Source organism: Flagellimonas baculiformis, from assembly GCF_033441575.1.
Classification (GTDB): Bacteria; Bacteroidota; Bacteroidia; order Flavobacteriales; family Flavobacteriaceae; genus Flagellimonas; species Flagellimonas baculiformis.
The window spans coordinates 1-57671 of the sequence record NZ_JAUZVW010000014.1 but is presented as its reverse complement, the minus strand read 5'-3'; the positions used below and the strand labels follow the sequence as shown (position 1 = coordinate 57671).

Annotated in this window: 55 protein-coding genes and 1 tRNA gene (1 of these 56 running past the window's edge); 48 read left to right on the top strand and 8 right to left on the bottom strand. The window is 44.6% G+C overall.

The window, feature by feature from the left end; translation table 11 throughout:
• On the top strand, nucleotides 1-264 hold the 3' portion of the coding sequence (locus SD450_RS16755) for a hypothetical protein (protein WP_318345592.1). Its footprint begins 162 nt before the window's first position; only the last 264 of its 426 coding nucleotides appear in the window; its start codon lies beyond the left edge, outside the window; its stop codon occupies nucleotides 262-264.
• 70 nt (nucleotides 265-334) lie between these two features.
• Nucleotides 335-1342 carry a 2-hydroxyacid dehydrogenase gene (locus tag SD450_RS16750; RefSeq protein WP_318345591.1) on the top strand — a complete coding sequence of 336 codons (1008 nt, stop codon included), beginning with the start codon at nucleotides 335-337 and terminating at the stop codon, nucleotides 1340-1342.
• On the opposite strand, the gene cls is transcribed toward SD450_RS16750, so the two are convergent.
• The gene (gene cls / locus SD450_RS16745; RefSeq protein ID WP_318345590.1) at nucleotides 1337-2740 is read right to left on the bottom strand and encodes a cardiolipin synthase; all 1404 of its coding nucleotides are present in this window, start codon (nucleotides 2738-2740) and stop codon (nucleotides 1337-1339) included. The genes SD450_RS16750 and cls overlap by 6 nt on opposite strands.
• Nucleotides 2741-2855: 115 nt before the next feature.
• Here cls and SD450_RS16740 point away from each other — a divergent pair, with 115 nt between their 5' ends.
• The 10 genes from SD450_RS16740 to SD450_RS16695 all read left to right on the top strand — a co-directional run bounded on the left by SD450_RS16740 (nucleotide 2856) and on the right by SD450_RS16695 (nucleotide 14999).
• Nucleotides 2856-3014 carry a hypothetical protein gene (locus SD450_RS16740; protein WP_318345589.1) on the top strand — a complete coding sequence of 53 codons (159 nt, stop codon included), beginning with the start codon at nucleotides 2856-2858 and terminating at the stop codon, nucleotides 3012-3014.
• A gap of 127 nt (nucleotides 3015-3141) precedes the next feature.
• Complete coding sequence (locus SD450_RS16735; RefSeq protein ID WP_318345588.1) at nucleotides 3142-4782, top strand: TldD/PmbA family protein; 1641 nt, start codon at nucleotides 3142-3144, stop codon at nucleotides 4780-4782.
• Between the two features lie 26 nt (nucleotides 4783-4808).
• Nucleotides 4809-6125, top strand: a complete 1317-nt coding sequence (locus SD450_RS16730; protein WP_318345587.1) for a TldD/PmbA family protein — start codon at nucleotides 4809-4811, stop codon at nucleotides 6123-6125.
• 97 nt (nucleotides 6126-6222) lie between these two features.
• On the top strand, nucleotides 6223-6843 hold the full coding sequence (locus tag SD450_RS16725) for a DUF4159 domain-containing protein (RefSeq protein ID WP_318345636.1): 621 nt from the start codon (nucleotides 6223-6225) through the stop codon (nucleotides 6841-6843).
• A 10-nt stretch (nucleotides 6844-6853) separates the two neighbouring features.
• On the top strand, nucleotides 6854-7861 hold the full coding sequence (locus tag SD450_RS16720) for an AAA family ATPase (protein ID WP_318345586.1): 1008 nt from the start codon (nucleotides 6854-6856) through the stop codon (nucleotides 7859-7861).
• A 336-nt stretch (nucleotides 7862-8197) separates the two neighbouring features.
• Entirely contained in the window at nucleotides 8198-8788 is a 591-nt protein-coding gene (locus SD450_RS16715) for a hypothetical protein (protein WP_318345585.1), read from the top strand.
• Nucleotides 8789-8830: 42 nt separating this feature from the next.
• A complete protein-coding gene (locus SD450_RS16710) occupies nucleotides 8831-9730 on the top strand; it encodes a DUF58 domain-containing protein (RefSeq protein WP_318345584.1) in 900 nt (299 codons plus the stop codon).
• A gap of 1 nt (nucleotide 9731) precedes the next feature.
• Nucleotides 9732-11018 carry a BatA domain-containing protein gene (locus SD450_RS16705; RefSeq protein WP_318345583.1) on the top strand — a complete coding sequence of 429 codons (1287 nt, stop codon included), beginning with the start codon at nucleotides 9732-9734 and terminating at the stop codon, nucleotides 11016-11018.
• The gene (locus SD450_RS16700; protein WP_318345582.1) at nucleotides 11015-13252 is read left to right on the top strand and encodes a tryptophan-rich sensory protein; all 2238 of its coding nucleotides are present in this window, start codon (nucleotides 11015-11017) and stop codon (nucleotides 13250-13252) included. The genes SD450_RS16705 and SD450_RS16700 overlap by 4 nt, the downstream gene beginning before the upstream one ends.
• Nucleotides 13245-14999, top strand: coding sequence for a hypothetical protein (locus tag SD450_RS16695; RefSeq protein WP_318345581.1), 1755 nt, complete (start codon nucleotides 13245-13247; stop codon nucleotides 14997-14999). Before SD450_RS16700 ends, SD450_RS16695 begins: the two co-directional genes overlap by 8 nt.
• A gap of 13 nt (nucleotides 15000-15012) precedes the next feature.
• Here SD450_RS16695 and SD450_RS16690 read toward each other — a convergent pair whose 3' ends face one another.
• Nucleotides 15013-15996: a GlxA family transcriptional regulator gene (locus SD450_RS16690; RefSeq protein WP_318345580.1), complete on the bottom strand. Its 984-nt coding sequence runs from the start codon at nucleotides 15994-15996 to the stop codon at nucleotides 15013-15015.
• 114 nt (nucleotides 15997-16110) lie between these two features.
• On the opposite strand from SD450_RS16690, the gene SD450_RS16685 reads away from it, so the two are divergent.
• The 6 genes from SD450_RS16685 to SD450_RS16660 all read left to right on the top strand — a co-directional run bounded on the left by SD450_RS16685 (nucleotide 16111) and on the right by SD450_RS16660 (nucleotide 19002).
• Complete coding sequence (locus SD450_RS16685) at nucleotides 16111-16524, top strand: VOC family protein (RefSeq protein ID WP_318345579.1); 414 nt, start codon at nucleotides 16111-16113, stop codon at nucleotides 16522-16524.
• A 10-nt stretch (nucleotides 16525-16534) separates the two neighbouring features.
• On the top strand, nucleotides 16535-16900 hold the full coding sequence (locus SD450_RS16680) for an iron chaperone (protein ID WP_318345578.1): 366 nt from the start codon (nucleotides 16535-16537) through the stop codon (nucleotides 16898-16900).
• A gap of 219 nt (nucleotides 16901-17119) precedes the next feature.
• Nucleotides 17120-17497, top strand: a complete 378-nt coding sequence (locus SD450_RS16675; protein WP_318345577.1) for a DoxX family membrane protein — start codon at nucleotides 17120-17122, stop codon at nucleotides 17495-17497.
• Between the two features lie 35 nt (nucleotides 17498-17532).
• Nucleotides 17533-17958, top strand: coding sequence for a VOC family protein (locus SD450_RS16670; protein ID WP_318345576.1), 426 nt, complete (start codon nucleotides 17533-17535; stop codon nucleotides 17956-17958).
• A gap of 1 nt (nucleotide 17959) precedes the next feature.
• Nucleotides 17960-18373: an SRPBCC family protein gene (locus tag SD450_RS16665; protein ID WP_318345575.1), complete on the top strand. Its 414-nt coding sequence runs from the start codon at nucleotides 17960-17962 to the stop codon at nucleotides 18371-18373.
• 113 nt (nucleotides 18374-18486) lie between these two features.
• A complete protein-coding gene (locus SD450_RS16660) occupies nucleotides 18487-19002 on the top strand; it encodes a DUF5004 domain-containing protein (protein ID WP_318345574.1) in 516 nt (171 codons plus the stop codon).
• A gap of 8 nt (nucleotides 19003-19010) precedes the next feature.
• Here SD450_RS16660 and SD450_RS16655 read toward each other — a convergent pair whose 3' ends face one another.
• On the bottom strand, nucleotides 19011-20987 hold the full coding sequence (locus SD450_RS16655; RefSeq protein WP_318345573.1) for a monovalent cation:proton antiporter-2 (CPA2) family protein: 1977 nt from the start codon (nucleotides 20985-20987) through the stop codon (nucleotides 19011-19013).
• A 286-nt stretch (nucleotides 20988-21273) separates the two neighbouring features.
• Here SD450_RS16655 and SD450_RS16650 point away from each other — a divergent pair, with 286 nt between their 5' ends.
• From SD450_RS16650 to SD450_RS16610, 9 genes are all read left to right on the top strand, one after another.
• The gene (locus tag SD450_RS16650; RefSeq protein WP_318345572.1) at nucleotides 21274-21879 is read left to right on the top strand and encodes a YceI family protein; all 606 of its coding nucleotides are present in this window, start codon (nucleotides 21274-21276) and stop codon (nucleotides 21877-21879) included.
• A 40-nt stretch (nucleotides 21880-21919) separates the two neighbouring features.
• Entirely contained in the window at nucleotides 21920-23182 is a 1263-nt protein-coding gene (locus SD450_RS16645; RefSeq protein ID WP_318345571.1) for a hypothetical protein, read from the top strand.
• A gap of 84 nt (nucleotides 23183-23266) precedes the next feature.
• A complete protein-coding gene (locus SD450_RS16640; RefSeq protein ID WP_318345570.1) occupies nucleotides 23267-23866 on the top strand; it encodes a YceI family protein in 600 nt (199 codons plus the stop codon).
• A gap of 179 nt (nucleotides 23867-24045) precedes the next feature.
• On the top strand, nucleotides 24046-24873 hold the full coding sequence (locus SD450_RS16635; RefSeq protein ID WP_318345635.1) for a sugar phosphate isomerase/epimerase family protein: 828 nt from the start codon (nucleotides 24046-24048) through the stop codon (nucleotides 24871-24873).
• A gap of 103 nt (nucleotides 24874-24976) precedes the next feature.
• Nucleotides 24977-25053 (top strand) — tRNA-Arg (locus SD450_RS16630).
• A gap of 563 nt (nucleotides 25054-25616) precedes the next feature.
• Nucleotides 25617-25976: a ParB/RepB/Spo0J family partition protein gene (locus tag SD450_RS16625; protein WP_318345569.1), complete on the top strand. Its 360-nt coding sequence runs from the start codon at nucleotides 25617-25619 to the stop codon at nucleotides 25974-25976.
• A 557-nt stretch (nucleotides 25977-26533) separates the two neighbouring features.
• The gene (locus tag SD450_RS16620; protein WP_318345568.1) at nucleotides 26534-27112 is read left to right on the top strand and encodes a Crp/Fnr family transcriptional regulator; all 579 of its coding nucleotides are present in this window, start codon (nucleotides 26534-26536) and stop codon (nucleotides 27110-27112) included.
• A 112-nt stretch (nucleotides 27113-27224) separates the two neighbouring features.
• On the top strand, nucleotides 27225-28400 hold the full coding sequence (locus tag SD450_RS16615) for an MFS transporter (RefSeq protein ID WP_318345567.1): 1176 nt from the start codon (nucleotides 27225-27227) through the stop codon (nucleotides 28398-28400).
• Between the two features lie 2 nt (nucleotides 28401-28402).
• A complete protein-coding gene (locus SD450_RS16610) occupies nucleotides 28403-29401 on the top strand; it encodes an aldo/keto reductase (RefSeq protein ID WP_318345566.1) in 999 nt (332 codons plus the stop codon).
• Nucleotides 29402-29561: 160 nt separating this feature from the next.
• Here the strand turns inward: SD450_RS16610 and SD450_RS16605 are convergent, their stop codons facing one another.
• Nucleotides 29562-30074 (bottom strand): DoxX family protein, encoded by a 513-nt coding sequence (locus SD450_RS16605; RefSeq protein ID WP_318345565.1) that lies wholly within the window; start codon nucleotides 30072-30074, stop codon nucleotides 29562-29564.
• An 86-nt stretch (nucleotides 30075-30160) separates the two neighbouring features.
• Here SD450_RS16605 and SD450_RS16600 point away from each other — a divergent pair, with 86 nt between their 5' ends.
• From SD450_RS16600 to SD450_RS16580, 5 genes are all read left to right on the top strand, one after another.
• Nucleotides 30161-30520, top strand: coding sequence for a winged helix-turn-helix transcriptional regulator (locus tag SD450_RS16600; protein WP_318345564.1), 360 nt, complete (start codon nucleotides 30161-30163; stop codon nucleotides 30518-30520).
• A gap of 810 nt (nucleotides 30521-31330) precedes the next feature.
• A complete protein-coding gene (locus SD450_RS16595) occupies nucleotides 31331-34543 on the top strand; it encodes a SusC/RagA family TonB-linked outer membrane protein (protein ID WP_318345563.1) in 3213 nt (1070 codons plus the stop codon).
• Nucleotides 34544-34553: 10 nt separating this feature from the next.
• Entirely contained in the window at nucleotides 34554-36143 is a 1590-nt protein-coding gene (locus SD450_RS16590) for a RagB/SusD family nutrient uptake outer membrane protein (protein ID WP_318345562.1), read from the top strand.
• Nucleotides 36144-36170: 27 nt separating this feature from the next.
• Complete coding sequence (locus tag SD450_RS16585; protein ID WP_318345561.1) at nucleotides 36171-36980, top strand: hypothetical protein; 810 nt, start codon at nucleotides 36171-36173, stop codon at nucleotides 36978-36980.
• A 198-nt stretch (nucleotides 36981-37178) separates the two neighbouring features.
• Nucleotides 37179-39182, top strand: a complete 2004-nt coding sequence (locus SD450_RS16580; RefSeq protein ID WP_318345560.1) for a glycoside hydrolase family 97 protein — start codon at nucleotides 37179-37181, stop codon at nucleotides 39180-39182.
• 209 nt (nucleotides 39183-39391) lie between these two features.
• Here SD450_RS16580 and SD450_RS16575 read toward each other — a convergent pair whose 3' ends face one another.
• The 4 genes from SD450_RS16575 to SD450_RS16560 all read right to left on the bottom strand — a co-directional run bounded on the left by SD450_RS16575 (nucleotide 39392) and on the right by SD450_RS16560 (nucleotide 45974).
• Nucleotides 39392-40936: a RagB/SusD family nutrient uptake outer membrane protein gene (locus SD450_RS16575; protein ID WP_404828256.1), complete on the bottom strand. Its 1545-nt coding sequence runs from the start codon at nucleotides 40934-40936 to the stop codon at nucleotides 39392-39394.
• 7 nt (nucleotides 40937-40943) lie between these two features.
• Complete coding sequence (locus tag SD450_RS16570; protein ID WP_318345559.1) at nucleotides 40944-44312, bottom strand: SusC/RagA family TonB-linked outer membrane protein; 3369 nt, start codon at nucleotides 44310-44312, stop codon at nucleotides 40944-40946.
• A 95-nt stretch (nucleotides 44313-44407) separates the two neighbouring features.
• Entirely contained in the window at nucleotides 44408-44998 is a 591-nt protein-coding gene (locus SD450_RS16565; protein ID WP_318345558.1) for an RNA polymerase sigma-70 factor, read from the bottom strand.
• Nucleotides 44988-45974: a FecR family protein gene (locus SD450_RS16560; RefSeq protein ID WP_318345557.1), complete on the bottom strand. Its 987-nt coding sequence runs from the start codon at nucleotides 45972-45974 to the stop codon at nucleotides 44988-44990. Before SD450_RS16560 ends, SD450_RS16565 begins: the two co-directional genes overlap by 11 nt.
• 493 nt (nucleotides 45975-46467) lie before the next feature.
• Here SD450_RS16560 and SD450_RS16555 point away from each other — a divergent pair, with 493 nt between their 5' ends.
• The 16 genes from SD450_RS16555 (at nucleotide 46468) to SD450_RS16480 (ending at nucleotide 57134) form a co-directional block, all read left to right on the top strand.
• Nucleotides 46468-46755 carry a hypothetical protein gene (locus SD450_RS16555; RefSeq protein ID WP_318345556.1) on the top strand — a complete coding sequence of 96 codons (288 nt, stop codon included), beginning with the start codon at nucleotides 46468-46470 and terminating at the stop codon, nucleotides 46753-46755.
• Nucleotides 46756-47178: 423 nt separating this feature from the next.
• Nucleotides 47179-48453 (top strand): site-specific integrase, encoded by a 1275-nt coding sequence (locus SD450_RS16550; RefSeq protein WP_318345555.1) that lies wholly within the window; start codon nucleotides 47179-47181, stop codon nucleotides 48451-48453.
• An 84-nt stretch (nucleotides 48454-48537) separates the two neighbouring features.
• Nucleotides 48538-48921, top strand: coding sequence for an ArsR/SmtB family transcription factor (locus tag SD450_RS16545; RefSeq protein ID WP_036379075.1), 384 nt, complete (start codon nucleotides 48538-48540; stop codon nucleotides 48919-48921).
• On the top strand, nucleotides 48914-49516 hold the full coding sequence (gene merTP, locus SD450_RS16540; protein WP_036379073.1) for a mercuric transport protein MerTP: 603 nt from the start codon (nucleotides 48914-48916) through the stop codon (nucleotides 49514-49516). The genes SD450_RS16545 and merTP overlap by 8 nt, the downstream gene beginning before the upstream one ends.
• 2 nt (nucleotides 49517-49518) lie before the next feature.
• Entirely contained in the window at nucleotides 49519-49731 is a 213-nt protein-coding gene (locus tag SD450_RS16535) for a GDCCVxC domain-containing (seleno)protein (protein WP_081894160.1), read from the top strand.
• A gap of 108 nt (nucleotides 49732-49839) precedes the next feature.
• Nucleotides 49840-50172 carry an ArsR/SmtB family transcription factor gene (locus tag SD450_RS16530; protein WP_036379071.1) on the top strand — a complete coding sequence of 111 codons (333 nt, stop codon included), beginning with the start codon at nucleotides 49840-49842 and terminating at the stop codon, nucleotides 50170-50172.
• Between the two features lie 68 nt (nucleotides 50173-50240).
• Entirely contained in the window at nucleotides 50241-50873 is a 633-nt protein-coding gene (locus SD450_RS16525) for a hypothetical protein (RefSeq protein ID WP_108423558.1), read from the top strand.
• Nucleotides 50870-51340, top strand: a complete 471-nt coding sequence (locus tag SD450_RS16520; RefSeq protein WP_036379069.1) for a DUF6428 family protein — start codon at nucleotides 50870-50872, stop codon at nucleotides 51338-51340. The genes SD450_RS16525 and SD450_RS16520 overlap by 4 nt, the downstream gene beginning before the upstream one ends.
• 16 nt (nucleotides 51341-51356) lie before the next feature.
• Nucleotides 51357-51989 carry a low molecular weight phosphatase family protein gene (locus SD450_RS16515; protein WP_108423559.1) on the top strand — a complete coding sequence of 211 codons (633 nt, stop codon included), beginning with the start codon at nucleotides 51357-51359 and terminating at the stop codon, nucleotides 51987-51989.
• Between the two features lie 3 nt (nucleotides 51990-51992).
• Nucleotides 51993-53039: an ACR3 family arsenite efflux transporter gene (gene arsB / locus SD450_RS16510; RefSeq protein ID WP_036379066.1), complete on the top strand. Its 1047-nt coding sequence runs from the start codon at nucleotides 51993-51995 to the stop codon at nucleotides 53037-53039.
• Nucleotides 53040-53041: 2 nt separating this feature from the next.
• Nucleotides 53042-53812: a metallophosphoesterase family protein gene (locus SD450_RS16505; protein WP_036379065.1), complete on the top strand. Its 771-nt coding sequence runs from the start codon at nucleotides 53042-53044 to the stop codon at nucleotides 53810-53812.
• 322 nt (nucleotides 53813-54134) lie between these two features.
• On the top strand, nucleotides 54135-54731 hold the full coding sequence (locus SD450_RS16500; RefSeq protein WP_051947131.1) for a sigma-70 family RNA polymerase sigma factor: 597 nt from the start codon (nucleotides 54135-54137) through the stop codon (nucleotides 54729-54731).
• 85 nt (nucleotides 54732-54816) lie between these two features.
• Nucleotides 54817-55053, top strand: a complete 237-nt coding sequence (locus SD450_RS16495) for a thioredoxin family protein (RefSeq protein WP_051947130.1) — start codon at nucleotides 54817-54819, stop codon at nucleotides 55051-55053.
• Between the two features lie 12 nt (nucleotides 55054-55065).
• Nucleotides 55066-56040 (top strand): permease, encoded by a 975-nt coding sequence (locus SD450_RS16490; RefSeq protein ID WP_051947129.1) that lies wholly within the window; start codon nucleotides 55066-55068, stop codon nucleotides 56038-56040.
• 12 nt (nucleotides 56041-56052) lie between these two features.
• Nucleotides 56053-56592, top strand: a complete 540-nt coding sequence (locus SD450_RS16485; protein WP_051947128.1) for a sigma-70 family RNA polymerase sigma factor — start codon at nucleotides 56053-56055, stop codon at nucleotides 56590-56592.
• A gap of 74 nt (nucleotides 56593-56666) precedes the next feature.
• Nucleotides 56667-57134: a DUF2703 domain-containing protein gene (locus tag SD450_RS16480; RefSeq protein WP_161594391.1), complete on the top strand. Its 468-nt coding sequence runs from the start codon at nucleotides 56667-56669 to the stop codon at nucleotides 57132-57134.
• Nucleotides 57135-57671 lie beyond the last annotated feature (537 nt).

Genomic DNA, 57671 nt, shown 5'->3' with positions numbered 1-57671 from the left:
GACAGCAAGTATCTGGAGAGGGAAAAGCACCAGTTGAAAAAGTATTTTGAAGAAATTGCCCAAGCACTGGAGGACGCAGACCAGCTGGCGATTTTCGGTCCCGCCGAAACGCCCGAAAAGTTTGTTGGTTCATTGGAAGAGAACCATCCTGGGTTGGCCGAAAAGATCAAGGTCAAGGAAAAGGCGGACAGCATGACCGATAACCAGTTGAAAGCCTTGGTAAAAAAATCCTTCGGGATTGACGACAGATACCCAAACAACTGATGGCTCTAATTCCATCATTTTTTCTCCTAAATGATTTTGAAGAACACACACGAAATTAAACCATAGAGCCATGAAAGTATTGGTGTACAGTACCAAGAAATTTGAGGTGGACCATCTCAAAAAAGTCAACGCAGGCAAACATAAACTCGAATTCTTGGAAGAGAGCCTAGATGTGGACACGGCCGTTTTGGCCGCAGGGTATGAGGTTGTCTCCATTTTTTCCAACGACGACGCTTCTTTGGTCGTTTTGGAGACGTTAAAGGAAATGGGGGTCAAGTACATCGCCTTGCGCTCTACGGGCTATAACAACGTGAGCATCAAGTCTGCCATGCGCATTGGCCTCAAAGTGGCCTATGCCCCGGAATATTCCCCAAATGCTATCGCCGAGCATACTGTGGCATTGGTTTTGGCGCTCAACAGAAAATTGGTTTTGGCCCATGAACAGGTGGGCAAGTACAACTTTTTGATCGACAATTTGGTCGGTTTTGACCTGAATGGAAAAACCGTGGGCATTTTTGGTACGGGAAAGATCGGCTCCATTCTGGTAAAGGTGTTCCATGCTTTTGGTTGCAGGGTGTTGGCCACAGATTTGACAAAGAACCACTACCTTGAAGGTCATTATGGCGTGGAATATCTTCCTTTGGAAGAGATGTGCAAAAAGTCGGATATCATCAGCATCAACGCTCCTTTGACCTATGAGACCCGTCACCTGTTCCGGAATTCGCTCTTCAAGCTTATGAAAAAGGATGCCATCTTGGTCAACACTGCAAGGGGCGCCATAGTGAAGACCGAAGACCTTCTTGCCCATTTGGAAAAAGGGCGGTTGGCAGGTTACGCCACGGATGTGTATGAAACAGAAAGGGGCATTTTCTTTAAGGACCATGGCAAAAAGGGCATTGAGGACGAACAGCTCAAGAAACTCATATCCTTGCCCAATGTGCTTTTGACCCCGCACCAAGCCTTTGCCACTAGGGAAGCCCTGATGAGGATTGCCGAGACCACCATATACAATATTGACTGTTGGGAAGAAGGCAGAAGCTGCAAAAATGAACTGGGGTACGATGCCTTTGTATCATAGCAAAGGACTCATCAGCTTGGCCATCCCCTCTATCAATTTGTGGATCCAAGGGCGTTTGCTGTGTGCCTCGTAATCTTCTAATAACGTAGATCTGGAACAGTCTTTCAAGAAATCGGCTTTCATCTGTCCACATAGCGTACCATCATACACAAAAAATTGGGCCTCATAATTTTGCTGAAGGCTCCTATTGTCCAGATTGGCCGTGCCGATGCTGACGATCTCATCATCACAGAGCATGACCTTGCTGTGCAGAAATCCATCGGGGTAGAGATAGATCTTGATGCCCGCCTTGAGATAGGCATCAAAATAGGCCCTCACGCACCAGTCCACTACTTTGATGTCCGTGCTGGAGGACATCAGCAGCCTTACGTCCACGCCACTCAATGAGGCGGTTACCAACGCTTGTAGAATGGCATGGTTGGGGATGATATAGGGGTTGATGATGTACAGATAGTCTTCCGCACTGTTGATGATGGAGAAATAGGCCTGTTCCATGTTGTCAAAGTCATCATCAGGACCACTGGGCACCAGTTGCAAAGGCGTGTTCCCTTTGGTTTCATTGATACTGAAAGTGGATAGGTCCACCTTTTTTCCACTGGCCAGATACCAGTCGGTCACAAACACTTCGTTCAAAAAATCGACCGCCTCCCCCTCAATCTTTAAATGGGTGTCGTGCCATTTGCCCAAGGAAGGGTCTCCCTTGAGGTACTTGTCCGATATGTTGATTCCTCCGGTGAACCCGACCGTATTGTCCACCACAATGATCTTTCGGTGGTTCCTGTAGTTGAGGGACGATAAAAAGCGACCAAACCGGAACGGGAGGAACTGGGCGGTTTCCACTCCCATCTCCTTGAGCCTTTTAAGGTATTTTTTGCTCAGGGAATAACTCCCGATCCCATCATACAACAATCGAATGGTCACATTCTCTTTTATTTTTTGCTCAAAAATTTCCAATAATTTTTCCGCCAAGAGGCCATCCTCAAAAATGTAGTACTGGAGATGTATAAATTCTGTTGCATTCTCCAAAGCACTGAAAATACTCTCAAAAGTATTCTTCCCATCCTTCAAGAGCGTCAGTTCATTTTTGCAGGTGACCGGGCATTTGGAGGTTTTGCGGATGAGTTGAGTGGTCTTCTTCTTGTTTTCGGAAATGTGGGGCACACAAATTTCATGGAGGCGTTCATTCCTCATCTTGAAATCCTCCTTCATGGAGAACATCTTGTTCTTTCTTCGATTCCTACCAAATAAAATGTAAAGCAGTACCCCACCCACTGGAATGGTGAATATGGCCAGGAGCCATGCCAAGGTCTTGCTGGGCCTTATCCCGTTCAGGAGCAGGCTCACCACCATCGTCAGGGCAATGATGATGTAGATTCCTATGAGAATGGGTACAAGCATTGGCTTAAGGATAGGTTGTCCAACAAAGATACGCCTCTTCGGTCGATTTCATAAAAAGCGGCCATAGTTGAATAGGTTGGGAGTGATAGAGAGCTTTCGGTGTTTTTTGAAAAAGATGGAAGAAAATGTAACAAATAGGCGAGAATTGATACAAAGAAACGTGGTGAATGCCAACGGTATGCCAAAAGCCATGATCCACCTTGGAAAAAATGGGGGAAAACAACGGAGTTCGGCAGCTTGGTTTCTAAATAAACAAGGCCCAAAAGGATTTTAAGTTAAAATTAACATAAGCCTACCTGCGCACTACTTATTTTTAGAAACCCATGAATTTAGGTCGGTGGCGAGGTATGATTTTTAAGCTTTTTCACTGCCTGGGACTATAAATCAGATAACCAAAACATATGAAAAGAAGAAATTTTGTACAGTATGCTGGTCTGGGAACCGGGGCCATTTTGATGCCCTCCATGCTCTTGGGAAACTCCATTCCCGTAGAGATGCTCCTGGAACCGGGCATGGACGTCGTGCTTAAAAAGAAGATGGCCGATGTTGCCCTGAACACTGCCAAATCGTTGGGCGCAACTTATGCCGATGCTAGAATTGGAAGGTACTTGAACCAGTACGTTTTCACTAGGGAAGAAAAGGTTCAGAACGTGGTCAACACTGAATCCTTTGGAATAGGTATCCGTGTGATTGCCAACGGGACTTGGGGGTTTTCCTCTACCAATGATGTGACCGAGGACGGCATCAAAAAAGCTACGGAACAAGCCGTTGCCATTGCCAAGGCCAATTCAAAGATCCAAAAAGAGCCCGTTGTTCTGGCCCCGGTACAATCACATGGGGAGGTTTCTTGGAAAACACCTATCAAAAAGGACTTTAAGGAGGTCCCCATTTCAGAAAAGGTGGACTTGTTGTTGAGCGCGAATGCTGCCGCTACGGCCAATGGGGCAAGTTTTGTGAACTCAGCCTTGTTCATGGTGAACGAGCAGAAGTACTTTGCGTCCACCGATGGATCTTATATCGATCAGGATGTACACCGGATTTGGCCCACTTTCAGTGTGACCGCAGTAGATCGTCAAGCAGGAAAGTTCAAGACCAGGGAGGCCATGAGTGCCCCTATGGGTATGGGCTACGAATACATGGACGGTCTGGAGTCCGAAAAGCTTTCAGGACCTGAGGGCATCAAGCTATACAGAAACAGTTACGATATCGTGGAAGATGCCACGCTGGCCGCGAAGCAGGCACAGCAAAAATTGACCGCAAAATCGGTCGAGGCCGGCAAATATGACCTGGTATTGGAACCCAACCATTTGGGGCTCACCATCCATGAATCGGTAGGGCACCCATTGGAGCTCGATAGAGTACTTGGTTACGAGGCCAACTATGCTGGGACCAGTTTTGCCACTTTGGACAAATGGGAGAGCAAAAACTTCAACTACGGAAGTGATTTGGTCAATATAGTGGCAGATAAGACCCAAGAAGGATCTTTGGGCGCTGTTGGTTATGATGACGAAGGAGTGAAGACCAAGAAATGGGACTTGATCAGAAATGGAACGTTGGTAAACTATCAGGCCATCAGGGACCAAGTCCATATGATAGACCAGAACGAATCCCATGGCTGTTGCTATGCACAGAGCTGGGAAGATGTACAGTTCCAGCGAATGCCCAACGTTTCCTTGGAGCCAGGAAAGGAAAAATATTCCTTGCAGGAAATGATCAAGGATGTGGAAAAAGGAATCTACATTTTGGGAAGGGGATCATATTCCATTGATCAGCAACGCTACAACTTCCAGTTTGGGGGCACCTTGTTCTATGAGATCAAGAACGGCGAGATTGTCGGTATGTTGGAAGATGTTGCCTACCAGTCCAACACCCAGGAGTTCTGGAATTCCTGTGCCAAGATCTGTGATAAGGATGACTACAGGTTGTTCGGCTCCTTTTTTGATGGAAAAGGGCAGCCATCTCAGGTGAGTGCGGTTTCCCATGGAAGCTCCACTACCAGGTTCAACGGAATCAACGTAATAAATACAGGTAGGACCATCTAAGGTTCGTTCATTCAAAAAATACTACAATGGCTATATATACTAAAGAAGAAGCAAAGAAGATTTTGGAAAAGGCCCTTAGCTTTTCCAAGGCCGATGCCTGTGAAATAAACCTTAGTGGCTCAAACAGTGGAAACATTCGATATGCCCGTAATACAGTGTCCACTGCCGGGCACCAATCCAGTCAGAGTTTGGTGGTACAATCCAGTTTCGGCAAAAAGGTGGGTACCGCAACCATAGATGAGTTTGATGACGCCTCTTTGGAAAAAGTGGTCCGCAGAGCAGAGGAATTGGCAAATCTGTCCCCTGAAAACCCTGAATTTATGCAACCTTTGGGCCCTCAGACCTATGACGAATCCGTCACCTATGTGGAAGCCACGGCCAACACTACACCAGAATATAGGGCAGAAGTGGCCAGCCAGAGCATTGTTCCGGCTGCCGCCAAAGATGTCACTGCCGCTGGGTTTTTGAATGATGGCGCCCGTTTTTCCGCCATGATCAATTCCAATGGCTTGCTTGCCTATAACAAATCCACCAATGTTGATTTTACAGTCACCATGCGGACCAACGATGGTACAGGCTCTGGTTGGGTGACGCGCGATTATAACGACATTTCAAAGTTCAACGCCTCAGAAGCTTCAAAAATCGCCATAGACAAAGCTGTGATGTCCAAAGGAGCACAGGCCATTGAGCCAGGAAAATATACGGTCATTTTGGAGCCCGCCGCGGCATCAGACCTGTTGCGGAATATGTTCGGCTCTTTCAATGCCCGTTCAGCGGATGAAGGTCGCAACTTCATGTCGGCCCCCAACGGCGGGAACAAGTTGGGCCAAAAAATTGTGGACGAACGCGTAAACATTTGGTCCGATCCCCTGCACCCCGATGTACCCACATCCACTTGGAATGGAGAAGGCATGCCTTTGAAAAAAACATCATGGATCGAGAACGGAGTGGTCAAGAACTTGGCCTATAGCCGATATTGGGCGGAACAAAAAGGGGTCGATCCCATGCCGTTCCCTTCCAATGCCATCATGGCCGGTGGTGATGAGAGCCTTGAGGATATGATCAGGGGCACCAAAAAGGGAATCCTTGTCACCCGTTTCTGGTACATACGAAGTGTTGACCCCCAGACATTGCTCTACACAGGTCTGACCAGGGATGGGACGTTCTATATCGAAAACGGGCAAATCAAGTTCCCGGTCAAGAACTTTAGGTTCAATGAGAGCCCCATCATCATGCTCAACAACTTGGAATCCCTCGGGAAGCAGGTTCGGGTCGATGGAAATCTTATTCCCTATATGAAGATTCGTGACTTTACGTTCACCAGTCTTTCAGATGCAGTATAAACAATAGGATAATAATAAAACTGGTGGTCAATGGCACGTCCATGGCCGCCAGTTTTCATTTTGGAAGTGATGATGTAGCCCCCAATACCCTATGGCGTTGCAAAATGAATTCTTTTTTACCCGTTTACAATATGAGTCCGGTGATTGGGATGTGGACCAACGCATGCCCTCCAATGTGCTGAATTCCTTGGTGGAATATACCACTTTGAAGGTGGACACCCAGGAAAAGATCATCACCTTGGCCAGTGACGACATCTTCAAGAGCCCTTTCTGCTATATCTCTGGGCACAAACTCGTACAGTTCACCAAAAAGGAGAGGGAGAATTTTGAAAAATATGTGCGCAATGGAGGCTTTGTGTTTGCAGATGATTGCAACCACGATATTGATGGACTTTTCGCCAAATCCTTTGAGCGCCAAATGGAGGAAATATTCGGGCCGGGGGAGCTTCAGAAAATCCCGAACGACCACGAGATCTATTCCATCTTTTTTGAGTTTGAAGATGGCCCTCCGACTACCTCACAGGAACTGAACGGTTGGGGCGACGACCTTGTGCATGATTATCTGAAGGCCATCATGGTCAACGGAAGGATAGGAGTGCTCTACAGCAACAAGGATTATGGTTGCGAATGGGATTACGATTTTAGGAACAAACGATGGTATAAAGTGGACAATACCCGCTTTGCGGTGAACATTGTGCTTTATGCCCTAACTTCATAACATTACGAATTTGGACAAAGAACTACAACAGATAGCCAATGAAGTCGAGAACCTTTCGGGAAAACTAAAGGCACTCAAAAAAGAGATAGGCAAAGTCATCATTGGGCAGGAAGAGACCGTGTCGCAATTGCTCATCACCTTTCTGGCCGGGGGACATGCCCTTTTGGAAGGCGTACCGGGACTGGCAAAGACCTTGATGATCCGCACCTTGGCCAATGCCATCGACCTAAAATTCAAACGGATACAGTTCACCCCCGATTTGATGCCCTCGGACATCATTGGAACGGAGATCTTGGAAGAGGACCATAGCACGGGCAAAAAATTCTTCAAGTTCAACAAAGGACCTATTTTCTCCAACATCATTTTGGCGGATGAGATCAATAGGACTCCCCCAAAAACACAGGCGGCCCTCTTGGAGGCCATGCAGGAATTTGAGGTGACCTACGGGGACAAGACCTATCCATTGGACAGGCCTTTCTTCATTTTGGCCACCCAGAACCCCATTGAGCAATCAGGGACTTTTGTCCTTCCCGAAGCACAGCAGGACAGGTTCTTGCTGTACATTAAAATTGGCTATCCCACGGAAACGGAGGAAACGGAAATCTTGAAGGCGACCACGGGTAGGACCAAGGTCCAATTGAACAAGGTCATTTCTGGGGAAGATATCATCAGACTGCAACAATTGGTCAGGGATGTATCCATTAGCGATGGACTGATCAAATATGTCAGCGATGTCATTCGCGCCACACGACCGGACACCACATCGATTGACTATGTCAAGGAGTGGGTAGACTGGGGTGCAGGTCCCCGTGCTGGTCAGGCCATGATATTGACTGCGAAGGCCCATGCACTTTTGGAAGGACGTCTGGCTGTTTCCCTTGAAGATTTAAAATCGGTCGCCGTTCCCGTATTGCGCCATAGGATATTGGTCAATTTTAGGGCAGAGGCCGAAGGAATAAGCTCGGATGCAGTGACCCGTCATATCCTGGGCGCCATCAAACTAAAGGATGGTAAATAAAGCTTTTCTAAATTGAAATTTTTAGCGAACGATTTGACACGCTTTTGAACCGAACACAATTAGGTAGTATGTTTTTATTTCCATTTTTGGGACATTGGATTAGGTTCATTGTTAAGTATAAGTGTAACTGGAAAAAACAAGATATTGCATATAGAGAAAATAAAGACTTGGAGGAGGGTCATAATGTGAAGTACGGTGCAGTTGGGTTTGTAATTATACTATTAATATTTTTTGTTATATATATGTTGAAGCAATAGAGGAAAAAATGACCTTTCTGATTTCTTTTCGTAGAAATAATAAACCTTCAATTCTAAGAAGTAGTCAAAGTTCAAATAAATGATAACCGAAGGTTATTTAAGACCGTTGTGCCTAGTTATGAAGTCATTTTATCCAAATAATCTTTCAAAGAATTGGAAAATAGTCTGGATTCTAATACAACTTGCTATAATCAGCATTGGATATTATCTGTTTGTGTACCGATCCTATGGATACAAATCATGGAATGACTTAATTGGTGGGACAATGGTTATGTTAGGTATTTTTTCAACAATTATGACATTTGTCGATAGTCCTTATAAAAGTAGATGGTATGAAATAAAAAGCTTGAAGTTTTACCTATCCTCGGTGCTACTAGGAATTACTTCAATTTTTCTAATGGTAACAAATAGGGACAACTTTTATGAGAAAGAGGCAACAATTCCAACACTTGCCAAGGTAATTGGAAAAGAACGTGTACTTGGATTTAATCGAAGAAGCCGTAATCGAATTAGAATTTATGCCACCATTCAATATTTTGACAAGGGAAAGGAAATCATTCAAAGGCTTTATGATTATGAAGAAAGTTATGTAGTTGGATATTATGTGCCTATTAAATATTCGGAAAATCAACCTGATCTTTTCAGGATTGATTATGAATTTGAAGAATAATTAAACACGAATAATTTTAGAAAAAATTCAAATAAAAAAATAATGGCCACTAGGGACTACCATGATCTGTTAAAACCGGAAGTCATCAATACCGTGTCGGGACTTTCCCTGATATCGCGTATTGTGGTGGAAGGCTACCTGTCGGGTCTGCACAGGAGCAGGAGCGTGGGTCCCGGAATGGAGTTCAGCCAATACCGCGCCTACGAACCGGGGGACGACCTCCGTTTGCTCGATTGGAAAATGTTGGCCCGCTCGGGAAGGTACTATATCCGACAATCGGAAGTGGAAAGCCAGGTCGTGGTAAAGTTTATCGTGGATGCAAGTGCCTCCATGGAGCATACCGAAAATGGTATCTCCAAATTGGAATTTGCCCGTGTCATTGTGGCCTGTCTCTCCCAAATGGCCCAAAAACAAGGCGATTCCGTCGGCCTTTTTGCCCTGAACGAAGATGAATTTGTCGAGATATATCCAAAGGCGGACCAAAAACACTATAACAGATTGCTTTTGGAGCTGCTTAATATATCCACCAAGGGAAAATGGCCGCAACTCTCCCAAGCTACCAAAAGGATCCACGGAAGGGGCCATAGGGAATTGGTGTTTTTCCTGACGGATATGTACGAGGACATTTCTGAACTCTCCGATTTTGCAAAGGAACTCAAAACCTCCAACAATGAGGTCGTGGTACTCCAATTGATGGCGGGCAACGAACTGGATTTTGCGTATAAGAAATCGGTCACTTTTGAAGATTTGGAGACCGGGGCCAAGGTCAAGGTGGATGTGGACAAGGCCAGGGAGAGTTACTTGAAAGCCTTGGAAACCAAGATGGAACGTACCAAGGAACAATTGCTCTCCAAAGGAGTGCACTTTCATCTTTTTCGGATGGATGCGCATTTGGGCAATGCCCTGCAATTATTTTTAAAGGAACGGTCAAGATTGAATTAGAATGGTATTTGCAAATCCTTCATATTTATGGGCATTATGGGGTCTTTTGGTTCCCTTGGCCATCCATTTGTGGAGCAAAAAAGAAGCGAAGACCATCAAGATCGGAAGCATACAGTTGTTGGACGAATCCAACTCAAGGCAATCGAGCAGTCTGCAACTGAACGAATGGTTCCTGCTTTTGCTGCGGATGCTGATCATCGCCCTTGCGGTCATGCTGATGGCCGGGCCCCAATGGCGAACCCATAAAAACAGGGATTTGGTTACCTATATAGTGGAGCCCTCCCTTGTGGGACATCATACTTTGGATAAGGTTTTGGACAGTTTGAACGAAACTTCAGAAGTGTTGCTGTTGAAAAATGGATTTCCGGAATGGGAAATGGATATGGAAAACCCCGGAGCGGAAACACCCAATTATTGGCAGTTGGCCCAAAAAATGGATTCCCTACCATCCGATAGCATTGTCATTTTTGCTCATACCCGGGTACAGGGGTTCAAGTCCGCAAGGCCATCTACGCACAAAAAAATCAATTGGGTGATCATGGAACCTGAAAACCTTGAGGAAACCCCATTAATAGCTTTAGGGAATGATCAAGACATAGAACTGGTCTCCATGGTCGGTGATGGCCAGAACAACCTTTTCAAAAAGCAAAAGCTGAGTAGCGGGTTTTCCCTGACCGAAAACAAGGATAGCCTCAGTTTGGAAACAGATAATGGAACAAAGATCATAGGTCATAGTGTTTTAAATCCTATTAAAGTCTCACTTTATTCCGATACAGAAACTGAAACCCAAACGAGATACATTGAAGCCTCTTTAGCTGCATTGTCCAACTATCTTCAGCGGGACATCAACGTTCAAACATTGAGGGGTGATGAACAGCCCGATGGTTCTCCTGCAGATTTGAACATTTGGCTGCGCAGTGATTCTTCGGATGCTTTTTCAGGAAAATGGTTGGTGTTCCATGAAGACCCATTGGCCAAACGATTGATAGTGCCCGGTACCCAAGAAGAACGCTATCATTTGACCAATAGGTTGACAGCCGAGAACACGGTCGAGGAACATTTTGCAGAACAATTGCTCACCTTGTTGGACTTGGATGCTGATATTGAGGAAGAGGTATTGAAGGCGGATTTCCGTCAGATGGATGCTTCCGAACTGAAGCCCAATTATGTGGAGCCCAAATCGAAAAGGAAAAGGGCCACATTCAAGGACATGTCCCATTGGGCATTTTTGGCCCTTTTGATAGTGATGATGGTCGAACGCGTGGTTGCACACCTCAAAAAACAATGATGATGGGAGAGGGGCAGTTGGTACAGTTCAGAAAAAGATGGCAGCGAATCCTATATTTGGAGTGCCTGTGCTATGCCTTGGGCTGCGGAGCACTGACTTATCTGGTATCGTGGGACATTTTGGTGACCATTGCGGTTTTTGTTCTAGCCTTGGTGGTCGCACTCTATTTTTACCGGCCTTGGAATTTACAAATGGAAAGTGCCGTGGCCTATATCGATGCCCATGTGCCGGAAGCGGCATACAGCAGTGGGCTTTTGGCGATGTCCACGGAGGAGCTGTCCGATTTATCCAAGTTGCAACAGCACAAGGTGTATTCGCAATTGCAGGCCATCTTGCCCAAATTGAGCCCACCCCACAAATTGATCATTTCCATTTCAGTGATGTTGGGTCTTGTCCTGATTGGCTTGGTTGTTCATTATGGTCTCAAGACCTACGGGAACCCTCTACTGGAACCTAAAACCGAAAATCGAATTCAATTCACCCCTTTGGACACGCTGGGAACGACTATGCAAGCCCCTGAATTGAAAGCGACGACCATCACCGTCAACTATCCGGGTTATACCAAATTGCCCACGTTGAAAACTTCTAACCCCAACATTAGCGCTGTGGTAGGTTCTGTGGTGACTTGGACCTTGGTGTTTGAAGGGGAGGTGGCTTCTATCGACATGGAGCGTATGGGAGAAGTTTTTGCTCTTTCGAAGGCAAACGGACCATACACGCTCAATCAAAAAGTGGATGCATCCGGGTTTTATAGTTTCAATTTCCAGGACGTGGAAGGCAATGCTTATACCACAGATCTATATTCCTTGGAGGCCGTAAAGGATATTCCGCCCGTCATCGAAGTGGACGAATTGCCCCAATACAGTTATTTTGAATATGATTCAGCCAAAAAGATTCCGCTGAAAGCGAAGACCACGGATGATTTTGGGGTAGATGATGTCTATATTGTGGCCACGGTGAGCAAGGGGTCTGGGGAATCGGTAAAATTCAGGGAAGAAACCCTCCGTTTTGAAGGTACTTTTTCCAAAGGGAGCAAACAACTGGAATTACGGAAACAGTTGGATTTGGACCAATTGGGGATGGACCCCGGCGACGAACTCTACTTCTATGTGGAGGCCTTGGACAACAAAGTCCCGAATGCCAATGTTTCCCGAAGCGAGACCTATTTTGCGGTGATCAGGGATACGGTCACCGATGGATTTGCCGTGGAAGGTACATTGGGCGTGGACCTTATGCCCGATTATTTCAGGAGCCAGCGCCAATTGATCATCGACACCGAAAAACTCATCAAAGACCGTCCCGATCTGTCCGAATACCAATTCAAGTTCAAGAGCAACGAGCTGGGCTTTGACCAAAAATCGCTACGATTGAAATATGGGCAGTTCATGGGGGATGAAGCTGAAATGCAGGCCGCTCCTGGTGCCGTCTCCAATATGGAAAGTGACGACCATGACCACGAAGAAGGGGAAGAAGATATTTTGGAAGGGTACAGTCACAAACATGACAGTGACAATGAGCACAATTTGGTACCGGAAAGCGAACATGAACATGGGCATGAAGAGGAAAGTCAGGAAGAAGCGGAAGACCCTTTGCACGATTATCTCCACAACCACGATGACCCCGAAGAATCCACCCTGTTCGAAAAATCATTGAAGGACAAACTCAGGGAGGCCCTGAACATCATGTGGGATGCGGAGCTCTACCTCAGGCTTTACGAGCCCGAAAATTCCTTGCCATACCAATACAAGGCACTCGAACTCATACAGGAAATCAAGAACAGTGCCCGCATCTATGTGCACCGGATAGGGTTTGACCCGCCCCCTATTAAAGAAGAAAAGCGGTTGACGGGTGACATCAAGGCCATCACCAATTATGATAAAAAGGAACAGTTTGACCATACCATGTCCTTTGTGTCCACCCGACAGGCCATATCCCGATTGGAACTTTTAAGTCTGGGCAAAACGACATTCAAGGAAACGGATAGGGCCCTTTTTCAGGAGGCAGGCAATGAGTTGGCAAAAAAAGCGGTGGAAGAACCCCTCAAATACCTAAAGGTATTACAAGGTTTGCGCGACCTGGAAAGAGTAGATGCCAGAACACCCGAAAAATTCAGGGAAGTCCAGAAAAGCCTACTTTCCGTTATCGATGAAGTGGAGGGTAACCCAAGCAAGAAAACTGATTTACAAGATGAAATCAATAGGTTGTACCTAAAGGAATTGGGCAGTTATGATTGATGGAACAATCTTTTTGAACTGGAAGTTTTTCTGGCCATTTTTTGTGGGCAGTCTGTTGCTTTGGGGCGTTTTTATCTGGAAGGAATGGCCGCAACGAAAAGAGAGAAGGTTCTGGATAAAGCTGGTGGTTTCCTATATCGGTATAGTTTCGTTGTTGGCAATGGCCTTGCGGCCCGCACATCAGAAAGAGGCACTTTTGGGAAAGGGCATCCTATTGACGGAAGGGCATAGACCGGAACAATTGGACAGTCTAAAAGCCATTTTCAAACGCATAAAAACAGAGAGCTATGTCCCGGGAAAAAACCTGGCCCTTTTGGAAACCACCGATTCCCTTTTTGTATTGGGCCATGGGGTACAGCCTTTTGATATGTGGCAACTCAGGGACAAATCGGTAAGCTTTTTGAGTGGAAAAGCACCTGAGGGGTTGGTGGACATACATTATAAAAATGAACTTTTGTTAGGGGATGAACTTTTGGTCAGGACAAGATATAATCATCCGAAAGCAGGGCATTGGCTCATTTTGAACGACCAGGGAGGAAATGGTCTGGATTCGATATCCCTTGAAGATGGGGTAGAGCAGTTTCTTGAATTGGTAACCAACCCCAAGGCCAGCGGTCAGTTTATCTATTCGTTGGTGGAGAAGGACGCCGAAGGATTGTTTGTGGGCAATGAGTCTCTTCCGGTGACAGTGATGTCCCGTGAATATCTTAATATATTGATGGTCAATCATTTCCCCACATTTGAGACCAAATACCTCAAAAACTTTCTGACAGAAAACGGTCATAGTGTATTGGCCCGTACCCAATTGACCAAGGACCGCTTCAAGTTCGAATATTTCAATCGGGGAGCATCTCCTATTTATCAATTTACGCAAAAGGCGTTGGAAGGTTTTGACCTGGTCATCATGGACACGGATTCGTATCTTGGTTTGGGGTCATCATCCAAAGCGGCCTTGGAAGAAACAATACGGGAACAGGGAACAGGATTGTTCATTCAACCCAATGCTACCTTTTTTAAACTTTCCCAGAGACAATCCCCGTTTCAATTTCAGGTGGATGGAAAAACGGACATCACCTTTGGTGAAACCAAGCAAAACCTGAAAAAGTACCCATACGCCTTTCAAGATAGGTTCCCACTGCAACGGATCATCTTGGATTCTGTGGAGATTGCCGCTTTTATCCCCATGGAAAAAGGGAAGATGGCAACCTCAATACTGCAGGACACCTATCATTTGCTATTGGATGGAAACCAAGATGCATACGCCAAACTATGGACACAACTGTTGAACGAACTTGCTCGTCAGCAGGAAGTGGAGACGGAGTGGCAAGCCCTGACGGATATTCCCCGAAAAGACCAGCCATTTGACTTCAAACTGCGTACCACTATGGAAAGTCCCCAAGTGGAAACCGGTCAAGGAACGGGTATTCCGCTGCTTCAGGATTTTTCGGTATCCACGTTATGGAACGGCACCAGATACCCCCGGAACGTTGGCTGGAACCATCTTGGGCTTTCTGTGGATTCCCTCTCCCGTTTTTCCTATTTTGTGTTTGATACGAATGAACGAAAGGCCGTGGCCCAACAAAACGTACTGGAAGCGAACATTAGGCAATTCGGACAGCATGAAGGTTTTGGAAAGGTAAAATCCTTAACATCCAAGGACTATGTCCCCATATCTCCGTTATGGTTCTTTGTCCCGTTTGTCCTCTGTATGGGATGGCTCTGGTTGGAACCCAAACTTTTTCAATAATTGATGGTCTGGGTCAAGCGGCAGCGGTCATGTCCTTATTGTACTTGTTCCGGTATTCAATGGGCGTGAGCCCCGTAATTTTTTTGAACACGTTCCGAAAGGCCTTGGAATCGGTATAGCCCACATCGAACATCACCTCGGTGATATTTTTTCGGGTGGACTCAAAACTGCGTTTGGCAGCCTCTATCTTCACCCGTTGCAGATATTCCACCACCGTGTTGTTCGTGGCTTGTTTGAAACGTCGTTCAAAGCTCCTTCGGCTCACGGCGACCATTTCGGCAAGCTCGTCCACTGTCATTTTTTCATGATAATTTGCTTCAATGTATTCCTGGGCCTGTTTTACCTGCTCGTCATTGTGGTCCTTTTGCCCAGTGAACATCATAAAGGCAGCTTGGCTGTCCCGATCGATGTCGATGGCAAAATACTTGGAGGCCAGTATGGCCATGTCCCTGTCCGTATATTTTTCCAAAAGATAGAGCAAGAGGTTCCATATGGAGTTGGCACCACCACTGGAATAGATGCCATTTTCCTCGGTGATGACCCCGCCGTCGACCACTTCAACTTCGGGGAACATTTCCTTGAATTCATTGTAAAAGGCCCAATGGGTGGAACATTTTTTGCCGTTCAGCATCCCTGTGGAGGCCAAAAGAAATGCCCCAATGCACAAGGAGGCCATTTCGGCACCCATCTCCCGTTGTTTTGTGATCCAAGGAATCGCGTCTTCGTTCAGTGCCAGAGCCGTTTCCATATCACCAAAAATAGGGGGAATGATCACCAAATCGGCTGGCCCGGCGTCATCCAAAAGAAGGTCGGTGGTTATGGAATATACCCCATCCTGTATCCGTATCTCACGGTCGGAGCCCACCATTTTCACTTTGAACAAGGGCTCCTTACCGGAGGCCTGCAGAAATTGGTTGGCCGTCGTGAACAGGTATCGGGCGGCCGTGACCCCAGAGGCGACCGCAGTTTTGGGAATTAGGATGTGTATGGTCTTCATGTACCAAAAGTAGTGAAAACCTTTGGCGGAATCAACCCTTGAAACAGACGTTTTTGCACCCCAAGGTTTCTTTTTATCATTTTCATCTTTGTTGTGTTGAAAATCAGTGAAAGAATGAGCCAGATCATTACATATCTTACCTTTAATGGAAATTGCAGGGAAGCCATGGAGTTTTATCAGGAATGTCTGGGGGGCGAGTTGAAACTACAGACTTTGCAGGATACCCCGACCTCCAAAATATTCCCGGATACTATGAAGGATTATGTGGTACAGGCTGCCCTTGAAAAGGATGGAATGCTATTGATGGGCACGGATATGGTCGATAAGAAATTGGTCAGGGGCAATTCCATATCCATTCTTTTAGGGGCTTCCGACGAAGAACAACTCCAGGAATATTACCAAAGGCTCAAAAGGGAGAGTGTAAGTGCACATCCGCTGGGCAGGACCCATTGGGGTGACCTTTTTGGTGGATTGGTGGACAAATATGGCAACGAGTGGCTATTCCACTGTAAAAAGAACAACAATTGATTTCAAGGATATGAAAGGCAAAAAATTCACTAGTGTAGATGATTATTTCAAAGAGGTCCCGAAAGTGGCCCTGGAACGGATGAACACCATCCGCCAAGAACTGAAAGCCGTGGCCCCATTGGCCAGCGAAGTGATCAGTTATAACATGCCGGCCCTGAAACTCAAAGGTGTCCTTGTCTATTATGCAGCGTATGAAAAACACATAGGATTCTATGCCATCCCCAATACCCATGAGCACTTTGCCAAAGAGTTGACCGGGTACAAACAGGGAAAAGGCTCGGTGCAATTTCCCCACGATCGACCATTGCCCATGGAACTCATCAAACGGATGACGGCCCATAGGTACCAGCAACAACTGGAAGATGACAAATCCTAGTACAATCTGAAAAGCACTCAATCGGGATGAACCCCATCGTGTAAAACAAATGATGGAAGCCCTTTGGAAGATGAAGAAATTGGATATGGACAAACTCCTCGCCGCCTTCAATCAATACGATTTTGGCGGAGATGCCCTCCAAAACTGTCGGGTTTATACTTTTTCCGCATGGATGCTTCACTTAATTTTATCATCTATAGAAACAGACAATCAACTCCTATGAAAAACAAGATTCTCTTCATTTTGGCCCTGCTCTTCGGACTGATGTTCATCAATGCGGGTCTCAACAAATTTTTGAACTACATGCCACCTCCAGAAGAAATGCCAGAGGCCCTGTTGAAGGATTTTCAGGCACTGATGGAAATTTCATGGCTCATGCCCTTGGTGGGCTTGGCGGAAATCATTGGAGGCATCTTGATCATCATACCCAGAACAAGGGCTTTGGGTGCTTTGATCATTCTCCCGGTCATGGTGGGCATCCTGCTGGCCAATACGGTTGTGGACATGAGCGGCTTTGCCATTGCGCTGGTGCTGGCCATCATCCTCGGATGGATCATGTACGAGAACAGGCATAAATACAAATCGATAATTCAATAAAGATTCAACATAATCCATAACTAAAAACAAGAAAAATGAAAGTAAATCCCTATTTGAATTTTGATGGCAACGCGGAAGAAGCATTCAACTTTTATAAGTCGGTTTTTGGCGGCGAGTTCACTGCCAATTTAAAAATGGATACCGCGCCTGGTATGGAAAACCTTGGTGCTGATGAGAAAAACCGTGTCATGCACATCAGTCTCCCGATTGGAAAGGATGTGATTCTGATGGCATCGGATATCCTTCCGTCCATGGGTCATACCTTGAACCAAGGGAACAGTGCATACATTTCCCTACATCCCGAAAGTAGGGAGGAAGCCGATCGGATTTTCAATGGGCTGTCCAAGGGCGGTGAGGTGGAAATGCCCATGGAGGACCAGTTTTGGGGTGATTATTTTGGCAGTTTCACCGATAAGTTCGGTGTGAAATGGATGGTGAACTTTAACCCACAATATGTATAAAATGGAAACAGGAAAGATCACTGTACAGGCAACCATAAACAAGGACAAAGAACGGGTGTGGGAATGCTGGCACAATCCCGAACACATCACCCAATGGAACTTTGCTGCGGACAGCTGGTGTTGCCCAAGGGCAGAGAACGACCTCAGGGTGGGAGGTAAATATATGGCACGCATGGAAGCCAAGGACGGTAGTTTCGGGTTCGATTTTGAGGCCATTTACGATGAGGTCGCCCATGAAGAGAAAATCACCTATACCATGATGGATGGCAGACAGGCCACTACCACCTTTGAAAATTTGGGAAAAGGTACCGTGGTGACCACTGTTTTTGACCCAGAAGATCAGAATCCATTGGAAATGCAAAAAGAGGGATGGCAGGCCATCATCAACAATTTCAAAGCTTATGTGGAAGGATGATTTTTGGAACCTGACGGGCCTATTTTAGGGTATACGGTAAAATATTTTAGAAAATGATGCAACCAAATGGCCTTTTTCCCATCAATCTGTAAACTATAAAATTTAAAATGTTTATGAAAAGAAATGCTTTTATGATTGGTGTATGGGTTTTGATGGCCGGAATCATTTCCTCATGCAATTCAGATAATGATGTGGATTGTCCAGAGGATTTTACAGGGGAACTGACCACTGGGGAAGAAGTGCTGGTAGGAACTTGGGTACTGTCAGCAATTACCGCCGATGAGGAAATCGACCTAACCGATGATGACGAGGATAATCCAAGTACTGATTTTTACGCCCAATATTCGGAGTGCCAAAGAGACGCTGTTTACACTTTCAATTCGAACAGGACGTATGAATATGAACAGGGACAAAATGCAGATGATTGCCAGAATAAGGTAGCATTGGAGGGCACGTGGAAACTAGCTTCAGCGGATTTGAACTTGGTAAGTGGATGTACTTTGCAGAACACCGATATAGAATTCAATGTCAATGGAACTGAATTCTCATTCACCAATGACTTCGATGTCAGGGATGTTGACGGGTTGGTCAAACCAGTTGAGATTACCTTCACATACAGCTTGTTATAAAGAATCCTTTAATCAATACTTTTCCGGAATTGGTCGATGCCCATTTGGTCCCCGCTCACAAAGAGCAGGTCATCCTGATAAATTTTGTCCGTGGGCTTTATGGCACTGTACAATTCATTTTTTCTGGAAATACCCAAAATATTGATGCCATAGGCATTCCTTAGGTTCAGGTCCTTGAGTTCCTTGCCCACAATGTCCCTGTCGTCGGTGTTGACCCGCACGCAGGAAATGTTGAAATCGGGGAACTCGGTAGGCCTGAATGTTCGAGGAGTGCCTTTTTTGTTCTGGAACAGTCCATAATTATCCAATCGGGCAGTGTTCACCAAATGTTCGATGTCATCTTCTGGGACCAGAAAATTGTGCAAGGTCCTGGAAAATATCTCGATGGAAGTTTCAAATTCCTCAGGGATCACATCGTCGGCACCCATGGCGATCAGTTCAGTGATTTCTTTTACATACCGGGTCCTGACGATGATATGGATGGAGCGGCTGATGCTCCGGATGTTCTTGATGATGGCCTTGGTGGCAATGGGGTCGGAAATGGCGATGACCACCACACGGGCCTTGGAAATGTGCGCAAACTCCAGAATATGGTCTTGGGTGGCATCCCCAAAATGGATGGGCACGTTGTTTTGTTTCTCCCTCTTCACAACATCGGCGTTGAGTTCCACGACCACATAGGGTATGTTGCTGAACTCGGCAGCTTTGGCAAGATTGCTTCCATTGATTCCGTAACCGATAATGACCAAATGGTTCTTCAATTCCTCGGATTTTTCCGTTTTTTCCGAGGCCATGAGCATTTTATCCACCGCTTTGATGGGCCCCAGTTTCATCATGCCGAAGGCAATGTTCTCTGAGAAAATGATTACGAACGGCGTCAGGAACATCGAAATGATGGAAACGGCCAAGAAATATTGGTTGGTCTCCGCATTGAGCAGCCCATATTGTATTCCTACTTTTGAAAGGATAAAGGCAAATTCCCCGACTTGGAAAAGCGCAAGACCCGTCAACAAAAATGTCCTTGCCGGATATTTGAGCACGGCTATGGACAGGGCAGCAATCAGCGATTTGATGAGGAAGACCCCGAACACGATGAGCAAAATGACCCCTACATGCTTTCCAAAAAAGGTAAGATCCAAGAGCATGCCCACCGATATAAAAAAGAAACTGGTGAAGAGCTCCCTAAAGGGCAATATGATACTGGTGGCCTGATGGCTGTATTCGGATTCGGAAATGATCAATCCAGCCAAAAAGGCACCCAAAGCCAAGGACAACCCCGCTTCCGAAGTCAGGAAGGCCACGGCAAAACAAATGGTGATGGTAGTGATCAAAAAAAGCTCCTTGCTCTTGGTCTTTGCCACCAAATGCATCAGTTTTGGTACCAGATAACGGGCACTGATGACCGTAATTCCCAGAACTATGGCTGTTTTGAGCAGCAACATCAATATACTGTTCGTCACATTGCCCGACTGCCCCGCAATGATCGGGGTGAAGAGCATCATGGGAACCACAATGATATCCTGAAAAATCAAGATGGCCAGTGCATTGCGCCCATGAGGGGATGACATTTCGTTGCGATCCTGCATAACTTTCAGCACGATAGCGGTACTGGACAGCGAAAAAAGAAACCCCACAAAAAGGGCCTCGTTCCATGCATAGCCCAATAGATAATAGATCAATCCCGATACCAATACCGTCAGTCCGACCTGCAGGGAACCTCCAATGAAGACTGTATTCTTTATGGACATCAACTGTTTGATGGAGAGCTCCATCCCGATCACGAACAGTAACAGGATGACCCCGATTTCAGAAACGGCCTCAATCTGTTCGGATTCGTGCAAAAGACCAAACCCATACGGACCTATCAAGATTCCAGTGACGAGAAAACCCAAAATGGAGGGCAATTTCAAGCGTTGCAGAACAAATACCACCACCATGGATAGTCCAAGCAAGATCAAAAAGTCCTGTAGCATAGGTAAGTGCATATAAGCTAGGTTTAAGGGTTAGCGGAACGTTTTTCCCATGGGGAACTGGAATTCCAAATGTAAGAAGAAAGTATTTTCAGCACGACGTGACCCGCTATCTTTTCCAAAGAAATTGCAGTTGAATTGCCTTTCCAGTCCAGTCCAATTCTTCTTCCCGTAGAGATGTGAAGGCCCTAAAAAAAAGAAGCTTTTCCAAAGGAAAATAGGGTTTTAGGAAAAACCTGACAATTATCATCTTTTAAGAATGGCCTGTATATGAACTTTGTCCTATCAAAACCAAGAAGCAATGAGAATGTATATCAAAAAAAATCAGTCATCCATAAAAGTTGTCATTCTGGCAATGACAATGGGGCTGTTATCCGTAACACTTTCCGCACAAAATTTCAAGCTCAGCAACGGAGAGGGCAAACTTACGGTCACAGGAACTTCCACCCTGCACGATTGGGAGGAAATCGCTGAGCAAAAGTCAGGCACGCTTGACATGGACAACTCAGCGGAACTGCCCAAGATCACTGTCCTAAAGTTTGTCGTTGAAGCGGAAAGTCTAAAAAGTGGAAAGGGCGCCATGGACAAGAACACCTACAAGGCCTTGAACACGGACAGCCACAAACAGATTGTTTTTCAACTTTCCAGTATCAAAGAGATTTCACCTGTGACCTCTTCCTCGAACAAATACAAGGTAGTGGCCAATGGGAACTTGACCATCGCTGGCAAGACAAACAAAATAGAGTTGCCCTTTGATCTAACGGTAAATGGCGATCAGGCCATTTTGGAAGGCAAAAAGGGACTGAAAATGACTGATTTTGGCATAGAACCGCCCAAAGCTTTGATGGGGACCATCAAAACAGGCGATGAAATTGAAATTCATTATAACACCATTTGGAAAAAATAAATAGATAAACAAAAAAAGTACTCAACTAAAATCCATCACCATGAAAAAACACATAACATATGGGGCATTGGCCATAACACTTATGGTAGGCCTATGGGGGCATTCCCAAAACCGAAATTTGGACAACTTCAGACAGCCCGACAAAAATGGGGTCAACGTTTTTGAAAGTCCTAAAGACACCGCACTGACCTTCGATGGGGTCAAGGTAAGGGTAGGAGGTTCATCCACCTTGCAATTCCAAGCAGTGGATCATGAAAACTCTGGAGCCGTGGAACTCATCGAGATAGGGGACAACTTCAACTTGGCAACCGCCAACTTGGATCTTGATGTGGCCTTGGCCAAAGGCGTCCGTATGCACTTAAGGACCTACCTGTCCTCCAGACACCACCCCGAACCTTATGTGAAGGGCGGGTATTTTCAAGTGGACAACTTGGACTTCATCAGCCCCGGACTGTTGGAAGAGGCCATGAAATATGTGACCGTGAAAGTGGGCCACATGGAAAACAACTATGGTGACGCACACTTTAGGAGGACCGATAACGCACAGGCCATGCACAACCCGTTTGTGGGCAACTTGATCATGGATGCCTTTACCACAGAGGTAGGTGGCGAGGTCTATTTCAGGAAAAATGGTTTCATCGGGATGTTTGGATTGTCCAATGGTAAATTGAACCAGGCAGTGAACAATCCTGGCACCACAGGGGCCTCCATCTTGGCCAAATTGGGTTATGATAAACAGTTGACAGATGACTTTAGGTTCCGTTTGACAGGATCTATGTACAGTACCGGTAAATCTGGAAGGGTTTATCTATACAGTGCAGACCGAAGTGGTTCCCGATACTATCTGGTCATGGAGAATACCGAGGCCACTACATCCAGCAATTTCCGTTCTGGTAGATATGACCCAGGGATGACCAATGAGATCACTGCCTTCATGATCAACCCCTTCCTGAAATATAAGGGATTGGAGTTCTTCGGGACTTTTGAACAGGCCAAGGGCAAGGCAGATGCAGAGGCTGATGACAGGACAGCTACCCAATTGGCAGGAGAGCTCATATACCGATTTGGTAAAACAGAAAACTTCTATCTAGGAACCCGATACAATACGGTAAATGCAGACACCGCTGCTGGGGAGGACATCACCATTGACAGATTCCAATTAGGAGGTGGTGTTTTCTTGACCAAGAACATCCTTGCCAAGATTGAGTACGTCAACCAACAGTATGACGGTTTTGACCCAGCAAGCATTTTCAGTGAAGGTGAATTTAAAGGAGTTCTGTTGGAAGCTGTCATCAGTTTCTAGAACACTCTTGATTTTAGGTGAAAAGGTCTGGGACCCAGGTCCCAGACCTTGATTGAAGCTATAAAAATCAATACCTTAGATACCATGATACCCTTAGTGATCCATAACGTCAAGAGCATATCCGCCATGACCCTTCTTTTCCTTGGAACTTTCTTTTCCGTTCCAGAAAGGGAAACACGGGTATGGGTGGCCCCTGAAAGTGAAGTGGTGATCATCGGTACCACCAATGTCAATGGCTTCACGTGCAGGTACAATGTTCAGGAACTCGAAGTACCCGTCCAGTTGACCTATAACGAAAAAGTGGAACAGATCCAGTTCAAGAACGCCAAGCTCAAATTGGCAAACGATTGCTTTGATTGCGGAGGAAGGGCCATCAACAAGGATTTCAGGGAACTGTTGAAGACCGAGCAGCATCCCCAAGTGGAACTTAGGTTGCTCCATGTGGACCCACCAGAGTCCGATGGGCAGAAAATCGGAGTGGGTATGGAAATCATCATTGCCGGGGTGGCCCGAAAATATGAGACCACACTGAGCTGTGTCCAAGCAGGGGATATTTGTGTGAACGGTACCTTGGACCTTCTTTTGAGCGATTTTGGCTTGGAACCGCCCCGAAAGGTTCTGGGCATGATCAAAGTGGACGATAAGATCAAGGTGCAACTTTCCCTTAAATTGAAAGAGGTATAGCTTTTGCTGCAATTATATATCAAATCCGTTGCGATATCATATCCAACGGATTTTTTTATGCTAAAATCCGTACTGTCATATTTCAAGAAATCGGTATCTTGTGAGACACATTTTCAACTAAAACAAACAGTATGCACAATTTTATAATGAACAACGGGAAAAAAGCCCTTACAGTCTTGATGCTGGGCGCTTTGGCAACTTCAATGCAGGCTCAGGACAATTTTGGCGGGCTGGCCCTCTACACGGTCAGGGACCATATGGGGAAGGACCCGAAAGCAACTTTGGAAAAGGTCGAGGACGCAGGATATGCCTATGTCGAAGCTGCAGGCTACAACGATGGAAAGTTCTACGGCATGACTCCAGAAGATTTTAGGGCTTACTTGGAAAGTTTGGGACTCAAACCAGTGAGCACGCACCAGGGTACAGTGACCTTGGAGAATGCCGACGAGCAGATTGCTGCGGTAAAAGCGGCCGGATTTGAGTACTTCACCATTCCTGTGCCACCCATGGGCATGTTCACTTTTGATCCACAAGCCCGAACCATGGGGATGAAGGGGACTGTCAAGGACTTGGCGGATGTGCTCACGGAACTGGGCAAGAAATGCGAAGCGGCCGGACTTAAATTACTCTACCACAACCACGATTTTGAATTTAAGAAGAACGAAGATGGCATTGTCCCCATCGATTATCTATTGGAGAACACCGACCCCAAATATGTGAATTTCCAAATGGACCTTTATTGGGTGACCAAGGCCGAGGCCGATCCCGTAGCCTATTTTGAAAAATATCCAGGGAGGTTCAAATCTTGGCATGTAAAGGATATGGACGATGAGGGCAAGTTTGCCCCGGTGGGTGAGGGCCATATCGATTTTGGAAGAATCTTGGGGGAAAAGGAAACCTCTGGCATGGTCAAATATTTTGTGGAGCAGGACATGACTTGGGACAAAGAACCGTTGGAAGTGATCAAGATCAGCCACGAAGGTATCAAGAAGATTGGCTTTGACTAGTCCAATTGTTGGGCAAGAGCCATTTTAGGTGAAAAAGGGAAGAAATAAAAAAAATATTTTTTACAACGGTTCACATTAGTATCTTTGCACCCGCAAAAAGTGCGGTCGCGTAGCTCAGCTGGATAGAGCATCTGCCTTCTAAGCAGACGGTCGAAGGTTCGAATCCTTCCGCGATCACCACTCGAAACCCTAGTAAATACTGGGGTTTTTTCGTTTTTGGTCTTCACGGAAATTATTTAGATTCATTTTTCCTGCACACTTTTTGCACACTTTTTCAAAATTTAACATTTCGGCATAAATTTTAACACCTTTTAGAGACGGTTGTTCACCTGCCCCTTTTCTGCCAGATTTTGTTGCCGATTTGGGCCAAAGAAATTGACGATGATATTTTAATATAACTATTCGCCAAAGTCAAATTATCGGATTAGTTAAATTATTCCATCAATAGTCCCGAAAGTTGAGCTCGCACTATTTCCTCGGACAAGGGATGGCATAAAGCCGTTCCATGGATCACTGTATATATGCTCTATTAAAAACCAAATAAAATTCAGGTATTCCGTTTCCTTGCCACTCCAAAATTTTGTCTTCCGCTTGGTGAACGCTCAAATATTATTTAACCAAAATCCAAAAATCATGGAAACACAAACAAAACAAAGAGCACACGCAAAGGAAACACCAAGCAATCTTCAAAACCAAAGCGACTCACATCGCAGAAGGAACAGGATTCAGTTCCACAGATCCAGATGTTGGAAATCGGTTCGGTTTTCCCAGATCCTGGGCAACCCCTAAAAACCTTTGATGAACAAAGTCTGATTCATTTGGCACAGAGCATTGCAGCACATGGGGTGTTGCAGCCGATCACGGTTCGAAAATCCGATGACGGTTATGCGATTCTAATGGGTGAAAGGTGGTTTCGGGCCAGTAAGTTGGTAGGATTGACGACTATCCCAGTGATGGTCAGGGACTATAGGGATACTGAAATCCTAGAGTTCCAGATCATTGAGAACCTCCAACGAAAGGATGTGGAACCCACAGAGGCCGAGGCCATCCAGTTTCTGTTGGACCGTTACCAACCCGGTGAGATTGCCAAGCGTTTGGGGTGATCCGAAAACTATGTCCGGCAGCGCATCAAATTGGCCGGATTGATCGAGGGATTCAAGATATTTGTCCGTAATGGGGAGATGACCATTTCCCTCGGGGTGGCAGTGGCCTTTTTTGAACCTGGGGAACAACAGATGCTATGGGAAAGCCTCGAAGGGAAATTTCAGGAACACCGAGACAAAAAGAATCAAAACCATCAAAGGAACCCAATATGTTTTATTGGACAGGGATGAACGGGAAGGAAGCAATTGATAGATGAAATAGTACTTTTTTAAAAGAACCGTAACTGTAGATAAAAGTGTAAAATCCCATCCGATATGAATCGTATGTCAATCCCGAAAAAAATTAAATCACTTTAAGTAGTGCGTGGTGGCTCAAAATTCAATCATGGGCACGTTATAGACGAAAGGCAACCTCAACCATAAACGACCAAAATGTAACCCGTCCTCATTCTCACCGTACTTCGTATATTTAAATACCTTTAAAATCAACCCTCAGGTGAACAAGGCTACGTATAGGTCTGGACCTTGCGTCATGCAAGAAAACGCAAATGATATAAATGAACGAACATCCATTAAGAAAACAAATAGAGGAAATAGTACAGTTGACCGATGATGAATTTAAATTTGTATTGGAACATTTTCAAAAGAAAACGTTCAAGAAACATCAAATTGTTTTACATGAGGGCGATTATGCCCCATTTGATTTCTTTGTACTGAAAGGATTGATGCGCGTTACCAAACTGGATGATGACGGCAAAGAGCATATTTTACAGTTTGGCATGGAGAATTGGTGGATTACGGATTCTGAGGCGTTTCACCATAAAACCAAAGCGACCTTGCTCGTGGATTGTCTTGAAGATACCGAAGCACTTGCCCTGACTTTGGACAATAAAGAAAAGTTGATTACCGAGTTGCCCAAAATGCAGACTTTTTTCCTCAAAAAAACCACCAATGGCTATATCGCTTTACAAAAACGCATCCTCTGTTTTTTAAGCAGTAATGCCAATGACCGATACCACAACCTCATCACGTTATATCCTGGTTTGATGCAACGTGTGCCCAAGTCAATGATCGCATCTTACTTGGGGGTTACCCGGGAAACGTTGAGTCGATTGACCAAAATCGAGCTCCAATGATGTGACATTCCTCACACCAAATCTTTGACAAATGTCCTGTGGGGCAAAAAATGCCCCTCGGAACTTTGTCCCAATGAAAAACAACACCATTTTAACTTTCGAACAAAATCGTATGCCCATTGCCATTTGGGCTTTGGCTGTAAGCGTATTTGCCATTGGAACTACCGAAGTTGTTATGATCGGTCTCTTGCCTACCATCGCCAAGGAGTTTTCCATTAGTATCGCCTCCACCGGATGGTTAGTGACTTCCTACGCCATGGGTGTGGCCATTGGCGGGCCAATTGTAGCGACTTTCACCAATAAGGTCGATCGTAAAAAATTGCTGCTCAACATTATATTACTCTTTGTGGTCAGCAATGGCCTGGCTTCGGTTTCATCCGACTTCAGCCTATTGCTCATTGCAAGGGTCTTGTCCGGAATTGCTCACGGCGTTTTTGTCGGCATTGGTGCAAATATTGCCAGTAGTATGGTTTCCAAAGAAAAAAGAGCGACGGCAATTGCAATTATGTTCACGGGCTTGACCGTTGCCATGGTGACCGGTGTTCCGCTCGGCACGTATATCGGTCAGCAATTGGGGTGGCGTTTTACCTTTGGCGGCATTGCCGGCATAGGGTTTCTTTGCCTGTTGGCCAATCAACTTTGGCTGCCCAAAAACATAGAAAAAGGAACACCAATTGGACTCAGGGACCAGTTCAAGGTTTTGAGAAACAAGTCAATGCTCTTAGGTTTCTCACTTACGTTATTTTCATTTGCCGCGCTGTTCGGAACGTTCACATTTTTACCCCCGCTATTGGAAAAAATTTCAGGGTTCACCGAAAACCAGATCACACTGATCCTATTGCTCTATGGTGTAGCCGTTGCCTTTGGAAACCTAATGGGCGGAAAGCTTTCCAATGAGAAGCCCGCCAGGACCCTGATTTATTTGTTCACCGTACTATCCATCGCCTTTGGGCTCATGTACCCACTGTTACCGTATAGGACCACTGCACTCATTTTGGTCGCAACGATGGGTTTCATAGGATTTGGGACCGTTCCCGGCATGCAATTGTACGTGATTCAACTTTCAGAAAAATACCTCACCGGAACCGAAAATGTTGCTTCGGTCTTGAATATTTCGGCTTTTAATGTAGGAATAGCATTGGGGTCGTCCCTTGGGGGGCTGCTCATTTCAAGATCATCGGGTCTATTGTCAATTACTTTGATGAGTGCGGTTTTTTCACTGATCGCAATCGTAATGGCAATCATAAGTATACAAAGAGAAAATCAATATCAACATAAAAATAGATAGTAATGGAATACAGAAATTTAGGGAATTCAGGATTGAAAGTACCCGTATTGAGTTTTGGAACCGGCACATTTGGCGGGACCAACGAATTTTTTCAGCGTTGGGGGCAAACCGATGCAGAGGAAGCTACACGACTCATCGATATTTGCTTTGATAGAGGCATCAACTTTTTTGACACTGCCAATGTCTATTCCCTTGGTGATTCGGAAATCGTTTTGGGCAAAGCACTAAAAGGGAAAAGGCACAAAAGCATCATTTCTACCAAAGCAACGTTCCAAATGGGTGAACAACCCAATGAAAAGGGATCGTCCCGGTACCATTTGATGAGTGCCCTTGAAGACAGTCTGAAAAGGTTGGACACAGATTATATCGACCTGTATCTAATGCACGGTTTTGATAAAAACACCCCTATTGAGGAAACATTGAGGTCCCTTGACGATATGGTCAAAAGCGGGAAGGTACGATATGTCGGTTGCTCCAATTTTGCGGCTTGGCAGCTCATGAAATCGCTGTCCATATCCGAAAAGAACCATTGGGAAAAATATGTCATCTACCAAGGCTATTATTCACTTATAGGAAGGGATTATGAACAGGAACTTATGCCATTATTGGAGGACCAAAATATGGGATTGATGGTATGGAGCCCCTTGGGTTGGGGAAGATTGACCGGAAAGATCAAAAGAGGGAAGGAACCCAAATCCGGGCGTATTAGGTCAGGAGGAGCGGTCGGTTCGCCACCTGTCGATGATGAATTTCTATATGATGTTGTTGAAACCTTGGAACGGATCGGGAAGGAAATGGATAAAACAATCCCGCAAGTGGCCATCAATTGGTTGTTACAAAACAAGACGGTGTCCAATATTGTAATAGGGGCAAGAAATGAAAAGCAACTCATCTCAAATATGGATTCCGTGGGATGGAACCTTTCAGAGGGTCTTTTAAACGAACTCAATGCCATTTCTGAAAAGATGCCTATTTATCCACATTGGGTTGGGGATAGGTAGAGGGTTTGCCCACTAAAGTGCAATAGCGGCTTATGGACCGCTATTACATGTTTTGTGGGGACTTCTTGGAATCCAATGGACAAAAAGGCCCACCACGGCTTCAATTTCACAGTTTTTTCTCGATGGGGTCACTCGGACGGTAGCTTTGCCCAATCCTTGTTCAGCAACCGGTCGATTGAGAAGGATCCACCCCCGTATAATAGAGACAGATTCCAAGAATGAAATAAAGAATGGCCAATTCTGCGGAGCCGGACCCAAAACTACTGTGTCCGTCAGCAGTGGCAAACCACATGGGAAATTCCAGAAAGGGAACCCCGGGTCCCTCACTGTTTCCTGTCACTGTGATTCGGTACAACGGATCGGCCACGACCAAATGTCCCATGATAATCGCCCCTAACATCGTAACGGAAATGCCCAGGGAAGCAAGTCGTGTTGCCAACCCCGACACCCATGCAATTCCTCCCCCGAACTCTACCATTGTCACCAGAAGTTGCAACCAACCCGGAATAAAGTCACCCATCCAGGTCATGGGCATGCCAATTTTGGCCGTTCCATGGAGGAACATACCGAAGCCAGCTACGGACCTTACGATAAGTAAGGCCCAAGAAATTGGAGCCTCCCTTTTTATACCCATAAAAATAGTGCGGTATATTACATTTGCTACTTTGCTCATCATTGAAAATTTTTATCAAAAATAAATTTGTGATATATTTAATATAAGTAATACACTAATTGTAGGGTACATACAAAAATGTAAGTATGAGAAAACAATCATCCACAAACACCATGAACAAAGTACAGTTGGAAGCTGATTGTGGAATGGCCTATACCATGTCCATGATCGGAGGCAGGTGGAAACTCAGTATACTTTATAACCTGTTGGGTTTAGGAATTTTGAGATTTGGCGAACTCAAAAGTAAAATCCCCAACATCACCGAACGAATGCTGATCAAACAATTACGTGAATTGGAAAAGGATGGGTTGGTCCAGCGAAAGGTGTATGCGGAGGTTCCCCCCAAAGTGGAGTATGGACTTTCCGATAAAGGAAAGTCTCTTGAGGGGATTCTCAATGGTTTGTCCTCATGGGGCGATGAACATAGAGGATTGCCCTTGCACTGAGGGTTCTCCTGTCCTACAGTAATGTCCAGCGGAGTATGGGCCAGGGTTGTTTTAAGTGGCTTCCAATCGGGGAAATGGTCCGGGAAAAATGGAGCTGTTTTGTCTTTTTGGTTGTCTTATGGATTCCAAAAAGGTTAGTTTCTCCTCAACCGGAAGGCTAAAAATATATTCAACTCCTTCGTTTTCCTGAAAGAGCCGGGTGGTTGATACCACCCAAATCGGAAAATTTAAGCCACCCAATACATGGCATTAGTGGTTTGAAAATCAGCTTTTGTTTTGGATCTAATGGTGCTCAATTTTATCCGGTTAGTGTGGTATACCATGTCCGGCGTTTCCACTAAATCACCGAAATACTTTTGCTAAATGTTATTGCAAACTGAAATAAACAGTTTATTTGAGTTTCAAGATTAAATAAAACATGATTCTTATTTGTGAGAACTGGCCTTGTTCTCTCAGTCCATTGGCTCGTACAACTGCTTTCATGGGTTAATCCATAGGTCTTTGTGCCTTGAGGTGATTGTGTAATCCGGGCATTTCGGGCCTTATATTCCCATATCACTGTCTATTTGCTTGTTTTTTAGCTGGTATGTTGACACATTGTCAAATTTGACTACCATAATTTCGCATTTTAACATAAATAACACATTTCAATACACTTTAGGATACATTTCATACCTCTTCGGTTCGGATGGCATTGTTAACATTGCCCTAATCAGTCCCAGCTTTGGAAATGAGTGGCGGCCCTGATCTGGGGAGCCGTCACCTTTGTGGGTCGAGCAACATAAAAATTAACATAACCAAACAACAAGTATGAAAATACCTTTTATCAAAAAAAGAGATCATCACCATGATTTTTTTGGATTGGATTTGAGGACAGGGCTGAGTGCACTGTCACTGTTCTTTGCCTTATTTGTCCTGCAAGCGAACAGTGCCCATTCCAAAAAAATTACGGTGAGTCCGAACAGTACGATTGTAACGAGATTTGAGAACCATTGGGGTGGGGGCAGCAACCAGCAGTTCACCGTTACGGGAACGGTCGTGGACGGCAAGGGGCAGCCCCTACCGGGTGCCAGTGTGGTAGAGAAGGGGACCTCAAACGGGACCCAAACGGATTTTGACGGGAACTTTACCCTGTCTGTGTCGGGACCGGACGCTATCCTAATGTTCTCCTACGTTGGCTTTACGGCCCGGGAGATAGTTATGGACGGGCAGGCCAAGCTTACCGTTACGCTACAGGAAGATACCCAGAACCTTGATGAAGTGGTGGTAATCGGTTACGGTACCCAAAGGAAAGCTCTAGTGACTGGGGCCAATCTTCAAGTAGATGGTGGGGATATCGAGAAAACGAATACGGTCAATGCCCTTCAAGCCTTGCAGGGCCAATCACCAGGGGTACAGATTACTTCCACTTCGGGACAACCTGGTGAAGGATTGAAAGTTGTGATACGGGGGCAGGGATCCACAGGGGGTAGTAGTCCATTATATGTAGTGGATGGAGTTATCACAGGTGGTGACATTTCCTTTTTAAGTAATGCCGACATTGAATCCATTTCAATTTTGAAAGATGCCGCATCTGCAGCTATTTATGGAGCCCAAGCTTCAAACGGGGTTATTTTGGTCACTACCAAAAAAGGAAAAAGAGGTAGTAGGGGGCAGATTACGTTTGACCAGTATTATGGATTTCAATCTGTGGCAAGAAAAGTTGATCTGTTGAACGCCACTGAATATGCTACCATATTAAATGAGACCGCGATAAATTCAGGGAGGGCACCTTTTTTCACCAATGAGGAAATTGCCCAATTGGGAGAAGGGACCAACTGGATGGATAGGATGTTTGTTGACAATGCGGCAACACAAAACTACTCGTTTGGTGCTTCTGGAGGTTCGGATACCTCTGTGTATTCTGCTTCATTGTCATATTTGGGCCAGGAAGGTATTGTTGGCGGTAAAGATCTTTCAAATTACGAGCGGTACAATTTTAGGTTCAATTCGGAACATAAACTGTTCGATGAGATTGTGACCATAGGGGAAAACATAAGTTTTGCGTATACCAATAGAAATGGTATAGGTGTGGGCAATCAGTACAACAATTCATTGCGAGGTGCCTTTAGCGTAAGTCCTTTGTTGCCGTTTTACGATGAGGATGGCAATTTTTACAGTACATACAATGATTCCGAACCTTGGCTTTCAGGGAGTTCAAATCCCTACGCCGTAATGGTCTACAGTAACCAGAACGAGAGCAATAGTCAAAAATTATTTGGTAATGTCTATTTTGAAGTGCAGCCCTTTAAGGGATTGACGCTCAGAACAACTTTAGGGTTGGATTACAATGCAGGTGAAGGGCATTCGTATAATCCAATATATGATAGGCTGTCCATCTACACAGCACAAAACGATTACAACTCCGTGTCCCAAAGCATGAACAAAAACAAGAGCCTTATTTGGGACAATTTGCTGACGTACAAATTTGACGTATTTGAAGACCATCATCTTGAAACTATGGTAGGGACCTCCTCTATAAGAACTGATGGTACTTACATAAATGGAACTAATTCTGATGCCTACTTTTATGACTTGGGCCATGCATGGTTGGGAAATACGACAAACACGGATCCTGCTCTATTCAGTGTTGAGGGCGGTAAGTTTGAAAATTTTAGAATGTCTTATTTCGGTAGGCTGAACTATAATTTCAAAGATACGTATCTGCTAAATGCAACATTCAGGGCCGATGGATCATCCAATTTCGCCCCAGGCAATCAATGGGGGTATTTTCCATCGGTATCAGCGGGTTGGATCTTGACCAATGAAAGTTTTTTGAGCAATTCAGCAGTTCTGGATTTCTTCAAGTTAAGGGCAAGTTGGGGACAGGTAGGGAACCAAAATGCTGGGGCCTTTCAATATATAGCACCGGTCCAAGGGGCAACCACCAATTATATTTTTGGCAATGAGGAAGGCCTATTGACCCCTGGGGCATATTTGAGCAGATTGGAAAACCGCGCATTGGGATGGGAAACATCGGAACAGACCAATATAGGTTTTGATGCTAGATTGTTCAAAAACGCTTTGAGCGTCAATTTCGATGTGTACCAAAAAGAAAGTAAAGGTTGGTTGATCGTGGCCCCGGTTCCCGCAACAGCAGGTGCCAATCCTCCTTTTATCAATGGAGGCAATGTGGTCAATAAAGGTGTTGAACTTGCTTTACAATACCAAAACCACATAGGTGAATTTAACTATTCGTTGTCTGCAAATGGTGCTTATAACGAAAACAAAGTTGGGGAAATACCCACTGCAGATGGACGTATCCATGGACAAACCAACCAAATATTCGCCAATGCACCGGAATTTTATAGGGCAGAGGATGGGTTTCCATTAGGTTATTTCTGGGGCTTCAAGACAGCTGGAGTGTTCCAAAACCAACAACAGATAGACGATTACGGCATTCAGCCAAATGCCACTTCGGGAGATGTTATTTACCAAGACATCAATAACGATGGGAGAATTTCTGATGCAGACAAGACCATGGTGGGCGATCCCAACCCAGATTTTACTTTTGGGTTTTCCTTATCCGCAAATTACAAGGCATTCGACTTTTTGATCGCAGCAAATGGTGTGGCGGGAAACCAAATTGCCCAATCGTATAGGAGTCCGGGGGCTTATGGCAATTATACAACGGCCATATTGGAACGTTGGCACGGTGAAGGCACATCCAATACGGTACCCAAATTAACAGATGATGGTAGGAACTTCGCCCAATTTTCAGATCTATATATCCAGGACGGTGATTTCTTAAGGATAAATACCGTTACAGTGGGATTTGACATTGCCAAATTGAAAATGGGCAAACCATTTTTTGCCAATCAGTTTAGAGTTTACGCCTCAGTATTGAACCTTCACACCTTTACCAAGTATGACGGAATGGATCCAGAAATTGGATTTGGTACGGATGGTTTTTCATCCGGGGTCGATGTTGGATATTATCCCCGGCCAAGAACGATCATGATGGGATTGAACGTTAAACTTTAAAAAAAAGAAAATGAAAAATACATATATATACCTATTGTTTTTGGGTCTTTTGGCTTTAGGCTCATGTAGTTTGGATGCCGAACTTTATACGCAACAAACGGCCGATAATTTTTACCAGACTCCAGACGATGCATACACGGCACTTGTAGGGTGCTATGATGGATTGCAGGTGGTTGCGGGCAGAGGGGGATTTAGCTTTGCCACAGTGAGTGAGATCATGTCCGATGATTGTTTTGGTGGGGCGGGAGCCAACGATGGCTATGGTATTCAGGCCGTGGATGAATTTGATATATCACGTTCGCCAGCAGATGTGGATATGCTGAACGGAAATTGGGAAGCCTATTATAAGGCCGTATACCGCTGCAATATACTTCTATCCAAGATGGATCAAATAGATTGGCAAGGTGATGATGTGCTGAGGAACACGTATGAGTCGGAGACCAGATACATCAGGGCCTATCTTTATTTTGAAATGGTAAGGCTATGGGGGAACATTCCGTTATTGACCGAAGCCTCTAGGGACATCGTTCCGGCAGCTACCCCAGATGAAGTCTATACGGTAATCGCTGAAGACTTGTTGTTCGCTTCCGAAAATTTACCTGCTGTTTCCTATACGGCCGTGGATAGTGGTCGATTTACCAGATGGGCGGCAAAGTCCATGTTGGCACGTGTTTATCTGTATTATACAGGTTACTATGGAAAATCCGATTTGGTGGGCTTGGTATCCGAAGCCCAAGCTTTAAGTCATTTGGAAGATGTCATTGCCTCAAGCGGCCATGGGTTGGTGGACGATTTTTCTACCCTTTGGCCCGCAGCCTCTGTGGAGAACTATGCGGGTGAGGACAATGAGGAAATAGTCTCCTCCATTAAGTTTACCTATACAAGTGATTATAATGGAAATACCGATGGCAACCATTGGTTGGTCATGTTCGGGATGCGGGAATACTCCTATTATCCCTATGGCAACGGTTGGGGAGCTGCTACTGTCAATGAGAGACTTTGGAATGCTTTTAGTGCCAATGATACTCGGAGATCGGCCACTATAATTGGAATAGAGGAAGAAGCCATTCCCTTTGACAAGATAAACAGCCAAAGAGAGTATACAGGATATTGCATAAAAAAATACACCCCAATGTCCAAATACAACGAAAATGGCGAATTGGTGTCAGGCGTAGACGGCCTGGGCAGTGGAGATTTTCAAATCAGTCAGTTTCAAGACTTTGTCACGATGAGATATGCCGATGTACTATTGATGGCTGCCGAATTGGGAAGCCCCAATGCACAATCCTATTTTGATCAAGTGAGACAGCGGGCATACAAAGCTAATTTTACTTCCATTCCAGTAAACCAGACAAATATCATGGAAGAGAGGCATTTGGAGTTTGCGTTGGAAGGTGTTCGATATTGGGATTTATTGCGTCAAGGTGTTGATACGGCAGCAAACACCATTGCGGAATCGACCCAACTGTTAAGTGGGGGAGCCCTTGAAACAAAAACCATTACCGCGGCAAAAATTCTGGAAACCAAAGGATTGTCTCAGATTCCCAACACGCAGATAACCTTGTCGGGAAATGTTTTACAACAAAATGCTGGGTGGTAATTTTTGGCTAAACTAAAACTTTAAAAAATGAAAAGTATTAAAATAATAATCGTATCATTTTTGATGCTGGGGATAGGAATCTTGGTATCATCATGTGAGCCGGATAGCTATTCTTTGGGCGAAACACTAGAGGTCAATGAATTGGATTTTTCGGTCACACAAAATCCAGACTATGACAACCAAATCTACTTAAGGAGCAACACGTCAAATGCACTTCCTTATTGGGATTATGGGATAGGAATATCAAATAAGGCAATGGATACCATTATAATTCCGTTTGCCGGGGATTATACGATAGAATATTCTGCTTTTTCACAAGGAGGCCATACCACTTCATCGGCGAGTGTTACCATCAGTGAAAATGACCCTATCTTTTTTGCAGACCCCAAATGGGATTTGTTGACCAACCAAGAATCAGGCAAGACATGGAGGGTCACAGGTGTTTATCTTGGCCCGCAAAGTGATTACAATGGCATATGGTGGCAACCTGACATTACTGGAGAGGCCTATTATCTTGATACGGTCACTTTTGATTTGAATCAAGGATTCAATTATGCAGTGGATGACCAAAATGGCCATATTGAAACTGGCAATTTTGTGCTAAGACTAAATATTGATTACAATCCAGGCGATGACGGTATCGGTCCATTTGATTATTTGACCATCGTAGGGAGTGGTTTGCCCGTTAAAGATTATGGAGGGGATGGCATCGGGACTACCTATAGAATTTCCAAGTTGACCGAGGATGAAATGATACTGAGCCAAGGTGCCGAATTTATTTCTGAAAGAAATACGGAAGATTGGTCTTGGTTCACGGTTTATGAAAGGGTTGATTGAAAAGAACTATTACCCTGCCCTGAACTTGTCCAATGGAAAACAACTTCAGAATTTGAACTAGAAAATTATCCGGTATGTGATATGACCACATTTACATAGGGATTTATAGAATTGAGTGTTAGAGTTAGTTTAGTTTTTTTTCTTAACTGGGGGGTATTGTTCTCCCCAGTTTATTTTATCAATCTTTAAAAAAAGAAAATGTTCGGAAAGTCAGTCGTTCCTACCATGTTCCTAATTATAGTTTTAGGATGTGCCCCTGTAGAGAAAACCCAAAGTTATGAAGTGGTTTCTCCAGATGGGAAAAACAAAATAAAATTTGAATTAAAAGAAAGTAAGCCCCAATATGCCGTTTATCACGACACCATTGAAATACTGACATTCTCGGACATGGGATTTTTGCTGAAGGACAAGGAAGACCTTAGTTCAAATTTTGAAATAGCTACTATAGAGAACTCTTCCTTTGATGAAACGTGGGAGCAGGTGTGGGGCGAAAAGAAAAACATTCGCGACCACTACAACCAACTATCGGTCACCCTTCAGGAAAAATCAGGGGACAAGCGAAAATTGGAGATTCAATTTCGGGCCTTCGATGACGGTATCGCATTCAGGTATATCTATCCACAGCAAGGCAAGGACAGTCTGGTCATTATGGATGAATTGACCACTTTTAATCTAAAAGATGATGGTGATGCATGGTGGATTCCCGCCTACAGGGACAATCGATATGAGTACTTGACCACAACATCACCGGTCAGCACCTTGGATACGGTGCATACCCCTTTAACTATTAAAAGCAATAACGGACTCTCGTTGAGTTTTCATGAAGCCAACCTAAAGGATTTTGCCAGCATGACCTTGGCGCGAACCACGGGAACAACCTTGAAGGCAGATTTGGTACCATGGGCAGATGGTGATCGGGTAAAGACAAACGGAAGTTTCACCACCCCTTGGAGAACGCTGCAAATTGCAGAGACCCCTGGGGATTTGATCACTTCACATATGATCCTGAACCTAAATGACCCCAATACCATAACCAATACAAGTTGGATAAAGCCAAGCAAGTACCTAGGCATTTGGTGGGGCATGCACATTGGCAAATACACCTTTTGGGAAAGTCCCACCCAGGGGGCAACGACCAAAAACGCATTTGAATACATCGATTATTGCAAAAAATTGGGTGTGGACCATTTATTGATTGAAGGGTGGAACAAAGGATGGACCCCGGCATGGTACGAAAACCGGATGCATGAGTTCAGCTTTACTGAGGAAGCAGATGGTTTCGACCTTAAAAAAGTGACCGATTATGCCAAAGAAAATGGTGTCCATATCATTGGTTACCACGAAACAGGCTCCAATATCATCAATTACTTAAAGCAGATTGATGAAGGGATGGCACTGTACAAAGAAATGGGCATCCACGATGTGAAAATAGGGCAGGTCGGTTCCCGGTTGAACATGAAGGAGTGGCACCATGGGCAGTTTGGCGTCAACTATTACAGAAATGTCCTAAAAAAGGCAGCGGAATACCAGTTGACAGTGAATTTCCACGAACCGATAAAAGATACAGGGGAGCGTAGGACCTATCCGAACATGATGTCCCGCGAAGGCGCGCGTGGACAGGAATATAATGCCTGGAGTGAGGGGAATCCACCCAGCCACACCGCCATATTGCCCTTCACAAGAATGCTTTCCGGTCCCATGGACTTTACCCCTGGTGTTCTTGATGTAGAGATAGAGCAAGGGCACGAGGGCAGGGATGTGCATACCACAGCGGCAAAACAACTGGCTCTCTACGTGGTGCTGTTCTCTCCCATTCAAATGTTGGCCGACCTGCCTGAAAATTATGTGGATAACCCAGCATTCAAATTTTTACAGGATGTCCCCGTGGATTGGGAAGATACCCAAGTGTTGAATGCTGAAATCGGCGAATACATAACCACAGTGCGAAAGGATAGATCCAGTGGCGATTGGTATTTGGGAAGCTTGACCAATGAGGAAAGCCGTTCTTTTGAGGTCCCTTTGTCCTTCCTCGATGCAGATGCGACATACGAAGCCCAGATGTATGCCGATCCCGAAGGAACAACCTGGAACACGAACGCGACCAAAGTGTCCATTACAACAAAGGAAGTAAAATCGACAGACACCCTGCAACTCAACTTGGCAGAAGGTGGAGGAACGGCCATTAGGTTTAAAAAACTATAACCTGAACAGATGAAACCAAAAATAGTGGCAGTACTCATCGCGGGTCTTATACTTTCTGTACAATCTTGTAAGAAGGAAAAGAATGCGACATCAATAGCTGCAATCGAAGAAAAGGAATATACTCCCAAAACGTTTGACAGCACAAAGTTTGATGCAAAGATTGATTCCCTGATCGCGCTCATGACCTTGGAAGAAAAAATTGGTATGCTTCACGGCAACAGCATGTTTGCCACCGGAGGTGTGGAACGCTTGGGGATTCCCGAATTGAAAATGGCCGATGGCCCCTTGGGGGTACGGGAGGAAATTTCCCGGGATTCTTGGGCCTCGGCAGGATCGGTCCAAACTGTGTCATAAGTACCAATGTTGTAGTTGGCTGCATCTCCGGAACCGTCCAATGTTTGTACATATTGGGAATTGGCGGCACGTTCGCGTATTTGGTTCACCAAGGTCCTGGCTTCTTCCAAATTGCCCAATTCAACAGCGGCCTCTGCTCTCCACAACAACACCTCGGCATAGCGGATAATGTAATAGTTCAAGGCGTCCACATAAGGCCAAACGGTTACATGATAAGGTGAGTTTGCGGAAAGGATTCTTTTCTTGGGTCCATAAGGCCCATACGTTGCCAAATCCCTGGCCCAATTGGCTTCATAAAGTATGTCCAAATCCTTGTAAGGTATACCGGGTCTACCTATGGTTATGTCCAAGCGGGGATCCACAAAATCGGTCTCAGTGACATCAACGTTATCATTGATAGGCAGTCCGGCTGCATCCGTTTTAAAGGCATTTACCAAGTTTTGGGTTGGGCGGTGAAATCCATATTGGGAATAAAATGGCCCCCCAGGGGCAGTCAAACGATCGCCAATACTACCATTATAGTTGCTCCCTTGACCATCGTTCACAGAATACTGCACGGCAAAAAGAACCTCTGGGCCATTATCGTTTTCTGGCAAGAACACCGATTGGAAATCCTCCATCAAACCATAGCTTCCACCCATGACAATAGTGGTCGCATCAAAGGCATCCTGCCATTTTTCTTGGAACAGGTAGGTTTTGGCCAAGTAGGCCATAGCGGCAAGGCTGGTAGGCCTGCCCACTTCCTCTTGGCCGCTTGGCAACGCATCATAGGCCGCTTGAAAATCTGCCTCTATTTTGGCCCAAATTTCCGAGGAGGTAAATTCCGTGTTGGAACGGGCATAATCGGACACCGTTTCTGCGGTTTCATCGATATATGGAATCTGGCCATAAATCTTTTTAAGCTCAAAATAATAATGTCCTCTTAAAAATCTTAGTTCGGCAGTTCTTTGGGTTTTTAAATTTGCAGCGAAATCCTCGGAGGCATTCAACAATTTCATCGCCTCATTGGTTCGCTTCACTCCTTCGTAAAGTGCCATCCACTTACGTTCCACATCGTAAGTGGTAGGAGTGGTATTATACAATTCCATTTGATGGATCTGGTTCTGGTCACCGGTGCCACCGCCCCCTTTGTAGCAATCATCGGAAACAACGTCCCCGAAGCTCCAATTGGAAGCTGGGGAATTGTAGGCATTGCTGGCCCCATCTATCTGGCCGTTCAATACACTATAGGCAGAGATGATGGCTTTTTCCACATTTTCCGCTTTGGTCATTTCTGATGGGGGAACCTCACCGTAGGTGACTTCCTCAAGAAAGTCCTTGGAACAAGAACCGAAGACCGTAAGTGCCAAAGCTGCACCTACCATTATATATTTTGATTTGAATTTCAATATAGTTTTCATGGCTTTTTTAAAGTTTTAAGTTACATCCGATTACAAAAGTCCTGCTCGGAGGATACAGTCCCCTGTCAATCCCGATATCCAGGTTACGGTTGCTTCCCCCATAGTTCTGAAGTCCGACTTGTGGGTTCATTCCACTATAATCGGTAATGGTGAACAAGTTGCTCGCTTGGACATAGATCCTGAGATTCATTCCGCCCAAGATTGCTGGGTCAACGGAATAACCCAATTGAAGATTGGTCAAACGGACATAAGAGCCGTTTTCCACATAATAGGTTGAAGGACGGATGTTATTGTTCGGATCATCCAAGGACAATCGTGGGATGCTTGTGTTTGTATTGTTTTCCGACCATGCATCCAACAAAACATTCTCCTTGTTGTATGCTGCCTGGTTAAAGAAATGGTTCTTGTACTTGGTAAAGTTGTAGGTATCATTTCCAAAACTTCCGTTGAACAAGATCCCAAGGTCAAAATCCTTGTAGTTGAACTGAAGGTTCAGCCCCAACATGACATCGGGATGGGGCGAACCGATAAAGGTTCTGTCATCCGCATCCACATCGCCATCTCCGTCCACATCTTTGAACCTAATGTCCCCTGGTTGTGCATTGGGCTGCAGGCCATAACTGTCAACTTCTGCTTGGCTTTGGAACAATCCTTCCGCAACATAACCATAGAATGAGGCTATGGGCTGACCGACCGCACTTCTGGAGATTTCTTGGTCAAAGTTGACACTGTGCAAGGAAGAACTTGGGATACCCAAATAATCGGAGGTGGTCAATTCCGTAAGTTCATTCTTGGCACCGGTCAAGTTCAATCCAATGCTATAGCCCAAATCGCCGACCGTATCATTATAGTTGATGTCCAGTTCAAAACCACTGTTCTTCATTTTCCCATCATTTACCCACTGCCCGTCATTGGTGCCTCCATAGGTCAATGGTACGGTATTGTACACCAAGATATCGTCCGTGTTTTTCACATAGTAATCAGCGGTAATGTTCAAACGGTCTTCCAAAAGTCCCAAATCGACACCCACAGAGGTTTGGGTCGTCGTTTCCCATTTCAGATCGGGATTGGGAATACGGGATTGGGTAAGTCCAATATAAACTGATTCCTGTGCTCCGTCGATAGCGTAGTTGGAGTTGGCATTGTTGTTACGATAACTATCCACTGTGGCATAGTTGGAAATCTCCTGGTTTCCAGTCTGGCCCCAGCTTCCCCTTACCAGAAGAGAAGAAACCAGACCTTCGGGATTAAAGAAGTCTTCGCGATCTAACCTCCATCCCAATGAGAAGGCTGGGAAGGTTCCCCATCGGTTATCTTCATTGAATCTTGAGCTACCATCACGTCTTACCGTGGCGGTGAAAAGGTATTTCTCGTCGAAGTTATAGTTCAATCTTCCAAAGTAGGAATTCAAGGACCATCCATTGGCCCCACCAGAGTTCAACATATTCTCCGTACCAAAACTCAGATATCTAAAATTTTCGTCCTCGTATAAAAATTCACTCACCGAAGCACTGAAACCTTCATAATTGTATTCAATGGCCTCCTGACCGATCAAAGCATCCACATTGTGTTTCCCAAATTGTTTTTTATAGTTCAACGTATTGGTGAAGGAGAACTGATAGTTAAAATTGTTTGAGGTGGATAAAGAGTTGGTATTGTTTGTGGACAATATCTCATCATAGGTAGGGGAGAAACTTCTGATATTATAGTTCTGGTAATCCAGACCAAAAGAAGTTTTAAAGGTGAAATCATTCATATACAGATTGGCATATACATTTCCCAAGGCCTGGACCCTTTTTTGCTTATTGTCCTTGTTCCTGTACAACTGGCCCATTGGATTATTGCTATCGTTGATGGGGTTACCCGCATATTCCCCATTGATATCCTTTACGGGTACTATGGATGGAAATTGCATGGCTGTTAGTATTATACTTCCCAGGGCGGAGTTGGTCCCTACGGACACTTGCTCCTTATAGTTGGCCGTGAAATTTTCACCAATGGTAAGGAAATCCCCGATATTATACGAAGAATTGAACCTTGCAGTGTATCTCTCAAATCCAGTGTATTTGATCAAACCTTCTTGATTGTAGTACCCTAAGGAAAATAGGCTCTGGCTCTTGGAATCCCCCTTTGCCAAGGATACATTGTAGGATTGGATCATTGCGGTCTGCATAATTTCGTTCACCCAATCCACATCAGCGCTAGGAATGATCTGATCGGTGTCCAACCATTGTGGAATAACAGCCTGGTTAGGGTCATCCCCATAAATATCATGCGAAGGTGTTCCTCCATCGTTAATGGTAGCTTGCCACAACAAATCTCCATATTGTTGTGCATTGAGCATGCCTGGCAAATTATAAGATGATTGAAGACCAGCATAGCCGTCAAACGAAACCACATACTCCCCACGGGTATCGGACCCTTTTTTGGTGGTGATGATCACCACACCGTTGGCTGCCCTGGAACCATAAATGGAAGCAGAGGCTGCATCTTTCAATACTTGTATGGTCTCGATATCCGAAGGGTTGATCCCATTAAGACCATTGGAAGCTGGGATACCATCGATGATTACCAATGGATCGTTACTGTTGATGGTACTGAATCCACGGACCCTGATCGAGGTCCCACCACCTGGAGAATTATCACTCATAATTTGCACGCCGGGCAGGCGACCGTCCAACATTTCCACTACGTTGGCCTTTGGCTGGGTCACGATTTCTTCCGGGGAAACCGATGCTATGGCACCGGTAATGTTTCTTCTGGCCTCAGTACCGTATCCCACCACCACGATCTCATCCAATTGGGAAGCACTTTCAAACAAAGTGATGGTAACATTGTTGAGCTGTTCAATGTCAACATTTTGCCTTTGATATCCAATATAAGTTACGGATAATACCTTAAAGTTGGATGGAATATCCAAGCTAAAATTCCCATCAAAATCCGACACCGTACCATAATCCGTGCCATCAACAAAAACATTGGCACCAGGGACCGGGACTCCAGCCTCATCGATTACTTTACCGGTAATACTGCGTTGTTCCTGGATAAATTTTACAAGAACACCTTGTTCGGTCACTTTGAAATCCACATTGGCCTTGTTCTTAAGGTCTTCCAATACAGATTCCAAGGTCACCTTGTTTGCATCGATACTGATACGTTGTTGCAAATTTTGGGCATCTGCCGCATAAATGAATTTTTTACCTGTTTGCTTTTCAATAAGGTCGAATACCTTTTCCAAAGCAACACTTCTAAGGTTAAGGTTAATAATCTCAAAATTTTGGTTGGTTACCATCCGGTTCGCCGATAGGGGAACGAAGGTCGCTCGACCCAATAATGGCAAACACAATAGCAATGTTAAGAGGTTTGATTTTTTCATTTTTAAAAGAGTAGTTTAATATGGGTTCTCAATAATTTTTTAGTTTTTGATTAAGGTTTAGAAATTCATTTTCGTCATACATTTGGATCGTAGGGTTAAAATTGTTTGTTTTTCACTACCATGTTTCTGATGGTCTTAAGGGCAATGGCCATATGGCTTTCAACAGTTTTGATGGAAACCCCCAGAATGTCTGAGATCTCCTTGTACTTAAGTTCATCCAGTCTGCTCATTTCGAAGATTTGCCTGGATTTTTTGGGAATTTGATCTAAGATTTCCGCTATCTTTCGGATATACATCTCCCTTTGTTCTTGATCAATGATTTCTTGTTCAATACATGGACTGGTGGAGTACTCATCCTCCAAACCCTGATCCAGGGATTGTTTCAGCTTTTGGTAGGAAACCGGTTCCATGAGCTTATTTTTTACCACCACAAAGAGATATGGTTTGGGTTTATTGATCTCATGGATACGATCATGATTGTTCCACAACTGGATGAACACATCGGATACCTTCTCCTGTACCACATCCAAATCATTTTCGTAGGTGATTCCAAAACGACATAGACTTTCATAGTACCGGTTGAAAATGGTCTCCAGTGCAGCTTTGTTGCGTTCCTTGATCAACTGGAACAATTCCAAATCCGACTTTTGGGTCATTTCCTTATAGGTGGAAGACTTATTTTTCATCACTTGGGGCTATGGCGAATTTTTTTGATGATAGTTTTGAAATCTTCACATCGGCTATAAATTCCAATGTTTGGATGAACTGATCCAGGTCTTGATCTTCAAAGGCCGCGTTGATCCTTTTGTTGGCGACCACACTGTCGGATACCGTAAACTCGGTGCCGTAAAATTCATTGATAGGGAGCAAGGCCTCTTCCAATGTAAGATCATGCAGCATAAGAATATTATCCTTCCATGCCGTGGTCTTTGAGACGTCAAAACTGCGTTTTACCACTTCTCCTGTCTCAACGTCCCATGTAAGTTCTTCGTTAGGTCTTAATTGGATCTTATCACCAGAATCCTCCAAGGTCACCTGCACCTTGCCACTTTCCAAGGATACTGTTTTTGCTGTCCCTTTCGTGTTTACATTGAATTTGGTTCCCAATACCTGCACTGCCAATCCCGTCGTGCCCACTGTAAAGGGTCTTTTGATATCCTTTATAATATCAAAGTAGACTTCTCCCTCCATCCAAACATTTCGTTTGTCATCTGTAAATACTTCTGGAAATTTGAGTTCGGAATTTGCGTTCACCGTAACTTGTGAACCATCAGGGAGGGTTATTTGTTTTCGTTCACCATCAAGGGCAATAATATGATTGGTGTACCTCGACTCATGGTCCCTAGTAAATAAGAAAACCCCAAAGCTGACCAAAACAGCAGCGGCAATTGCAAATATTGTCTTGATCTTGGAATTAAGGAAAACGAGTTTTGGTCTTGACTCTTGTGAAATTTCTTCCAGAACCCGTTTTGCAAAGTGCTCTTTTCTTAATGGAAGGGAGGGCCTGGGGTAACACTCCCATAATAACTTATAATCTTGATAGCGCTCCTTAAAGTAATCATCAACTAACAATTGCACCTCAAACATGGATCTATCCTGATCCGTGTCCAATTCCCCCGATAGCTTTCGAACGCATTTGATATCCTCTTTGGATATTTCCATACTTTGTCTTTTACCAATAGGAGGGGTGAAAGGTAGAATTACCCCTAGATCGGTATGTCATCAAAACGAAAAGAGTGAATTAACTAAAGGTTAATGCCTTTTGGAGCCGCTACTTTCCATGAGTTTTTGGCGTATTTATTTTTTTCAAATAAGCTGTATGTGTAAATTTTTATATTACTGACCTATTCATCATCCAAACAAAACCCTATGGGCTGTGTCGAAGATTGCTGTTTGGGTCGATTAGCTTTTGGGATTAAGGTAAGGATAGACATTACCATTGAAACACAAACCATTCTTTGGAATAGAATCCTTTTATATTGGTAATGAAACTTAGAAAGAATTTTCCTGGATTACTTTAATGGAACCATCATACAATTGAAATTTGCGACATCCCCAGAACAAGGGTAATGTAAAAATAAACGGTCCGTCCATAACAAAATGGTACAAAAGTTGTTTTGGTGAATGGAAAAATTTCAATTCAAAATTAGAATTCATGCTTAAGAAAATTTTCGTAATCGTTGTATTGTTCGCAGTCTCTTGTAACACACCAAAAGAGTCTGAAGATGTTTATTCCATAACCAGTATCCAACAGGAAAAGGATGGAAAAACGCTCTTTCTTAAAGATGCGAACGGAGCAGAGTATACCACGGTCATCAGTATCCCGAACGGCAATTATGTCGAGGTAGAAGTAGGGGACAGGGTAAAGTTGGAAATCAATGAGGTTCTTGAGGATATGAAGCCTATTTTAATCATTTCCAGATCAGTTGAAGTTCTCGATTAAAAAACCATTTAATTCCTTTTTTTGCTATTGGATGGGTCTTGTTTTCATTGAATTTGAAACAATTTTTACTGCCTCCAATTCAAATGCGAGTAATCCGGTACAATTAGAAAGTAACCTATCCGGTTACTTATTTTAGAAATATATTTGTAACTGTTTGATAATCATATGCATGGCATGTGGTCGGTAATCCAGTCATCCCGACGAACCATGGTTTTATGACACTAAGTAAAACCTTAATTAATTGAAAACCAGAAAATTAATTTTTTCTGGTTTTTTTTATTTCCATCTGAAACCATCGGTGAGGATGTCCTATAGAGTGTCCTATTTTTGTCGGGAAAAATTCCCTAAATTGTACTTCCATTATTGATTTTTCGTGTGATTTGACTTTCGCTTCAACCAATGTTTCACTTAAAGCGAGAACACATGAATACCTCTAACGCCTTCAGTATCAGTTTTTGGCTGAAAAAATCAGGAAGAAAAAAAGATGGACGGTTTCCAATTTATGTCCGGATCAGATGTAAAGGAAAAAATGCAGATCTCAGTGTCCATAGATCAACTTTTGAAGAACGATGGTGTCCTATTTTGGGAAAAATGGACCATAGGGCCAGTGAATCCGTTGTTGTAAACAAATATCTGGACGACGTCCGTGCAAAGTTGCTGGAATGCCATCGGCAACTTAGTGCCGAGAGTAACTTTATAACGGCACAATCCATCAAGCTTCGATATCTGGGAAAGGACAAGGTGATGCTCACCCTATTGGACCTTTTGGAGTACAACCGAACCTATGAGTTGCCCAAACTGGCCAAAGGGACGGTCAAGAACTATTCCTCCACAGAGACCTACCTGAAACGCTTCATTGCCAAAAAATATCGGGTACCCGATATTGGGCTGGCCTCGATAGACTATGCCTTTTTGATCGAGTTTGAAAACTTCCTGCGGAACTGCGAACCCATCAAATCGTTCCAGACATTGAACAACAACGGTATCATGAAACATATGCTGCGGTTCAAGAAATTGGTGACCATGGCCTATAAATTTGATTGTATCCCCAAGAATCCCTTCAATCTGTATAAAGTGAAAATGGAGGATTATGACAGTGCTTTCTTGGAAGAGGAGGAAATTCTGGCGCTGGACCAATTGGAATTCGAGGAAAAGGGCATGGAACTGGTCCGGGATATTTTCCTTTTTGCCTGTTATACCGGACTCAGCTACATAGAGATCAAACTTCTCAATCCCAATGGTATCGTATCCGGCATCGACGGGGAACTCTGGATCGATGTAAAACGCCAAAAGACCAAGACCGAAGTGAAGGTTCCCCTATTGCCCAAAGCCAAGAAAATCTTGGAGAAGTATGTGGATTTTCCCAAAAATGAAAATACCGTTCTTCCAGTGTATTCCAATCAAAAGGTGAACCAATACCTAAAGATCATTGCACAAAGGGCAAATATTGATAAGCACCTAACCTTCCATGTGGCCAGACATACCTTTGCAACGACAATCACCTTAATGAACGACGTGCCCATTGAGACCGTTTCCAAACTCCTCGGGCATACCAAGCTTTCAACGACCCAAAAGTATGCTAGGGTCGTGGAAAAGAAAATCAGCAAGGACATGGCCCAGTTGAAGGAGAAATTGGGAAGCGGGCAAAGTAAAGCGAACGACAATTCGGAATATCCGACCCTAAAGATTATCAGGTAATGTGACCCAGGGCTTGATATTGTTCTTTTGCCACCCATTTATTTTAGAGTTTGCTAAAATAATAAATTACTGTAACTTCGTAGTATGGATAAGAACATATGCATACGTTTGGAGGCGGATGCCAAACAGATAATGGAATGCAGGGAAACTATGCAAAATTTGGAAAATTCCATGGACTCCCTTTCAGGGATAATGAATTTAATGGGCAATCCGGTTCGGCTTAAGATTCTCTACCTTTTGAACCAAGAGCAACGCTTATGTGTCTGTGACCTTAGTGATATACTGGAAATGAATGTATCCGCAATTTCACAACATTTGCGCAAGCTCAAGGACAGAAATTTGATCACATCCCAAAAGGAAGGCCAGATGATCCATTATTCCTTGGTGACCGATCATTCGCCGTTACTTTTTCCAATTTTTGACCTGCTCGATAAAAAAGAACAAATAAAACCAGTAAACCATGAATAACAAGAAAACCTTAATGGGATCTTCCATTATTTTGGCCATGGCCACCTCCCTTTGTTGCATAGGACCACTTTTGGCCATTGTGGCCGGAACATCTGGCCTGGCGTCCAATTTTAAGTTTTTGGAACCGTTCAGACCGTATTTGATCGGAATTACGGGTTTGGTTTTGGTAGTGGCGTGGTACCAACAGTTAAGGACAGTCGCCAAAAAGGAAATAGACTGTGCATGCGATACGGACGAAAAGCCGGCCTTTTGGAAGGGTAAAATTTGGTTGATGACCATCACGGTCTTTGCCTTAGCGATGCTTGCCTTTCCCTATTATGCCCAATCTTTGTACCCGAAACAGGAAGCCAAGGGTCAAACGAACTTTTTTGCGAGCCAAGATGTCAAGGAAATCAATATTCCGGTCGTGGGAATGACATGCAGTGGGTGCGAGGCACATATTGAACACGAGGTCAATGGACTTGATGGGATCATCATGGTCAAGGCAGATTACCAAAAAGCCAATGCACAGATAATGTACGATCCCGCCAAAACCACCAGGGATGCTATCGTGAACGCCATTTTGAAAACCGGATACACCATAAAGGACCAGTGATAATGGATATCAATCTGTACTCTACAATTACCTGTCCGCATTGTGGCAATTCCAAAGAGGAAAAGATGCCTACGGATTCTTGTCAGTTCTTTTATGAATGTGAAAATTGCGGCTCCATTCTAAGGCCCAAAAATGGCGATTGTTGCGTGTATTGTTCCTTTGGTTCGGTGGCCTGTCCCCCCATTCAGGCAACATCCGGATGTTGTGGTACATGACCAAGTGACCCTGAAAATTTGTAAAGCCTTGGTTTGAACCTAAGTATTTTTATCGAAAATCTTTTTATGTTGAATCAATATATTGTAATATTGCGATAAAATAATGATATGGGACTGGCAAAGACCGAAATATTTACCGAAAACCAGAATGAGCTCGCCCTCATCGGTAAGGTATTTGCCCATCCCGCCCGGATTGCCATATTGCAGCACCTCTTCAAGGTCAAGGCCTGTGTCTGTGGTGACCTTGTGGACGAGATAGGACTGGCACAGCCTACGGTTTCACAACACTTGAAGGAACTCCGGAACATGGGACTCATCAAGGGCGATGTGGAGGGCACCAGTGTCTGTTACTGTGTCAATGTGGCAAATTGGAACGAAATGAAGGATAAGTTCAAGGCATTCCTCGATCAGGGGATTGAACTGGACCAAGAGTGCTGTTAGTATTTTTTTGAACCCATTAATCGTTTTATTGCGATTAACTAATAAACTGAAACCATAAAATAGAAACCATGAAAACAAAAATGATCCTAACCATGGCACTGCTGCTGTTGTGCCTCCCATTGACCACACATTCCCAGGAACTGAGGGGAAAGATCCAACGCTCCGTAAAGGAACTGAAGACCGTTTTTCCCCAGATACCCAAAGAAAAGATCCAGCTTTTGGACCAACTCGCCGCCAGAATGGTGTCCAATATGGGGGAGACCCCTTATACCGTTGTATTTGTGGACCAGGACAATGACGATATGGGCCAATTGGCCATGATCTGGCTCAGGACGGGCCTTATGTACTACGGATTATATGACAGGTTCAAGGTGGAATCCGCTGGTCTGGATACCGCCAATGAGACCCTTCCCGGTCTGGCCCTGCTGAAGAACGATGGGTTCAGGGTCTCCAATGCGCAGGGCGAATCCCTGTTCACGTATTCGGTCCGCTATGGCTCCGATAGTTGGACCATCAACAGAAAGACCCTCGAATCCTTACATTTGGACGAGGACAGCAGTGTCAAGGTATATGTACAGGATGGGCTGACGGACCGAAATGCAGAGGTCCTTTTTGAAAACAAGGCCGTCATCGCGGGGGAAATGATCTATGTCGCCACCCAGGTCGATGCTATTATCAAAGCTAAAATGAACAATCCATGAAATTATCAGAAGTAAAAGAAGTACTGTCCCGATTGGAAACCCTTGGCTTCCAATTGCCCACCGGGGAAATGGTCCCCGGACATTTCCATGTCACCGAAGTGGGGAAGATTCACAAACACTTTATAGACTGCGGGGGAACCGTGCGCCATGAGGAAGTGGTCAGTTTCCAACTGTGGGAGGCCAACGACTATGACCACAGGTTGCATCCCGAAAAGTTGGTTCATATCATCGAACTGTCCCAAAAGGTATTGGAAATAGAGGACTCACTGGAAGTCGAAGTGGAATACCAGGGCACCACTATCGGAAAATATGGCCTTGCCTTTGATGAAGGGCATTTTCTGTTGACCACCAAGATGACCGACTGCCTTGCCAAGGACCAGTGTGGGGTCCCCGAAAAGAAACCAAAGGTAAGACTGTCCCAATTGAAAAGTGAGCCCTGCTGTTCCCCGGACGGCAATTGTTGCTAAATCTTAATTCTATATAATGACTACGACCACAACTAGCCTGTTCCCTGAAATAGCGGGATTCATCACAACCTTGAAACTGGATGCCGTTTCCCCGGAGCGTAGGGAAATCCTTGATCCCCTTGCCGGGTTCATACAGTCGAAAGTTTCCGAAGATCAGGAAATACGCCTGAATTTCATTTGCACCCACAATTCCAGGAGGAGCCACCTGTCACAGATATGGGCACAGGCCATGGCTTTCCATTTCAACATCAAGAACGTATTTTGCTATTCGGGGGGGACCGAAGCCACGGCCCTGTTCCCGATGGTGGCGGAAACCTTGGGGAAACAAGGGTTCCAGATCCAACAGCTTTCACAGGGACAAAATCCTGTCTATGCCATCAAATATGCGGAAAATGCCCATCCGGTGATCGGGTTCTCCAAGAAAATGGACGATGCCTTCAACCCCAGTTCCGGCTTTGGGGCCATCATGACCTGTGATTCGGCCAATGAGGCCTGTCCCTTTGTGCCCGGTGCGGAAAAGCGCATCCCCATCACCTTTGAGGATCCCAAGGCCTTTGACAATACCCCGCAACAGGCCGAGAAATACCTTGAAAGGAGCATACAGATAGCAACGGAACTTTGGTATGTATTTTCACAGATCAAATCATAACACATGGCAGTAAAAAAATTGAGCTTTTTGGACAGGAACCTTACCCTTTGGATCTTTATCGCCATGGCGGTAGGGGTCGGTATCGGTTACTTCTTCCCGTCCTTCCCCGACATCATCAATTCGTTCAACAGCGGCACCACTAACATCCCCATTGCCATAGGTCTCATCCTGATGATGTACCCACCTTTGGCAAAAGTGGATTATAAACTGTTGCCCAAGGTGTTCAAGAACACCAGGATCTTGACCATTTCCCTGGTGCTCAACTGGATCATCGGCCCCGTGTTGATGTTCGTCCTGGCCATCCTCTTTTTGAGGGACTATCCCGAGTATATGGTCGGATTGATATTGATAGGTTTGGCCCGTTGCATTGCCATGGTGCTGGTCTGGAATGACCTGGCCGAGGGCAGTGCGGAATATGGTGCGGGACTGGTGGCCCTGAACAGTATCTTCCAAGTGTTTGCCTACAGTTTCTATGCGTGGATCTTTATCACCGTTTTGCCCCCATATTTTGGCTTTGAAGGGGCCATTGTGGACATCTCCATAGGGACCATAGCGGAGAGTGTGGCCATTTATTTGGGCATCCCCTTCCTTATGGGCATCCTTAGCCGAACGATATTGGTCCGGATCAAAGGGGAACAGTGGTATGCCCAAAAGTTTGTTCCCGCCATTTCTCCCATGACCTTGATCGCCCTGTTGTTCACCATTGTGATCATGTTCTCCCTCAAAGGGGAACTTATCGTGGAGATTCCCATGGACGTGGTGGTAATCGCCATACCCCTCTTGGTGTACTTTACCCTGATGTTCATCATTGGGTTCTTTTTCACCAAGGCGATGGGTGCCGAATATGACAAGACCGCTTCGGTGGCCTTTACAGCAGCCGGGAACAACTTTGAGCTCGCCATTGCCGTGGCCATTGCCGTCTTCGGACTGGATTCCGGCCAGGCCTTTGCAGGGGTCATCGGGCCCTTGGTGGAAGTTCCTGCCCTGATTCTGTTGGTAAGGGTCGCCTTTTGGTTGCGCAAAAAGTATTTTAAACCGCAAACCGCATAAGGATGAAAATTGCACTCTTCTCGGACATCCACGCCAACCTTCCTGCCCTTGAGGCCTTTTTTGTGGATGTGGAAAAACATAGGCCGGACGCCATCTATTGCCTTGGGGACCTTGTGGGCTATAACATCTGGCCCAACGAGGTGGTCCATGAGATCAGAAAACGCCGGATACCCACCATTGCGGGCAACTATGATTTTGGCATCGGACGCAACAGTGATGATTGTGGCTGTGCCTACAAGAGCGATGAGGAAAAGGCGAACGGGGCAATTTCCATATCCTATACCAACTCCATTATGGGGGATGATGAAAGGGCCTACCTGAAAAACCTTCCATCCCATATCAATGTGGAGTTCAAAAGGAACGATGAAACAGTGAACCTACTCCTGGTGCATGGAAGCCCAAGACGAATCAACGAGTATCTTTTCGAGGACCGGAAGGAGAAGAGCCTGGTACGCATCCTGCGGGATGCAAATGCCGATATCCTCTGTTTTGGACATACACACCAACCCTATCACAAGGCCCTTTTGGATTATGATGGAGGCACCATATACCGCCATGCGATAAATATCGGATCCATCGGAAAGCCCAAGGATGGCGACAATAGGGGATGCTATGTGCTGTTGAACATGGATGGGAACTTCCGTAGGCCGGACAAGAATAGCATCCATGTGGAGTTTGTACGCTTCGAATATGATGTCGAAAAGGCGGCCAAAGCCGTTGAGGGCAGCATATTGCCCAACGCTTATGCTGGAGCATTGAGAAAGGCCCATTGATTATTTTTTAAGGCCTTAGTCTAAATATTTTCTTGTAAGACAATCCAAATCTGTGATGAATTTTGTAAGGAACAATGTAAGTACAAGAATATAACAGGCAACTTGGTGGAAATATTTTCCATTGTAAATCTACCCTTGATCAGCATTTAAGGGAATTGAAAACCATGGTCAGTTACAGGGAAATTTTACCACTACTAAAGCTTCATCCTTAATTGACAAAGGAAATAGGAAGAGTGAAAAATAAAAGTTTCACCAACCTCTTTGTATACATATCCTGTGTAGGCTGGCACACCATTAAACCGAAAGCCATAAAAGCAAAGCCATGAAAAAGAAATGTTGCGATATTAATGAACAGATCGAAAGTTTCTACAGTTATTTAAAATACTTTACCTTAAAAAAGGTTCGGGATGAAACCATTGCGGAAGATATTGTGCAAGAGGTAATGCTGAAACTGGTCGAGTCCTATCAAAAAAATAGGGAAATTGAAAACATCAAGGCCTGGCTGTTTCAAGTTGCCAGAAATACCATTTATGACCATTTCAAAAAGAGTGCCCCAATTGTTGAACTTAGTGATGTAAAGATACTTGAGGCAACTGAACCAACCAATCTGGAGCTATCCGTGTATGATCATATGATACCCATGATCCAGTTCCTTCCCAAAAAATATGCCGAGCCTTTACAATGGAGTGACATCGACAAACTATCCCAAAAAGATGTAGCTGAAAAGCTGAACTTGGGGTATTCGGCTGCAAAAATGCGGGTGCAAAGGGCAAGAACAAAGCTAAGGGAATTATTTGTGGAATGCTGTGATATCGTATATGATGCCAATGGCAACTTCGTCAATTGCTCTGTTAAGGAATCGTGTATCCCGTTAATAAACCACTTGGTTGATTTTCAGGCATCCACAAAGTACAAATAGGTAGAATCATTTTTTTATTGAGAATTGTGTCTTTTGACACGCCATTTTAGACTACATAGTAAAGTTTATTTAAAATTACTGAACTATGAGTACTGAAGTCAAAATTTTACATTCATCCTGCTGCGCCACTGCATCCCCCATAAGGGCACAAATCGAAAAAATTGCCAGTGAAAACCATCTGGACGTAAACATCACCGAGTTTTCTGACCTCAAGGACACCATGCCCTACGGGGTCCTTACCTTTCCTGCATTGGTCATTGACGGGAAGGTTTATGACTATAAAAAAGTCAGCAACGACAAGGTGTTATTAGCAATTCTTTAAAACGTTTTTAAGATGGAAATCTTTACAAAACTGCTTACCCGACTGGCAGACTATGTTGTCCATGTCCTTTTGGGTATTCCTGATACGGATACATTCGGCTCAGCATTACACTATTTCATCATTGCCTTTGGCTCTATTTCCATTCTGGTTGTGCTGGTGACCTATGTAATGGGAGTGGTAACAAGCTATTTGCCCATGGAAAAAATCCGGGATTATTTGGAGAAACACAAAAAATCAGGTCTTGGGAATGTTGTGGCCTCCTCTTTGGGTGCCTTGACACCTTTTTGCTCGTGTTCTTCCATTCCTTTGTTCGTGGGAATGATGCAGGTCAGGATCCCACTGGGAATTTCACTTTCCTTCCTCATAACCTCACCCTTGGTGAACGAAATCGCTATTGCCATTTTCTGGTTGGGCTATGGTTGGAAAGTTACAATAGTGTACCTACTTTCAGGAATCGTCTTGGGGGTGATCGGTGGAATTATCCTGGAAAAGATGGGTATGGCCAAATATGTGGCAGAATGGCTCAAGGACAATGAATGGAAAGCGCATTCGAGGGAAAAGGATAGCAGAAATTTGCTGAAACGATTTCCTGGAATTCATCGGGAGGCCATTCGGACCCTTAAAAACCTTGTCCCCTATATTTTTATAGGAATTGCAATAGGGTCATTTATCCACGGCTATGTCCCCGAGTCATTTTTTGGCACCTATATTTCAAAATCCAACCCTTTTGCGATTCCCATTGCCGTATTGGTATCGATTCCATTGTACATTGATGCGGTTGGAATCCTGCCCATATTGGATTCGCTCGTTGACAAAGGGGTTCCGTTAGGGACGGCCATGGCCTTTATGATGGGTTCGATCGGACTTTCCATCCCCGAAGGCCTGCTGCTCCAAAAAGTGATGCAAAGGCAGTTGATCATTGCCTTCTTTTCAACTATTGCCATTGGAATGATCATTTCCGGTTATTTGTTCAACCTCCTTTTTTAACAACCTATACTTATGAAATGTGATATATTCAATATTTGGGAAGACCTTCGGACTGATTTAAGGAACTATGTGGGCAAGCGTGTTTACAATGAGCATGATGTTGATGATATAATGCAAACGATTCTTATCAAGGTCATAACATATTGTGAGAAAAAAAATGACGTAAGATATATAAAGGCTTGGTTATACAGGATTGCACAACATACAATTTTTGACTTTTACAAGAAGCCAAGAAAGACCACACTTGTTGACCTGGAACAGTTGCACCTGTTTGTTCCGGATGAATATGATGAAAACGTCTTTGTTTGGCTCGATAAGTTTATAAATGGTCTCCCTATCGACTATTCAACTCCCTTGAGACTTTCGGATATAGAAGGCCTTCCGCAGAAAAGTATTGCCGCGCATCTGGGCTTGACATTATCGGCAACAAAGTCAAGGATCTTAAGGGCAAGGAAAAAGGTTAGGGCAAAGTTTGATGAATGTGGTGAAGTTGAATATTCTGAAAACCAAATGTGGAGATTTACCATTACAAAATCCTGTTGCCTATCATAATTTTGTATAAACCTGCATCCTTTGTCCATTTTCCATGTCTTAGGGGTAAACTTTAATCTTAAAAACGTATGAACATGGAAGTAAAGACAAAAAATGCATTGAGAGTGACCCTTTTTCAAGTGGGAATGCCAACAACTGGGGAAGGTACTTGCTCAGCCTGTGATTCTGTTCAAGGTGTATTGCTATCGGCGATTCAAGAAGTTCAAGAACTCTTTGATCATTTGAACTGCGAAATCTTGTTCAGTTCAACCATGATTAAAACGATAGAGGAAGCCGAAAAAGCCCATATTGTTGCTTCCCCTACCATAAGGGTCGGCAACCTCGATTTCCATCCTGAACATTTGGAAGACAGTCCGGAAGCCAGGGAATGGGTTTGGAATGGAGCTACAATGGGAGAACCCAATAAAGAAATCTTAATCGAGGTATTGCTCAAAGGCTATTTTGAACCCAAAAATGACCATGGGGAAATAACCTTGTCCCCTTACATTCTAAAACACTTAAAAGGAGAAGTGACCGCGGATTCCAACTGCGGATGCCATTGATGAATGATTGGGTGAACCGCCTTAGGTTCTGTTAGATGAGATTTACCTCATACAAGAAAAGACCTTATTAAGCTCATCGGAAACGATGGGCTTTTGTTTTACCTATTTTTTGAATTTGGCAATCTTCCCAGTAGTATTTCATTACCGTTCAATACCCCAATGCCGTATCGTCCCCTCGTTTGTCCGCCCCGCCCTCAAATAAGTCATTTTCAGGACTAGGACGGCGGATACGCTTCCCATAACCTAGGTTCGTGCCTGATTGATATTGTAGCCTTTGGTTTTTAGGGTTCTATGGGTTTTCAAAGAAAAACCTTCGGTTTCAAACATGCGTACAAGGGATATCCATCTAAGGTTTGGAACTATAATACCCTTATGGGCCTTCTGGAGGGGTAGATTTCTTTTTTATCTTCCAATAGTTTTCGAAAGATAAGCCCGCAAATGGTTTGTCGGACAAGGGACGGCCTTTAGATTTGTTTTATAGATTATATCTATTGAGATTATGATGTTGAAAAGAGGGGGTCTGGGGGAGACTCATAA

Coding starts and splice junctions, on each gene's coding strand:
- SD450_RS16660 (WP_318345574.1), top strand. CDS start 18,487: ATGAAAAGAAATGCTTTTATGATTGGTGTATGGGTTTTGATGGCCGGA.
- SD450_RS16580 (WP_318345560.1), top strand. CDS start 37,179: ATGTTCGGAAAGTCAGTCGTTCCTACCATGTTCCTAATTATAGTTTTA.
- SD450_RS16505 (WP_036379065.1), top strand. CDS start 53,042: ATGAAAATTGCACTCTTCTCGGACATCCACGCCAACCTTCCTGCCCTT.
- SD450_RS16590 (WP_318345562.1), top strand. CDS start 34,554: ATGAAAAATACATATATATACCTATTGTTTTTGGGTCTTTTGGCTTTA.
- SD450_RS16710 (WP_318345584.1), top strand. CDS start 8,831: ATGGCCACTAGGGACTACCATGATCTGTTAAAACCGGAAGTCATCAAT.
- SD450_RS16605 (WP_318345565.1), bottom strand. CDS start 30,074: ATGAGCAAAGTAGCAAATGTAATATACCGCACTATTTTTATGGGTATA.
- arsB (WP_036379066.1), top strand. CDS start 51,993: ATGGCAGTAAAAAAATTGAGCTTTTTGGACAGGAACCTTACCCTTTGG.
- SD450_RS16670 (WP_318345576.1), top strand. CDS start 17,533: ATGAAAGTAAATCCCTATTTGAATTTTGATGGCAACGCGGAAGAAGCA.
- SD450_RS16735 (WP_318345588.1), top strand. CDS start 3,142: ATGAAAAGAAGAAATTTTGTACAGTATGCTGGTCTGGGAACCGGGGCC.
- SD450_RS16515 (WP_108423559.1), top strand. CDS start 51,357: ATGACTACGACCACAACTAGCCTGTTCCCTGAAATAGCGGGATTCATC.
- SD450_RS16705 (WP_318345583.1), top strand. CDS start 9,732: ATGGTATTTGCAAATCCTTCATATTTATGGGCATTATGGGGTCTTTTG.
- SD450_RS16600 (WP_318345564.1), top strand. CDS start 30,161: ATGAGAAAACAATCATCCACAAACACCATGAACAAAGTACAGTTGGAA.
- SD450_RS16565 (WP_318345558.1), bottom strand. CDS start 44,998: ATGAAAAATAAGTCTTCCACCTATAAGGAAATGACCCAAAAGTCGGAT.
- SD450_RS16550 (WP_318345555.1), top strand. CDS start 47,179: ATGAATACCTCTAACGCCTTCAGTATCAGTTTTTGGCTGAAAAAATCA.
- SD450_RS16595 (WP_318345563.1), top strand. CDS start 31,331: ATGAAAATACCTTTTATCAAAAAAAGAGATCATCACCATGATTTTTTT.
- SD450_RS16575 (WP_404828256.1), bottom strand. CDS start 40,936: ATGAAAACTATATTGAAATTCAAATCAAAATATATAATGGTAGGTGCA.
- SD450_RS16500 (WP_051947131.1), top strand. CDS start 54,135: ATGAAAAAGAAATGTTGCGATATTAATGAACAGATCGAAAGTTTCTAC.
- SD450_RS16625 (WP_318345569.1), top strand. CDS start 25,617: ATGTTGGAAATCGGTTCGGTTTTCCCAGATCCTGGGCAACCCCTAAAA.
- SD450_RS16655 (WP_318345573.1), bottom strand. CDS start 20,987: ATGCACTTACCTATGCTACAGGACTTTTTGATCTTGCTTGGACTATCC.
- SD450_RS16480 (WP_161594391.1), top strand. CDS start 56,667: ATGGAAGTAAAGACAAAAAATGCATTGAGAGTGACCCTTTTTCAAGTG.
- SD450_RS16545 (WP_036379075.1), top strand. CDS start 48,538: ATGGATAAGAACATATGCATACGTTTGGAGGCGGATGCCAAACAGATA.
- SD450_RS16585 (WP_318345561.1), top strand. CDS start 36,171: ATGAAAAGTATTAAAATAATAATCGTATCATTTTTGATGCTGGGGATA.
- SD450_RS16675 (WP_318345577.1), top strand. CDS start 17,120: ATGAAAAACAAGATTCTCTTCATTTTGGCCCTGCTCTTCGGACTGATG.
- SD450_RS16685 (WP_318345579.1), top strand. CDS start 16,111: ATGAGCCAGATCATTACATATCTTACCTTTAATGGAAATTGCAGGGAA.
- SD450_RS16535 (WP_081894160.1), top strand. CDS start 49,519: ATGGATATCAATCTGTACTCTACAATTACCTGTCCGCATTGTGGCAAT.
- SD450_RS16485 (WP_051947128.1), top strand. CDS start 56,053: ATGAAATGTGATATATTCAATATTTGGGAAGACCTTCGGACTGATTTA.
- SD450_RS16645 (WP_318345571.1), top strand. CDS start 21,920: ATGAAAAAACACATAACATATGGGGCATTGGCCATAACACTTATGGTA.
- SD450_RS16520 (WP_036379069.1), top strand. CDS start 50,870: ATGAAATTATCAGAAGTAAAAGAAGTACTGTCCCGATTGGAAACCCTT.
- SD450_RS16640 (WP_318345570.1), top strand. CDS start 23,267: ATGATACCCTTAGTGATCCATAACGTCAAGAGCATATCCGCCATGACC.
- SD450_RS16750 (WP_318345591.1), top strand. CDS start 335: ATGAAAGTATTGGTGTACAGTACCAAGAAATTTGAGGTGGACCATCTC.
- SD450_RS16530 (WP_036379071.1), top strand. CDS start 49,840: ATGGGACTGGCAAAGACCGAAATATTTACCGAAAACCAGAATGAGCTC.
- SD450_RS16615 (WP_318345567.1), top strand. CDS start 27,225: ATGCCCATTGCCATTTGGGCTTTGGCTGTAAGCGTATTTGCCATTGGA.
- SD450_RS16665 (WP_318345575.1), top strand. CDS start 17,960: ATGGAAACAGGAAAGATCACTGTACAGGCAACCATAAACAAGGACAAA.
- merTP (WP_036379073.1), top strand. CDS start 48,914: ATGAATAACAAGAAAACCTTAATGGGATCTTCCATTATTTTGGCCATG.
- SD450_RS16555 (WP_318345556.1), top strand. CDS start 46,468: ATGCTTAAGAAAATTTTCGTAATCGTTGTATTGTTCGCAGTCTCTTGT.
- SD450_RS16635 (WP_318345635.1), top strand. CDS start 24,046: ATGCTGGGCGCTTTGGCAACTTCAATGCAGGCTCAGGACAATTTTGGC.
- SD450_RS16740 (WP_318345589.1), top strand. CDS start 2,856: ATGGAAGAAAATGTAACAAATAGGCGAGAATTGATACAAAGAAACGTG.
- SD450_RS16490 (WP_051947129.1), top strand. CDS start 55,066: ATGGAAATCTTTACAAAACTGCTTACCCGACTGGCAGACTATGTTGTC.
- SD450_RS16495 (WP_051947130.1), top strand. CDS start 54,817: ATGAGTACTGAAGTCAAAATTTTACATTCATCCTGCTGCGCCACTGCA.
- SD450_RS16610 (WP_318345566.1), top strand. CDS start 28,403: ATGGAATACAGAAATTTAGGGAATTCAGGATTGAAAGTACCCGTATTG.
- SD450_RS16715 (WP_318345585.1), top strand. CDS start 8,198: ATGATAACCGAAGGTTATTTAAGACCGTTGTGCCTAGTTATGAAGTCA.
- SD450_RS16700 (WP_318345582.1), top strand. CDS start 11,015: ATGATGATGGGAGAGGGGCAGTTGGTACAGTTCAGAAAAAGATGGCAG.
- SD450_RS16570 (WP_318345559.1), bottom strand. CDS start 44,312: ATGAAAAAATCAAACCTCTTAACATTGCTATTGTGTTTGCCATTATTG.
- SD450_RS16560 (WP_318345557.1), bottom strand. CDS start 45,974: ATGGAAATATCCAAAGAGGATATCAAATGCGTTCGAAAGCTATCGGGG.
- SD450_RS16730 (WP_318345587.1), top strand. CDS start 4,809: ATGGCTATATATACTAAAGAAGAAGCAAAGAAGATTTTGGAAAAGGCC.
- SD450_RS16690 (WP_318345580.1), bottom strand. CDS start 15,996: ATGAAGACCATACACATCCTAATTCCCAAAACTGCGGTCGCCTCTGGG.
- cls (WP_318345590.1), bottom strand. CDS start 2,740: ATGCTTGTACCCATTCTCATAGGAATCTACATCATCATTGCCCTGACG.
- SD450_RS16695 (WP_318345581.1), top strand. CDS start 13,245: ATGATTGATGGAACAATCTTTTTGAACTGGAAGTTTTTCTGGCCATTT.
- SD450_RS16525 (WP_108423558.1), top strand. CDS start 50,241: ATGAAAACAAAAATGATCCTAACCATGGCACTGCTGCTGTTGTGCCTC.
- SD450_RS16620 (WP_318345568.1), top strand. CDS start 26,534: ATGAACGAACATCCATTAAGAAAACAAATAGAGGAAATAGTACAGTTG.
- SD450_RS16650 (WP_318345572.1), top strand. CDS start 21,274: ATGAGAATGTATATCAAAAAAAATCAGTCATCCATAAAAGTTGTCATT.
- SD450_RS16680 (WP_318345578.1), top strand. CDS start 16,535: ATGAAAGGCAAAAAATTCACTAGTGTAGATGATTATTTCAAAGAGGTC.